General features: G+C 42.9%; 46 protein-coding genes, 3 tRNA genes and 1 CRISPR repeat array. Of the genes, 11 read left to right on the forward strand and 38 right to left on the reverse strand.

The window, feature by feature from the left end:
* Positions 1–451: 451 nt before the first annotated feature.
* The 7 genes from DWU89_RS14785 to panC form a co-directional block, all read right to left on the reverse strand.
* Positions 452–525, reverse strand: a tRNA-His gene (locus DWU89_RS14785).
* Positions 526–613: 88 nt separating this feature from the next.
* A complete protein-coding gene (locus DWU89_RS14790; protein WP_244205922.1) occupies positions 614–1711 on the reverse strand; it encodes a CapA family protein in 1098 nt (365 codons plus the stop codon).
* A 67-nt stretch (positions 1712–1778) separates the two neighbouring features.
* Complete coding sequence (gene folD / locus DWU89_RS14795; RefSeq protein ID WP_115500408.1) at positions 1779–2675, reverse strand: bifunctional methylenetetrahydrofolate dehydrogenase/methenyltetrahydrofolate cyclohydrolase FolD; 897 nt, start codon at positions 2673–2675, stop codon at positions 1779–1781.
* A 20-nt stretch (positions 2676–2695) separates the two neighbouring features.
* Positions 2696–4021, reverse strand: a complete 1326-nt coding sequence (gene ffh / locus DWU89_RS14800; protein WP_115500409.1) for a signal recognition particle protein — start codon at positions 4019–4021, stop codon at positions 2696–2698.
* Positions 4022–4121: 100 nt separating this feature from the next.
* Positions 4122–5444 (reverse strand): MATE family efflux transporter, encoded by a 1323-nt coding sequence (locus DWU89_RS14805; protein ID WP_115500410.1) that lies wholly within the window; start codon positions 5442–5444, stop codon positions 4122–4124.
* Positions 5445–5547: 103 nt separating this feature from the next.
* Positions 5548–5898, reverse strand: coding sequence for an aspartate 1-decarboxylase (gene panD, locus DWU89_RS14810; protein WP_115500411.1), 351 nt, complete (start codon positions 5896–5898; stop codon positions 5548–5550).
* A gap of 196 nt (positions 5899–6094) precedes the next feature.
* The gene (gene panC, locus DWU89_RS14815) at positions 6095–6934 is read right to left on the reverse strand and encodes a pantoate--beta-alanine ligase (protein WP_115500412.1); all 840 of its coding nucleotides are present in this window, start codon (positions 6932–6934) and stop codon (positions 6095–6097) included.
* A 99-nt stretch (positions 6935–7033) separates the two neighbouring features.
* Here panC and DWU89_RS14820 point away from each other — a divergent pair, with 99 nt between their 5' ends.
* Complete coding sequence (locus DWU89_RS14820; protein ID WP_115500413.1) at positions 7034–7852, forward strand: glycogen/starch synthase; 819 nt, start codon at positions 7034–7036, stop codon at positions 7850–7852.
* A 10-nt stretch (positions 7853–7862) separates the two neighbouring features.
* Positions 7863–9242, forward strand: coding sequence for a DUF4270 domain-containing protein (locus DWU89_RS14825; RefSeq protein WP_115500414.1), 1380 nt, complete (start codon positions 7863–7865; stop codon positions 9240–9242).
* 78 nt (positions 9243–9320) lie between these two features.
* On the opposite strand, the gene DWU89_RS14830 is transcribed toward DWU89_RS14825, so the two are convergent.
* Genes DWU89_RS14830 through DWU89_RS14840 form a run of 3 tightly spaced genes read right to left on the reverse strand, consistent with a single transcriptional unit; the run spans position 9321 to position 13864 of the window.
* Positions 9321–10625, reverse strand: a complete 1305-nt coding sequence (locus DWU89_RS14830) for a glycoside hydrolase family 57 protein (protein ID WP_115500415.1) — start codon at positions 10623–10625, stop codon at positions 9321–9323.
* Between the two features lie 30 nt (positions 10626–10655).
* Positions 10656–11918, reverse strand: coding sequence for a glycosyltransferase (locus DWU89_RS14835; RefSeq protein ID WP_115500416.1), 1263 nt, complete (start codon positions 11916–11918; stop codon positions 10656–10658).
* A gap of 11 nt (positions 11919–11929) precedes the next feature.
* Positions 11930–13864, reverse strand: coding sequence for a glycogen debranching enzyme N-terminal domain-containing protein (locus DWU89_RS14840; protein ID WP_115500417.1), 1935 nt, complete (start codon positions 13862–13864; stop codon positions 11930–11932).
* 322 nt (positions 13865–14186) lie between these two features.
* On the opposite strand from DWU89_RS14840, the gene DWU89_RS14845 reads away from it, so the two are divergent.
* Entirely contained in the window at positions 14187–16250 is a 2064-nt protein-coding gene (locus DWU89_RS14845; RefSeq protein WP_115500418.1) for a M3 family metallopeptidase, read from the forward strand.
* On the opposite strand, the gene DWU89_RS14850 is transcribed toward DWU89_RS14845, so the two are convergent.
* From DWU89_RS14850 to cas1, 13 genes are all read right to left on the reverse strand, one after another.
* Positions 16237–16908: a histidine phosphatase family protein gene (locus DWU89_RS14850; RefSeq protein ID WP_115500419.1), complete on the reverse strand. Its 672-nt coding sequence runs from the start codon at positions 16906–16908 to the stop codon at positions 16237–16239. The two genes, DWU89_RS14845 and DWU89_RS14850, sit on opposite strands and share 14 nt — an antisense overlap.
* A 7-nt stretch (positions 16909–16915) precedes the next feature.
* Positions 16916–17680 carry a type III-B CRISPR module RAMP protein Cmr6 gene (gene cmr6, locus DWU89_RS14855; RefSeq protein WP_115500420.1) on the reverse strand — a complete coding sequence of 255 codons (765 nt, stop codon included), beginning with the start codon at positions 17678–17680 and terminating at the stop codon, positions 16916–16918.
* Position 17681: 1 nt separating this feature from the next.
* The gene (locus tag DWU89_RS14860; protein ID WP_115500421.1) at positions 17682–18059 is read right to left on the reverse strand and encodes a type III-B CRISPR module-associated protein Cmr5; all 378 of its coding nucleotides are present in this window, start codon (positions 18057–18059) and stop codon (positions 17682–17684) included.
* A gap of 12 nt (positions 18060–18071) precedes the next feature.
* On the reverse strand, positions 18072–18773 hold the full coding sequence (locus DWU89_RS14865) for an RAMP superfamily CRISPR-associated protein (protein ID WP_115500422.1): 702 nt from the start codon (positions 18771–18773) through the stop codon (positions 18072–18074).
* A gap of 98 nt (positions 18774–18871) precedes the next feature.
* Positions 18872–19939 (reverse strand): type III-B CRISPR module-associated Cmr3 family protein, encoded by a 1068-nt coding sequence (locus DWU89_RS14870; protein WP_115500423.1) that lies wholly within the window; start codon positions 19937–19939, stop codon positions 18872–18874.
* Positions 19914–21437, reverse strand: a complete 1524-nt coding sequence (cas10, locus tag DWU89_RS14875; RefSeq protein ID WP_115500424.1) for a type III-B CRISPR-associated protein Cas10/Cmr2 — start codon at positions 21435–21437, stop codon at positions 19914–19916. The genes DWU89_RS14870 and cas10 overlap by 26 nt, the downstream gene beginning before the upstream one ends.
* A 21-nt stretch (positions 21438–21458) precedes the next feature.
* Positions 21459–22724, reverse strand: coding sequence for a hypothetical protein (locus DWU89_RS14880; protein ID WP_115500425.1), 1266 nt, complete (start codon positions 22722–22724; stop codon positions 21459–21461).
* An 11-nt stretch (positions 22725–22735) separates the two neighbouring features.
* The gene (locus DWU89_RS14885; protein WP_115500426.1) at positions 22736–23146 is read right to left on the reverse strand and encodes a hypothetical protein; all 411 of its coding nucleotides are present in this window, start codon (positions 23144–23146) and stop codon (positions 22736–22738) included.
* Complete coding sequence (locus DWU89_RS14890) at positions 23143–24663, reverse strand: CorA family divalent cation transporter (protein ID WP_115500427.1); 1521 nt, start codon at positions 24661–24663, stop codon at positions 23143–23145. Before DWU89_RS14890 ends, DWU89_RS14885 begins: the two co-directional genes overlap by 4 nt.
* A complete protein-coding gene (locus DWU89_RS14895) occupies positions 24650–25432 on the reverse strand; it encodes a hypothetical protein (protein WP_115500428.1) in 783 nt (260 codons plus the stop codon). Before DWU89_RS14895 ends, DWU89_RS14890 begins: the two co-directional genes overlap by 14 nt.
* An 11-nt stretch (positions 25433–25443) precedes the next feature.
* Positions 25444–26109 (reverse strand): CRISPR-associated endonuclease Cas6, encoded by a 666-nt coding sequence (locus DWU89_RS14900; RefSeq protein ID WP_147292125.1) that lies wholly within the window; start codon positions 26107–26109, stop codon positions 25444–25446.
* Between the two features lie 231 nt (positions 26110–26340).
* Complete coding sequence (gene cas2 / locus DWU89_RS14905; protein ID WP_244205923.1) at positions 26341–26628, reverse strand: CRISPR-associated endonuclease Cas2; 288 nt, start codon at positions 26626–26628, stop codon at positions 26341–26343.
* On the reverse strand, positions 26628–28898 hold the full coding sequence (cas1, locus tag DWU89_RS14910; protein WP_115500430.1) for a CRISPR-associated endonuclease Cas1: 2271 nt from the start codon (positions 28896–28898) through the stop codon (positions 26628–26630). The genes cas2 and cas1 overlap by 1 nt, the downstream gene beginning before the upstream one ends.
* A 25-nt stretch (positions 28899–28923) precedes the next feature.
* Positions 28924–30922: direct repeats of the CRISPR family, unit length 35 nt; unit sequence GTCTTAATCCTTATTCTAATGGAATACTCCCTGAC.
* 1131 nt (positions 30923–32053) lie between these two features.
* Between cas1 and DWU89_RS14920 the strand changes: the two genes are divergently transcribed.
* From DWU89_RS14920 to DWU89_RS14930, 3 genes are read left to right on the forward strand one after another with little or no spacing between them, the layout of a single operon-like run.
* A complete protein-coding gene (locus DWU89_RS14920; RefSeq protein WP_115500432.1) occupies positions 32054–32491 on the forward strand; it encodes a dCMP deaminase family protein in 438 nt (145 codons plus the stop codon).
* A 12-nt stretch (positions 32492–32503) separates the two neighbouring features.
* Positions 32504–34237 carry a S41 family peptidase gene (locus DWU89_RS14925; RefSeq protein WP_115500433.1) on the forward strand — a complete coding sequence of 578 codons (1734 nt, stop codon included), beginning with the start codon at positions 32504–32506 and terminating at the stop codon, positions 34235–34237.
* Complete coding sequence (locus DWU89_RS14930) at positions 34182–34697, forward strand: 5-formyltetrahydrofolate cyclo-ligase (protein ID WP_244205924.1); 516 nt, start codon at positions 34182–34184, stop codon at positions 34695–34697. Before DWU89_RS14925 ends, DWU89_RS14930 begins: the two co-directional genes overlap by 56 nt.
* On the opposite strand, the gene DWU89_RS14935 is transcribed toward DWU89_RS14930, so the two are convergent.
* Both DWU89_RS14935 and recF read right to left on the reverse strand, forming a co-directional pair.
* Entirely contained in the window at positions 34690–34983 is a 294-nt protein-coding gene (locus DWU89_RS14935; RefSeq protein WP_115500435.1) for a DUF721 domain-containing protein, read from the reverse strand. The genes DWU89_RS14930 and DWU89_RS14935 overlap by 8 nt on opposite strands.
* The gene (recF, locus tag DWU89_RS14940; RefSeq protein WP_115500436.1) at positions 34980–36083 is read right to left on the reverse strand and encodes a DNA replication/repair protein RecF; all 1104 of its coding nucleotides are present in this window, start codon (positions 36081–36083) and stop codon (positions 34980–34982) included. Before recF ends, DWU89_RS14935 begins: the two co-directional genes overlap by 4 nt.
* Positions 36084–36218: 135 nt before the next feature.
* On the opposite strand from recF, the gene DWU89_RS14945 reads away from it, so the two are divergent.
* The 5 genes from DWU89_RS14945 (at position 36219) to DWU89_RS14965 (ending at position 38147) form a co-directional block, all read left to right on the forward strand.
* The gene (locus DWU89_RS14945; protein ID WP_115500437.1) at positions 36219–36905 is read left to right on the forward strand and encodes a tetratricopeptide repeat protein; all 687 of its coding nucleotides are present in this window, start codon (positions 36219–36221) and stop codon (positions 36903–36905) included.
* An 84-nt stretch (positions 36906–36989) separates the two neighbouring features.
* On the forward strand, positions 36990–37472 hold the full coding sequence (gene ribH, locus DWU89_RS14950; RefSeq protein WP_115500452.1) for a 6,7-dimethyl-8-ribityllumazine synthase: 483 nt from the start codon (positions 36990–36992) through the stop codon (positions 37470–37472).
* A gap of 55 nt (positions 37473–37527) precedes the next feature.
* Positions 37528–37610, forward strand: a tRNA-Tyr gene (locus DWU89_RS14955).
* An 18-nt stretch (positions 37611–37628) separates the two neighbouring features.
* Positions 37629–37701: transfer RNA gene (locus tag DWU89_RS14960), tRNA-Gly, on the forward strand.
* 116 nt (positions 37702–37817) lie between these two features.
* On the forward strand, positions 37818–38147 hold the full coding sequence (locus DWU89_RS14965; RefSeq protein ID WP_115500438.1) for a hypothetical protein: 330 nt from the start codon (positions 37818–37820) through the stop codon (positions 38145–38147).
* Here DWU89_RS14965 and DWU89_RS14970 read toward each other — a convergent pair.
* The 13 genes from DWU89_RS14970 to DWU89_RS20655 form a co-directional block, all read right to left on the reverse strand.
* Positions 38144–38347: a hypothetical protein gene (locus DWU89_RS14970; protein WP_115500439.1), complete on the reverse strand. Its 204-nt coding sequence runs from the start codon at positions 38345–38347 to the stop codon at positions 38144–38146. The genes DWU89_RS14965 and DWU89_RS14970 overlap by 4 nt on opposite strands.
* A 57-nt stretch (positions 38348–38404) precedes the next feature.
* Positions 38405–38710 (reverse strand): DUF4491 family protein, encoded by a 306-nt coding sequence (locus DWU89_RS14975; protein WP_115500453.1) that lies wholly within the window; start codon positions 38708–38710, stop codon positions 38405–38407.
* Between the two features lie 188 nt (positions 38711–38898).
* On the reverse strand, positions 38899–39264 hold the full coding sequence (gene secG / locus DWU89_RS14980) for a preprotein translocase subunit SecG (RefSeq protein WP_115500440.1): 366 nt from the start codon (positions 39262–39264) through the stop codon (positions 38899–38901).
* Between the two features lie 7 nt (positions 39265–39271).
* Positions 39272–40030, reverse strand: a complete 759-nt coding sequence (locus tag DWU89_RS14985) for a hypothetical protein (protein ID WP_115500441.1) — start codon at positions 40028–40030, stop codon at positions 39272–39274.
* Positions 40031–40032: 2 nt separating this feature from the next.
* Positions 40033–40545, reverse strand: coding sequence for an LptE family protein (lptE, locus tag DWU89_RS14990; protein WP_115500442.1), 513 nt, complete (start codon positions 40543–40545; stop codon positions 40033–40035).
* A 3-nt stretch (positions 40546–40548) separates the two neighbouring features.
* On the reverse strand, positions 40549–41745 hold the full coding sequence (locus DWU89_RS14995; RefSeq protein ID WP_115500443.1) for a sigma-54 interaction domain-containing protein: 1197 nt from the start codon (positions 41743–41745) through the stop codon (positions 40549–40551).
* Positions 41746–41838: 93 nt separating this feature from the next.
* On the reverse strand, positions 41839–42666 hold the full coding sequence (locus tag DWU89_RS15000; RefSeq protein WP_115500444.1) for a lysophospholipid acyltransferase family protein: 828 nt from the start codon (positions 42664–42666) through the stop codon (positions 41839–41841).
* A 3-nt stretch (positions 42667–42669) separates the two neighbouring features.
* The gene (locus DWU89_RS15005; RefSeq protein ID WP_115500445.1) at positions 42670–43560 is read right to left on the reverse strand and encodes a CDP-alcohol phosphatidyltransferase family protein; all 891 of its coding nucleotides are present in this window, start codon (positions 43558–43560) and stop codon (positions 42670–42672) included.
* A 7-nt stretch (positions 43561–43567) separates the two neighbouring features.
* On the reverse strand, positions 43568–44296 hold the full coding sequence (locus DWU89_RS15010) for an SDR family NAD(P)-dependent oxidoreductase (protein WP_115500446.1): 729 nt from the start codon (positions 44294–44296) through the stop codon (positions 43568–43570).
* A gap of 9 nt (positions 44297–44305) precedes the next feature.
* Positions 44306–44776 (reverse strand): adenylyltransferase/cytidyltransferase family protein, encoded by a 471-nt coding sequence (locus DWU89_RS15015; protein ID WP_115500447.1) that lies wholly within the window; start codon positions 44774–44776, stop codon positions 44306–44308.
* Positions 44777–44948: 172 nt separating this feature from the next.
* The gene (locus DWU89_RS15020) at positions 44949–45524 is read right to left on the reverse strand and encodes a GNAT family N-acetyltransferase (protein ID WP_115500448.1); all 576 of its coding nucleotides are present in this window, start codon (positions 45522–45524) and stop codon (positions 44949–44951) included.
* Positions 45525–45530: 6 nt separating this feature from the next.
* The gene (locus DWU89_RS20810; protein WP_167451698.1) at positions 45531–45683 is read right to left on the reverse strand and encodes a hypothetical protein; all 153 of its coding nucleotides are present in this window, start codon (positions 45681–45683) and stop codon (positions 45531–45533) included.
* A 102-nt stretch (positions 45684–45785) separates the two neighbouring features.
* Positions 45786–46247: hypothetical protein (locus tag DWU89_RS20655; protein WP_115500449.1), on the reverse strand; the 462-nt coding region annotated here is incomplete at its 5' end.

A 46247-nucleotide genomic window follows, 5' to 3' on the forward strand; every position in this document is an offset into this window, starting at 1 on the left:
AGGTTTTAATCTTTGTTATGTAAATTGAGTTTAGTTATAATTGTTTAATCTGTAAACTGATTTCAGGAAAGGTCACGCCAATCGTCCTCTATTGTATGTTACGGCTGTATTCCTTTTATGTCACAACTGTATTCCTTCTATGTTACGGTTGGATTTCTTTTGTTTCACAGCTGTGACATGAATAGCGGGTAGGTATGGAAGGGGCACACATTCCGCATCGCTCATTCTATCTGCCGGGTTATTCATTCCTTTACGGCACTATAAACCCATGAAGTACTGCAGACGACGCAGACAAACGCAGATCATTTATTGTTTTAAAAGAAAATAAGTCTGCGTTCCTCTGCGTAATCTGCGCCCGTCTGCGTCCCCAAGAAATATCGGGTGAGCCCTAAATCAGCTACCGATGAATGGACATAATAAAAAAGGCCATCCTTTTCAGGATAGCCTTACGGGTGAAAGATGGGGCTCGAACCCACGACCCTCGGAACCACAATCCGATGCTCTAACCAACTGAGCTACTCTCACCATGTTTATCTTAACGAACCACGTTTCCTTTAAGACGGTGCAAAGATAGATATTTTATTTTAAGTGCCAAACATTCCGGACACTTTTTTTAATCAAAAACATACTCATCAACCGCTTTATTGTTTCCATTTAGAAGCAAACGGGTATTCTTTACATACTTAATTAATGCTGAATCGACTGAAAAAGAGCCATTTTGATTCTTCTCCGACCAAGATGCCGCCGGAACGACCCGGATATCTTCTTTTCCCCGTTTATTTACATACCGGGAGGAATAAACCAATGAATATTGTGCGGAGGCAATATACCGGCGCAGCCCTTTCCGGCACAAGACTACTTTTACCATTGCACCTCCGTCCGTATGTTCCCGGCTCATGTTTGAGATAAAATTGCCTAATGAGTAGACGACCAAACGATCGGGGACGCCGTCCTCCCCTTTCCGAAGTTCCATAGGTTGGACGACATGCGGATGGCAACCGATAACCAAATCCACACCTTGCCCCAGCAACCAGTCTGCCAACCGGCGTTGTTCACGGGAAGGCATCTGCTCGTATTCCAATCCCCAATGCATATTGGCAATAATAAAGTCAGGATTAAAAAGTTTGGCTTCGACAATATCCGCTTCCATCACCTGTTTGTCGATATAGTTGACAATACGGGGCGTATCGACCGTCAGACCGTTGGTATCATAAGTATAATTAAGCATAATGATACGGAAATCCTTCTTGCGGAGCAGCATCGGATACGTACAATGCCGATGGCCACGATCCAGGAAAGTCCCGGTATGACGTATCTCGAGGGAATCCAGCATCCGGATAGTACGCACAAGTCCTCGTGTCCGCCTGTCAAGACAATGATTATTTGCTAACAGGAAGAAATCGAAACCCGCCTTCTGTAAAGCCAAAGCAAAGTCTTCCGGCGCACTGAAAGCGGGATAACCGCTATAAGGTCTCCCTCCCAACGGAACCTCAAAGTTCACGACAGCAATATCCGCAGCCTTCACCTCTTTCTCTATATTCGAAAAGTAACCGCTCAGATCAAAAGAATCTCCTTTCCGGGTATTATCGAGCTGTGTCTGGTGCATCATGGCATCCCCCGCAAACAAGATTGTCAGCGAGTCCTGGGCGGAGAGCGGCAGGCAACTAAAAAGGAATAAATAAACGACAAAGGAACAAATCTTATTCATCATAAGGCTTGTTCCTTTGCGATCCCGCGTCAAGCGCGGGAACAAGGTATGTCGAGGCAACCCCACTATATTATTTATAAATAGCTTTCTTCCCTGCCAGAAGGGTATTACGCATCAAAGAGATGATTGTCATCGGACCGACACCTCCCGGAACCGGCGTGATATAAGACGCTTTGGGAGCAACTTCGTCAAACTTGACATCGCCCGTCAGCTTAAAGCCGCTTTTACGGCTTGCATCCGGTACACGGGTCGTTCCGACATCAACAATCACAACGCCATCTTTCACCATATCGCCTTTCAGGAATTCAGGCACACCCAAAGCTACGATAATAATATCGGCACTCTGGCACATCTCTTTCAGGTTTTCCGAACGGCTGTGGCAGACAGTAACCGTGCAGTCACCCGGATAAGCCTTCTGCATCATCAGGGTTGCCATCGGCTTGCCCACGATATTGCTACGCCCTAAGACTACGCAATGTTTGCCGCGTGTCGGGATTTCATAACGGCGCAACAGTTCCAGAATACCGGCCGGAGTAGCCGACACGAAACAAGGAAGACCAATGGACATGCGTCCCACATTGATCGGATGGAAACCGTCCACATCTTTACGATAGTCGATCGCTTCGATGATCTTCTGTTCAGAGATATGCTTCGGCAAAGGAAGCTGCACGATGAATCCGTCCACATCGGGGTCGTTATTCAATTCGTCCACTTTGCGCAGAAGTTCTTCCTCGGTCACATCGCTTTCGTAACGGATCAGTGTCGACTTGAAACCGATCTCATTGCAGGTTTTCACCTTGCTGGCGACATACGTCTCGCTACCGCCGTCATGACCGACCAAAATAGCCGCCAAATGCGGAATCTTACCGCCTGCAGCCTTGATCTGAGCTACTTCTTCAGCCATCTCCTGCTTCATCTGGGCAGAAACAGCCTTTCCATCCAATAGTTTGTACTGTTGCTCTTCCATATTCTATTATCTTTTCGGATTTATCTTTTAAATGAAGGGAATTTCTTGCTTCCCGGTTTGGCGGCAGTCAGCATACGCATCATCTTACGCGTTTCGTCGAACTGCTTGATCAGCTTGTTCACTTCCTGGATGGTCGTGCCGCTACCCTTGGCGATACGCTGGCGGCGTGAACCGTTCAGGATAGCCGGATTGACACGTTCGTCCGGAGTCATGGAATAGATGATCGCTTCGATGCTCTTGAAAGCATTATCGTCGATATCCACATCTTTCAGGGCTTTGCCCACACCCGGAATCATGGATGCCAGTTCCTTCAGGTTACCCATCTTCTTGATCTGCTGTATCTGAGCGATGAAGTCATTAAAGTCGAACTGGTTCTTGGCAATCTTCTTCTGCAGGCGTTTGGCTTCTTCTTCGTCATACTGTTCCTGGGCACGTTCCACCAACGAAACGATATCACCCATGCCGAGGATACGGTCTGCCATACGTTCGGGATGGAAAATATCCAGCGCATCCATCTTTTCACCGGTTCCGACAAACTTGATCGGTTTGTCGACCACCGTACGGATAGAAAGGGCGGCACCACCGCGTGTATCACCATCGAGCTTGGTCAGGACAACGCCGTCGAAATCCAGGCGTTCGTTAAATTCCTTCGCCGTGTTGACAGCATCCTGTCCGGTCATGGAGTCGACCACGAACAAGGTCTCATCCGGCTGGATAGCGCTCTTGATAGCTGCGATCTCTTTCATCATCTGCTCGTCGATAGCCAGACGGCCGGCGGTATCGACAATCACCACATCGTTTCCTTTTGCACGTGCTTCGCGAATTGCGTTCATGGCGATCTCCACCGGATTCTTATTCTCCAGTTCCATGTAAACAGGCACGCCGACCTGTTCGCCGACCACGCGCAACTGCTCGATAGCGGCCGGACGATACACGTCGCAGGCAGCCAACAGCGGCTTCTTATTTTTCTTAGTCTTCAGCAAATTTGCCAGCTTACCCGTAAAGGTCGTTTTACCGGACCCTTGCAGACCGGACATCAGGATGATTGACGGATTACCCGCCAGTTCCAGTTCGGTAGCCGTCCCTCCCATCAGTTCGGCCAGTTCGTCATGCACGATCTTAACCATCAACTGGCTGGGCTTAACGGATGTAAGCACATTCTGTCCTAACGCCTTCACCTTCACCGTGTCGGTGAAACTCTTGGCCACTTTATAGTTTACGTCGGCGTCAAGTAATGCTTTACGTACATCTTTCAATGTTTCCGCCACATTGATTTCCGTAATCTTACCTTCACCCTTCAACAGTTTAAACGATCTGTCTAACCTTTCGCTTAAGTTCTCAAACATAATTCGTATGTATATTTATTTTATCTTCTATTCTTTGAATGAGGGGCAAAGGTAAGAAAAACTGATGAATAAAGCAGGAGATTGCCCGGACAAAATAGCTTCAGATTTTCTTATTCTGCCAGGAAGCTTTCTTCAGATAGACAACGCTTGACACCAACAGACCGGTATAATAAACAACCTCGGTCAGGAAGCAAATGGCTACCGGCAGATGCAAACGCATTCCCGCTACATATATAAACAAGGTATAAAAAACAAGCGTAACCAACTCCATGGTAAAGGCGGAACGCGTATTTCCCGTACCTGTCACCCCGTTAAATACGATATTGGCAACCGCCCCGATCAACAGAGCGCCGGAAATGACATAAAGCGAAGGCACAGACGCCTCGATCAAAGACGCGTCATTCGTATAAACCGACAGGATCGTAGACGGAATCAAACAGGTGACAGAAACAAACACCGCCATGATCCCCAACGAAATCCAGGTAATATGACGGATAATCGGTATCACCTGATCTTTATGACCCGCACCGATGCTGTTACTTACGAATGTATTCGTCGCCGTCGACAAGGAATTGACAGGAATCAACAAGACAATATAGACACTGCGGACAATATTCGCAACCGCCAGCTCCCGCTGTCCCAGATGTTCCACCGCCACGAAAAGCATGAAATAGGTACTAAGCGATATGAAATACTGCAACATCGTGAAGATGGAAATACCCAACACATGCCTCAGCAGCTTGACATCGAACGAACGGAACTGGTTCAAGGCATACTTCTTGATATCCACCGTCACCCGAGTATAAATCATATAAAACACAATCGAAACAGCCTCCGCCATCACCGACGCAATAGCCGCTCCCTTAATCCCTAATTCCGGAAATCCCCAATGTCCGAATATCAACAGATAGTCGAGCAAGACATTGGTCAGCGCCATCACAATCGCATTCAACGTCAACACCTTTGTGCGCGTAATACCGATGAACAAAGCACGGAACATCACATTCACAAAAGAGAAAAAGAAACCGAACACGCGCCAGTCCAGAAACTCTTCCGTAGCAGACAGAATCGTATCGGAAGAAATCAGTCCCCGCATAATATCACCCGCAAACAGACGGGACAACGTAAACATGACTGCCGCTAACGCAAGCAGGAAGAAGACGCCCTGTATCATCACCGGCCCGACTTCCCTGTAATTCCGCTCTCCATTGCGCCGGGCCATGATAATCTGCGACCCGGTACTGAAACCGAAAGCAATCGTAAAGGCACAGATATAGAACAAACCGCCCATCGCCGATGCGCCCAGTTCAACCTCGCCTACCCGCCCTAAAAACGCAGTATCTGTTACGTTGATAACATTCTGCGCTAAAAGGCTTAAAAAGATAGGATAACTTACATTCCAGATTTGTTTATTCGTGTACATACAGTTTATTTTCGAATGGGATGTTTATACTCATAAAAAAAGCCCGTCACATCAGACGAGCTTTTTCTATATGCTTTTGCATTTATTATCAGCTACCGATGTTTCATATCAGCCTATTTGTCGCCGTATCGGGGAACACAACAGACGGCTTAAATGTTTTCGCTTCCTCAAAATCCATCAGGGCATAAGACATGATGATGATGATATCGCCGGGCTGTGCCTTTCGTGCTGCCGCCCCGTTCAGGCAAACCATACCAGAGCCTCGTTTTCCTTTAATAATATAGGTCTCAAGGCGTTCGCCGTTATTGTTGTTCACAATAGATACTTTCTCGTTGGCAATCAGATTAGCGGCGTCCAACAAATCCTCATCGACCGTAATACTGCCGATATAATTCAAGTTGGCCTCCGTGACCGTCACCCGGTGAATCTTTGATTTAACTACTTCTATTAACATACGATATGAGTTATGATTCCAATTTCTGAATTATTTAGTTTCACTTGTTCCCCTTGCTTGAAACTTTTGTTTCACCAGCATGAAACTTTTGTTCCATAGGCATGAAACTGGAGTTTCATGGGCAGGAAACTATTGTTTCACTTATATGAAACTTTTATTTCGCAAGGAAAGCAAAAACATAATTCACAAGTCTATTTTAGTACTTAATATTATCTATCAGACGAACCTCTCCGCAATATACGGTAATACATCCCACGGGATAAGTCGTATCGGACCAGTTCCGGATGGATTCCATCGTGTAGCCATCTACAATCTCATAGTATTCCACCCGCATGACAGGATCGGCATTTATCGTATCGATAACATAATCTATCACCTCCTGCACACTCTTTTCGGGCGCAAAGTTAGTACTTTCTTTTAACGTACGAGCTATTAACGGTGCTTTTTGACGTTGTTCCGGCGTCAAACGTACATTCCGACTGCTTAAAGCCAGGCCGTCCGCCTCGCGTAAAATCGGACAGGCATTGATTTTCACCGGGATATCCAACTGTTTCACCATCGCGCGAATCACAGCAATCTGCTGGAAATCTTTTTCGCCGAAATAGGCATTATCCGGTTCGACCACATAAAAGAGCTTGCTCACAATCTGGGCGACCCCGTTAAAATGGCCGGGCCGACGCGCCCCTTCCATAACTGCCGACACCGTCCCGAAATCGAACGTACGGGTATCCGGCTCCGGATACATTTCTTCTGCCGACGGGGCAAACACATAGTCACAACCGGCCGGCTCTAACAAAGCGCAGTCCTGATCCAGCGTACGCGGATAAGTTTCAAGGTCATGCTTGTCGTTAAACTGGGTCGGATTAACAAAGACGCTGACCACACATACGTCGTTTTCCTTCACACAACGTTCGACCAGGCTCAGGTGTCCGTTGTGCAATGCCCCCATAGTGGGAACAAAGCCGATTTGCTTGTTATTACGCTTTTCTTCAGCGAGATAACTCTTTAATTCTTTAATACTGTTTACTATTTTCATCCCTTAGATGCTTATTGACGGTGCAAAGCAAATAAATAATTGCGGTAAATGAAAGAAATTTTGTATCTTTGTAGCGTCTTTATAAAACTAGTTTACAGAATGGATGCAAAAAAAATCTTGTTTATAGCTCAAGAAATAACACCCTACCTTCCCGAATCCGAGATTGCAACGATATGCAGAAACCTGCCGCAAGGCATACAGGAGCGCGGTCGTGAAATCAGGACTTTCATGCCTAAATTCGGCAGCATCAACGAGCGCCGTAACCAATTGCACGAAGTGATTCGCCTTTCGGGTATGAATCTTATCATTGATGATACCGACCACCCGTTGATTATAAAGGTAGCGTCCATTCAGGCAGCCCGCATGCAGGTATACTTCATTGACAATGAAGATTTCTTCCAAAGAAAACATACTATAAGCGATGATGATGGAAACGAATACGAGGATAACGACGACCGCTCGATCTTCTATGTTCGTGGTGTATTGGAAACAGTGAAAAAGCTCCGTTGGATACCCGACGTGATTCACTGTCATGGATGGATGTCAGCGCTAACAGCCCTGTACATCAAACGTATGTATGCCGACGATCCTTGCCTCAAAAATGCAAAGATTGTCTATTCTATTTATAACGATGACTTCAAAACACCGTTCAGAAAGGAATTTGCAAGCAAATTAAAGATGGATGGAGCCAAAGACAGCGACCTGAAAGGTATCAAGGCCGATACCAGCTTCACCGGACTGACAAAACTTGCCATTGATTTCGCTGACGGCGTGATACAGGGAAGTGAGACAATCAACCAGGATGTGTTGGATTATATCGCGACCAAAAAGAACACGCCGTTCCTGCCTTACCAGTCTCCGGATGTTTATATGGATAAATTCAACGAATTCTACGATGTCGTATTAGGCACAAAATAAATTTAGAGAAATGAAAATCAAGCTTTTTATACTTGGCCTGAGTCTCGGGATCTCGATCTTGAGCGGGTGTAATGATGAGTTGACGCAGGTAGGAACCGGTATCCAACCGGAGAATGACAGACCGCTGGTGCATGCGGACACATTCTACATGAAAGCAAGCACAATGCTTACGGATTCTGTTTATGCACGAACGACTTATGGTTCGTTGGGAGAAATCTACGATCCTTTATACGGCAACCTGAAATCCGATTTCATGTGCCAGTTCTACAGTCCGGAGAACTTCCGGTTCAGAGAAACTCCATATAATGGTAAAATAGACTCTGTTGAATTCAAAATATATTACAGCAGAAGCTGGACGGGTGATTCTCTTACGCCCATGCGTGTCCAACTCTATGAAGTTACGACACCGTTGACAAGGGATTTCTACACAAATATCGATCCCGGAAAGTATTGCAATATGCAGAAATCATTGGGCATGCAGACTTATACGGCACGTGATCTGGCCGTTTCCGACTCTCTTTGGAATGATAAAAACACCACATCCGGTGAATATACTTACTCGCCAAATGTGACCATCCGTATGCCACAGGAGCTCGGACAACGTTTCTATGAAGCGACAATCAACACACCGGAAGTCTTTAAGAATCAGAACACATTCAATGAATTCTTCCCGGGTATTTATGTAACAAACACGTACGGGACAGGAAATATCCTGAACATTGACGGTACCCAAATGAACATATTTTATAAATATGTAGTGAAAGGTTCTGCCGGCCAGGATTCAATCATACAAACAGCAGAAGTATTTAGCGCCACATCTGAAGTAATCCAGTTGAACCGCTTTAAGAATACCGACATGAGCCATCTCTTGGAACCGAACGACAGCATCGCTTATTTGAAGAGTCCGGCAGGTGTTTACACTCAACTGACCATTCCTGCACAGGATATCGCGCCTATCATTAAAGGCCGTATCGTCAGCAACTTCGCGCTTTCATTGAAAGCGCTTCCGCAGGAAGACTGGAAATATGCATTTGAAGCTCCTGCCAACCTGTTGATTTTGCCAAAGGATTCGGTTGATAGTTTCTTTAAAAGCAATAGTGTCGAAAATAGTATAACCTCTTTTAGAGCTCCATATACGGCTTCTACCCGAACTTATACATTTGGGAATATAGCAAAATTGCTCAAAGCTCACATCGAGAACTCTCCGGACGAGGACCTTGTTCTCAGTGTTATTCCGGTAGAACGCAGAGTAGGAAAGACTACAAACTATTACGGACAAACAAGTGATTATACCGTCGCTATCGAAAACTACTTGAAACCGTCCGGTGTTAAGTTGCGTATCGACAAAGATGCAATGGAAGTACGTGTTGTAACAATTGAATACAGATAAATCGACCTTACATTACAGACATAAAAAAACCGGGGTTTCCAGAAGGAAGCCCCGGTTTTTACTTTTACCACTTTACCTCTATTCAGCAGAAGCAGCTTTCTTTGCTACTTTTTTCTTGCATTTATCAAGTTCTTTCTGCAATTCCTCTATCTCTTCTCCCTGATTCTTGATTGTTGTCAACAGAGAATTCAGTTCTTCGTTTTCTATTGTTTCCGGGAATTCGGCATTCACACGAACGATAAAGTCCGACAAGACGTTCATATAGTTATTGAAAGCGTCATACGGATTGTCGTACGGACTGAATCCGGCACCGATATGCTTTGTACTCATGTAATAGAAATGGTCGCTGCTCTGCAGATAATACCAATCCTGGCGGATACGGCGGGTCTGCGACAGGCGTACGCGTTCGCCTATTTCATTCAGCTTGCGGAATGCCTCTTGCTGCAAAACATTACCCAACCAGGAACTGCAGTCTCTTTCTTCATCCACCCATGACATCGGGTAAGGAACAGAAATACAATCAACCGGTTTCATCAAAGCCAACACTTCCGAAGGAGTAGAGAAACCTATTCCCTTTTCAGCGGCAAAGCGAGGCAGTGCCTTGAAGAAGTCGAAGATTCCGGTTTCTGCCGGGTGCAGAGAACCTAACACCTCATAATTCATAAACAGATTGATAATCTGTTCGGAATCCGGAGTTGCAGCAATCCAGGATATATATTTATCAGCCGTCAGCGGATATTCATTCCAACTATAATTACTGAAACGGTCGGACAGGTCTTCACTGAAACGGTCGTTCTTCAACAGCAATTTCAATTTCGGTTCCGTGCAGGAAGAATAGACATAGTTCGGACTCTTCCATCCTAAGATGTGTTTAGCCCCTTCAGTCAACATTCCTTTATAACCCATTGCATAAACCATCTCCGAAATCTCGTCGGAATAGATCAGTTCCGTATTGCGGAACACCTTCGGTTTAACACCGAACAAACTCTTGATCTTATCTTCCTGTTTCTGTACCTGGTGTTTGAATTCAGCCGGGTCACCCAGAGAAGACAAAGAGTGAGCGTATGTTTCTGACAGGAATTCCACATTGCCGGTTGCAGCCAGTTCTTTAAAGCTGTCGATTACCTCCGGTGTATAGATTTCCATCTGTTCCAATGCCATTCCCGAAATAGAGAAAGCCACTTTAAACTTGCCGCCACTCGTTTTAATCATCTCCAGAATAGCCTTATTAGCCGGCAAATAGCAGCGTTCGGCTATACGGCGGATAATTTCTTCATTCTGGAAATCATCATAATAATAATGATCGTTGCCGATGTCGAAGAAACGGTATCTTTTAAGACGGAACGGCTGATGTATCTGAAAATAAAAGCAGATCGTTTTCATAATATCTTATTTTTTTATTTTTTCTTGTCGTTACTTATTCAATACTTGATCATAGATGCGGCGAACCTTTTGTCCGGCATATTCCCATTTAATATTGTCCACCTCTTTCTTACCTTCCTCTTGCAGGAACTTATGCATGGCGGGATAGGTAATAATGGCGTACATGGCATCTGCCAACGCCTCGATATCCCAATAATCTACCTTCACTGCATAATCAAGAATCTCGGCACAACCGGATTGCTTGGAAATGATGGAAGGCACACCGCACTGCATCGCTTCGAGCGGAGAAATACCAAACGGTTCGGAAACAGAAGGCATCACATATACATCACTGGCTTTCAACACCTCGTACACCTGTTTACCTTTCATAAACCCGGTGAAGTGGAAACGGTCCGAAATATTACGCATCGCCGCCAGGTTGATCATCTGATCCATCATGTCGCCGCTACCGGCCATCACGAAACGGGCATGCGGGGCTTTCGCCAACACCTTGGCAGCTGCTTCCACAAAGTATTCAGGTCCTTTCTGCATTGTAATACGTCCCAAGAAGGTGATCACTTTATCTTTCACACCCTTTTTATCCTGGATGGACAAAATCTCCTGACTTAGCGGTTCAACGGCATTATGCACAGTCGTCACCTTTGACGGGTCCTGATGATATTTTTCGATCACCGTCTGCCGGGTCAGGTTACTTACCGTAATAATATGGTCCGCATTATCCATACCGTTCTTTTCGATGGCATACACATCCGGGTTCACATTCCCGCGGCTGCGGTCATAGTCGGTTGCATGCACATGGATCACGAGAGGCTTACCACTCACATTCTTGGCATGAATACCGGCCGGATAAGTCAGCCAGTCGTGCGCATGAATAATGTCATACTGTTCCGTACGGGCCACAACGCCGGCGACGATCGAATAGTTGTTGATCTCTTCCAGCAAGTTATCAGGATAGCGCCCGGAAAACTCCATGCATCCCAAGTCATTTACATGCCTGTAACTGAAGTCTGCATAAATATGGTCACGAAGATCATAATATTTCTGCGGATCCATGTATTTCGACAGTCGTTCTCTGACATAATCCATCTGGACATCACGCCATACGATCGGGACGTTGCACATCCCTATTATCTTCAGGAAACTCTGGTCTTCATCGCCCCAGGGCTTCGGTATACAAAAAGTTATATCCATATCCGGCTGCATAGCCATTCCACGTGTAAGACCAAAACTGGCCGTACCCAGACCTCCCAGGATATGAGGAGGGAATTCCCATCCAAACATTAATGCTTTCATATGGTACTGTTTTATTCGGCATTATACATCTTCAACAAATCCACTACCCGGAGGATAGCAGCCACATTCATTGCAAACGAGATAGCTCCTCTACCCGTAAACGGAGGGTTACCATCAAACAATTCAGGAATTGTCCCGATACAATGCAATGACATTTCCTCCTCCATGCTTATCAGCATACGTTCGGCGAAAGGCACCCCGCCTTTTCCAAACACACGGAGATAAGCCTCCAGATAAGCTCCCAGCAACCACGGCCACGCCGTACCTTGATGATAAGCTAAATCCCGCTCATATTGCGGCCCGACATAATATGGTTTATATCCTCCACTTTTCGGACTCAGAGAGCGTAACCCCTTAGGCGTCAACAACTCTTTCGTCACAATATCCAACACTGACCGTTTCTGCATTCTCGTCAATGGAGAATAAGTCAGCGCAACAGCAAAGATCATATTCGGACGGACACTCCAGTCAACCGTTGAACCGCTAACCGAATCAAACAAGTAATTATACCCGTTTATGAATGTTTCGGGGAACGATTTATCCAGCGCCTTGATAATTTTGTCATACTTCTCAACCGGTGCACCACCGACCAGTTCCGTATAGAAACAAAGGGCATTATACCAAAGAGAGTTGAATTCTACAATATAACCGGAACGGGACACCACTGGTTTTCCGTTAATAGTGGAGTTCATCCAGGTTATCGCTTTATCACGGCCATTTGCAAAAAGCAAACCGTTATCCATCAACTTCATATCCGGATGTTTCTGGCCGGAAATATATTCCAGTATTTCATGTACGAAATCGGCATACAACTCACGGGCCTTTTCCACGCCGACAGCTTTTGCATACTGTTGGATAGCCCAGATTGCCCATAAAGGCACATCCGGATGTTCCAACTCCCGGATCACAGGATCTAAACTATTCTGCGACATGAAGGCACGCAATGCAGGCACAGCCGTACTCATGATTTTCTCAAAGCGGACAGGGTCGTCGATAGACAAGGTACAACCCGGCAAAGCAACGAACAAATCTCTTGCACGGACTTTAAACCAAGGATAGCCGGCCAGCAAATAAGCATCGTCTTCTTTCGGACGGAAATAGAACTGCTGCGCCGAGTTTTTCAGGCAGTTGAAAAAGCTGGTACGCGGCGTACGGGCATCGACCTCCTGTTCATACAAACTTTTCAGGCGGGTCGTCGTGACAGCACTGTCGCCTGCACTGAAAATAATCGATTCCCCTTTCTTGATCGGGACTTCAAAGTAACCGGGCACATACAAGTCTTCCTGATACGGATATCCCCGCTCCTGTTCTTTCGGATATTCTATTCCAAAATACCAATTCGGCTCATACACAAATTTCACTTTCTTGTTGAATTGCATATAAAGCTCGGGATATCCGGGATACATACAAGTCTTGATACCATTCGTAACCTCTTCAAAACTCTGATTCACATTCCCATTCGCCTGTGTCAGGGATTTTACACTACGGAAAGCCAGAAACGGGCGGAAACGCAAGGTTGTCGCCGAATGGGCATCTTCCAAAGTGTACTTGATCATGATACGGTTTTCATACAGGGAAAAGACCTTTTCCTTCGAGAAGATAACGCCACCGACACGATAAACGGTCCGGGGCACTGTTTCCGAACTATATTCACGAATATATTTATGTCCCTTCGGGCTAAAGTTATTGCCCTGATACTTATGTAATCCAAGATTAAATTCCGCGCCATGCTGAATAACCGTTTCATCCATAGACGACAGCAACACGTGGTTGTCGTCATCTATTGCAGGAACAGGCATTACCAGCAGTCCGTGGTATTTTCTTGTATTACAATCAACGACAGTTGTACAATGATAGGCCCCCTTTCGGTTTGTTCGGAGGACTTCACGGGTCAAAGACTCCTCCAAATTTATCATGACTGTCTTGTCAAATTTAAGATAACTCATACTTTATATTTGGTTTTAAGTTTATGCTTTAACGTGATAATAAATAAATCGGTTTTATATTCTGACCAAAAGTATCACTTAAAAAATAAAAAAACAAATTTGCTTTCATATTTATTTAGAAATTACATTTTTTACTATTTCAGAACAGTTTGATAAATAATTTGTTACGCTTTAGGACTTATCACTATATGTGTTGTCAAACACATGCAAGGTTGTTAAAAACTGCCAAATGCACCAATTTCAGAAAGCCCGAAAATCAAGACATTTTTATTTACCGATTATTCCGTACCTTTGTTATATAAATATGATAACACCAAAGAATATGAAGCAAAATAGCGAAAATCCCTTTTTCGGGACTTACCAGACACCTTTCGGGACTCCCCCGTTCGATCAAATCAAAACAGCTCATTACGAACCGGCTTTCGATGAAGGCATCCGGCAATTGGATGAAGAAATCCGAGGCATAGCCGATAATCCGGAACCGCCGACTTTCGAGAATACGATTGTCGCGTTGGAACGAAGCGGCAGGCTACTGGATAAGGTCAGTTCCGCCTTTTTCAATGTGCTGAATGCTGAAGCGGACGACGAAATGATGGAAATTTCACAACGGGTATCCCCCAAGTTGTCGGATAGCTCCAATAATATTTACCTGAACGAAAAACTGTTTACACGGGTAAAAAGCATCTACGGGCAGAAAGAGATGTTGCATCTATCAACGGAAGATGCCCGCCTGCTGGAAGAAACATTCGAGGCTTTTTCCGTACGTGGTGCCGCCCTCAACCCGGAAGACAAGGAAAAATACCGCAAACTTAGCTCTGAACTGAGCCGGCTCTCCCTGACATTCGATCAGAATGCGCTAAAAGATAAAAACCGCTACGAGCTGCTCCTGACAAAAGAAGAAGAGCTGGAAGGCCTTCCCGAAAGCATACGGGAAGCGGCTGCGCTCCGGGCCAAAGAGAAAGGAAAGGCCGGATGGATGTTCAACCTTTCGGCTCCCAGCTATATGCCTTTCATGCGCTATTCGGCTTTGCGGGAATTACGTGAAAAGATGTACCGGGAATACATGAGCGTCGGTAACAAAGGGGACGGATACGACAACAAAGAGATTATCCGGAAAATCGTCAATATCCGGTTGGAAATCGCCCGCCTGATGGGTTACACGAATTATGCAGACTACAAATTAAAACACACGATGGCCAAGACACCCGCGCGCGTCTACAAGCTGCTCAACGAACTGCTGGAGGCTTACAAACCGGTTGCCGTCAACGAATATAGCGCCATACAAGGCTTTGCTTTAGGGACTGAAAAAGAAAACATGAGCGTTATGCCCTGGGACTGGAGTTATTATTCCGAGAAGCTGAAAGACATCCGTTTCAAGGTGAACGACGAAATGACGCGTCCTTATTTCGAACTGGGCAACGTGAAAAAGGGCGTATTCGGGTTAGCGACTCAATTATACGGCATCACATTCAAAGAAAATAAAGAGATACCGGTCTATCATCCGGAAGTGGATGCATACGAAGTGTACGATGCGGACGGCCAGTTCCTTTCCATATTATATACGGACTTCCATCCGCGCGACGGTAAACAATCGGGCGCCTGGATGAACAACGTAAAGGAACAATACCGCGAAGGGGACGGAAGCGACAGCCGCCCGCAGATCATTATCGTGATGAACTTCACCCGTCCGACCGAGACAAAGCCGTCCTTATTGACCTTCGACGAAGTCAACACATTGCTGCACGAGTTCGGACACGCCCTGCACGGTATGTTTGCGAAAGGGTCCTATGCAAGCCTTTCCGGAACGAATGTCTATCGCGACTTCGTGGAACTGCCTTCCCAACTGATGGAAAACTGGCTGACGGAAAAAGAATTCCTCGACCAGATCGCCGTCCACTACCAGACCGGAGAAAAGATTCCGCAGGAATTAGTACAAAAACTGGTCGATGCCGCCAACTTTAACGTAGGATACGCTTGTTGCCGCCAACTGAGCTTCGGTTTTCTGGATATGGCCTGGCATACACGTACGGAGCCGTTTGAAGGCGACGTGATCGCATTCGAGAAAGAAGCATGGAAACAAATCGTCATCGTCCCGGAAGTTCCCGGCACCCTGATGAGCAGCAGCTTCGGGCATATCTTTTCCGGAGGTTACTCCGCCGGATACTACGGTTATAAATGGGCGGAAGTCCTGGATGCCGATGCTTTCTCCCTGTTCAAAGAAAACGGTATCTTCAACCGGGAAACCGCCCGCTCCTTCCGCGAAAACATCCTGGAAAAAGGCGGCACGGAAGACCCGGACGTCCTCTACAAACGCTTCCGGGGAAAGGAGCCGGGAATCGAGGCGCTGCTGAGGAGGAATGGGATAAAGAGCATTACAGTCGAATAGGCCTGCTTCTTAATACCGCAGTCTTATCCAGTTCCAATGGAGTTACCAATTCATACTCATCTGTTTGTTTATTCAATTCCAAAATCACCAACTCTCCATTTTTAGGAGATAGCATTTGTTCGAATTCTTCTACTGTAAGATGGAACCAGCGCATGATAAACAAACGAATAGCAAGAGAATGAGTTACTAACACACAGTTCCTCGGGTAATCGTCACTTACAAAATCACGATGGAGAGAGCCTAACAGATCATTAATACGATCATATACATCTGTACCGGCCTCTCCTCCCGGGAAACGATAATAAAATATTCCATATTCTTTTCGCTCCCGTTTCAGTTGTTGCAACTCTCCATAAGTTCGTAAATATCCCCATTCCTGTTCACGCAACCGCGGTTCTTCATTATATCCGAATTGTTTCCGTGGAAAGCTACGTGCTATATTTTCAAAAGTCGAACGTGTTCTCCAAAAAGGAGAAACATAGAAATATATCGATTCGTCCTTTACCAACTCTTTCAATTTTTCCCCAGCCTTCAACGCTTGCCGGATTCCATTTTCAGTCAATTCAATAGTATAATCCGGCTCTGTAGCGAATTTACTCTCGTCTGTATTGGCGTGGCATTCACCGTGACGGATGAGGATGATGCGATCTGGTTTCATAATAATACTATTTTACTAATACGCTCAAAAACTGCCCATACCCTACATTCGTTTTAGCACCAATACCGACAGTTTCCAAAATATCTTTGAATAGATTCAATTTTTCACCTGAACTATACGTTTTTCCATTAACCTTACACTTTGATTCATGCAATCTAAACCTGAACTCAATCTTACATCCAGAAGCAATTTTCAACATTGTGATAGGAATAGGCTCTTTTAAAGGTCCCCCAGTATGAGGAGTAATGGCATCTTCTTCAAGAAAATGCTTTTTTTTATTTGGTTCTACTATTACAGCATCAAAAAAAATATCACGTTTATAAATAGATATATGAGTTCCATCTCTTCTTACTCCATCAAATATCTCTTTCTTCAACACTTTTCCTTCTTCTTCCGGTATTCCCTCTTTAGCACAAAAATCTTCAAAATAACTCTTCAACACACCTTTAACAGACGAACCATAAACAACAGGCATACCGGTAGTATAATCGAAATGCATACCCAAATTGAATGCCCCCTTCAAATTTTTGGAACTATGCTCCAACCCAATACCTGTCACCAAACCAGGATAAGCAATTTTCGTCAGCAGACAGTTCGAACAAATCTCTAACTTCTTTATTTCCTCCAATTCAGCTTCTTTAATTGCCTTATTCATATTTTGAATATATTTTTGGCTAATATCATCCGGCTTTCCTCTCCTTCTTAGCACATAATCAAAATTGACCTCTTTATAATAATCTTGATAAAAAAGTTTGCCTATATTCTGTTTCATATCATCCCAATTTATAAGTTCTTATCACCTGTTTCAAAGCAACAGAGCAATTGATTATTTCCGTTTTCATTTCCTCTGTCGTTGAAGCTAATATATTCCTAACCAACGATTCCAAATCATCATATCCTAACATTCTGGCAATCACCTCCAATAAACATCTCCGATGCGCTTCTCCTTGCTTCGGCTCATCTTGATAATATACAGCAATGGTTGGTTTCAAACCTATCATTAGGATAGATACTCCCAATGCGGATATTTGACCATTATAACTTTCATATATAGTTTTCGAAGAACGATCCTTAAATAATGGGCATTGTTCCCATTCTTGGAGAATCCGTTCGGCCAATTCCATCAATTCTTTATTTGTATCCTTATCCATAACAATATGCTTTTATAGTTTAACAAATTTACAATACCCATAACCGATGGTTGCATTTGCTCCAATCTGGACGATCTTTCCGTCTAACACATCCAAGTCATCCTGATTTGGAGTAGCAATAATAACAGCCAATACAGACTTAGACGGAAGCACTTGCTCATACCACAAATTTACGCTTTCGCCGTTATCCAGGCAGTTACGAGCAATAATCGGTAATGATTCATCACTGCAAAGGTTATTAAAATCATCTTTGGAGGTAGATTTTTTAGTTCCAGAAAACAGTTCATTTAGCTTTGACTCAATCTTCTCTTTCCCGCCATCAAAACCTAAAACTTTTGTCTTTTCTACAAAATCATTAATTACTCCATCACTGTAAACCAGCCGATACACTTCATTTGTATTGTCAGTATTTGGTTCTGGTATACAAAGTAAATTTGCATCAAAAAATATCGCACCTCCTTTTTGGGTATCTGATGTTTTACCATTCTTTATAGAACCAAACAAACTCACTATTTTTTTCTCATCAAAATGAAGTTCTTCTGTCAAAAATTCTTTTACAGCCCCTTTCAACGAACTGGAATTAATGCACGGCAATAAAGTGGTAACATCACGCTGAATTGCTTTATCAATTACATCAAAACTAACAACACTCTCATTTCCTACATGTAAATTAGTCTGGGGAATAATCAGCCAGACTGTAGCTTTTTTGTTCATATCATTTATTTTTGTTTGATTTTACGATACTTGTTATATCCTACCTGCACAAATTCTTTGCAACTATCCAATGCTTTACAAAACTCGTCCATCTTTGTCTAATTTTCAAAATAGAAAACAGAACCGGACTCATATAAATCATAACGCACAAGACTGCGTAGCGATTTATATTTCACATTATAATCCCGTGCTTCTATACTATTCGATGAACTCAAGAAACGAAAAGGCCGAACCCGAGTAATCGCATAACGGACATACTCCATCGGATTCTTCTCTTTCTCAACAAACAATGGCAGATAAGAGTCTGACAATAACACAACACGTAAACTATCCGCCTCGTGAGGAAGAAAACCACACTGGCCATCAGACAACTCTGCTTTAAACAAAAAGTTGGAATCATCAGCCCCGAGCTTGACAAACGTCCCAGAATAAACAGTCAAATCGGCCTTTGCTTCAACCTCGAATGCAAAACAAAAGTCACGCTCCAACCGATAAGAAATCTGCTTATAAAAAGCAGCATTCTTTACCTTTCCCTCATAATCTTTGTCAATGCCGATGCGAGAATCCTTTTCGAACAAGTCTTCTTCTTTTTTTCTATCAGTCCCATCAAGCGTGATATAATATGTGCCGAGTTGTTCTTTACCGGAATAATAGAGACTTTTATTTTTTTTCATCCTTATTTGAGGGATCTCCATTTTTACCTGATTGATGTTGGCACAAATACTTTTACCAAAATCCACATCCAAATCAGCATCATATCCTTCTTTAAAATAAGCTTTACACTCTTTTTGATTATAAAGAAAGCAAGGCCCCAAACGGTCAATCTTTCCAAACTCAGCTTCTATATGATCAGATTTTACTTCAAAACTCTTCTCTCCAATCCAGGCCATAACCTCATTCTCCACACCATTCTTTATATGATTTTCTTTGCAATCAAACAACCGGTCATTATTTGATAGCAAAAGGAAACGCAACATTCCCAATAAGGATGTCTGCTGAGGCATCTTAAATGAATGAATAATGTAGCTGGCATAGTTTGTCCCCCTTTTTCCTTTAAGACTGTCCGATTGGAATGTCATATCTCCACCAAAAAAGAACTTCCCCAACGGGATAAGTTTCACAAAATATTTGTTTTTCGTTTCACTCATCGCTATCTCCTTCCCCATTTATAAATTTTGCAATACGAAGCATTCCGTACATTTTAGATAATATATCCCCAGTCTCCACCTGCCCATCACCAGTACGATCATTCATCAACGTCCAGAGCAGCCTACGAGTTAATTCAATATAACCACTATTTCCTTCCTCCATTATTTTATCATAAAATGCAGCGATACGATTTTCATCATTTACATCACGAAGCATGTTCAATAAATCCTCATTAGCACGAAGTTTATGGGAAATAGCTGAAACTAAACCATCATCCACTGTAAACGTCATGAGTAATTTGAACAATTGATAAATACTGCCCGCTGAATCATCTTTTGTAAATACCCCTGTAAAGCCCGATCCGCTATGCTTACGAAGACACCAGGCTACTGCATTCTTACCAACCACATTTTTTGCTTTGCCAAAAAGCAAATCCAAAGCCGATCGTAAAGCTTCATACAGCGGATATTTATAATATGATATCGATAAACCATAAGAAAGAGTAGTATGAATAAGATTTCCTTTTTCATCTTTAGGACGACCGATCTTTTCTATCTCCTTATCCACTCCCACCTGGTAACATTCATCGATTTGTGATAAAAGTTGGAAGATGTTTTCAACATCATCTTTACCGGAAACCACCGGAGCAAAAAACAGCAAATCATCTCCACCGGCATAAATAGGTACTCCTCCATACTCTTCAATCATTTTACTGACCTTACAGCCATATTGCATCAAAGCTGTGGACAAATCTTTCACTCGCTTGTTGGATAAAGCAGATACAATCTTCCCCATATTATCGCCATCAGCCTGCACCACACAGATATATTTGTAGTAAGAACGATACTCCTCCTTAAAATCGACCTTTATCTTCTGATAAAACTCATCCTCTATTTTCTCCGGATTCTCACTGTTATTCTCCTTCTCGCGCTCCTCATCCCGATATTTCATCCAGAGAACTTTTTTATCTTCCTCCCCTGTTTTTGAAAGTTTATCAGTAGCAATCTCAGCCAAGAAAGGAAAATTCCAATTTGGATTACCAAAAGCACGTTTGAACAATGCCGAGTTATTTTTTTCCTGAATCAAATTCAGTACATTCATGCGACTTTTATCATCAACAGGGCGATTAACAAGCTCTGTACAATCGAGATAGCGGTTTAAATCCTTAATAACATCTACACCTGTTTTCGATTCTACAGAAACATACATGATGTTGACATAGTCACGACCAATTCCTGTCACCTGAGTAAACTCTTTCAATGCATTACTTAATATGTCCTCCAATTCGTCGTCCTCTGTGTCCTCTACAAAAACACGGTCTGGATACAACCCTACTTTCTGAACCTTATCCAGCGAAGCGGGTGAAAGAATCGTTTTCTCTTTAACTTTCAGTTCTTTGATTAAGCATTCCATCAAGAATGAAAACAAATAACTTGCTGACCATAATTCACGTGGCTTGCGAGCCATAGTGATAGTTCCAATTATCGGTCCTATATTTATTGCAGTATATCTCATTACAATTAATATGTTATATAATTAAAACTTTATATAGTTTAAACTTGCACCATTAGTTCTATCAGTTAATGCAAAATCAATAAATTTTTTGAGATCAAATTTATCAGGAGTATATAAGTCTTCAACTATTCGATCATCCTTATATCCAGAATCACCCTGAATATTTACTTCAAAATAGAACTTTTTAGATAAAATCTCTGAAGAAATCTGATTACCTAGTAAATATACAATACCATCAATGACTTTAAATATTATAGGTGATTTAAAACGTTCAACATCATCACTCTTTATCGACACAATCATTTTCTTATTATCACTAGGAGGATTAGACAACAAAAATTCATATTGATTAGCAAGTCCCAACAATGCTCTTAGATAATAAAAATCTTCATCTTCATCCAAACCATTTTTATCCTCATTATGAAAAGATTTCAATTTGTAATATGTTCCATCTTCTTTCTGATAAATTTCATCTATATATTCTTTAAAAAATTTCTTTTCCCAACGTTGATTTCTTTTTAATCCATACAACATCAATTTCGATTTTGCGTATGGTTTATTTTTGCCTGATTTCAACAATCTATAGTCATTAGATATTGTGCTAAACGCCGATGACAAACTATTATCTGTCAACACTTTTTTATATCGAATTAAAAAATTATCTTTAAAAAGTTGTTCTACTAACTTCAACGGAATTTGTTTCTCTTCATCCAGTCCTCTCACAAAAATACTCTCAACAGTAAAGCAACCAAACCCCTTATCTTGTCGCATTCCAAAATTTTCAAAAGCAAAAAAAGATTGAATATACTCAGATAATATTCCATTTACTAAATCTTCATGAACGCTATATATGTCAACAATAATATCCTGGCAAATAATCCCTTTTGCTTTTATATCATTCCAACTCTTACTCCCTCTAACGATTTCACTATTTTCTTTTTCCTGAGCAAAGAACGGTGATTGATCTATAACATTTATGCCTCGATTCTCTAATGTGTCTTTATTTCTTTGACTCAAATAAGACGCAATCAAATACTCCTGTTTCTTATCAGAACTTTTAATCCTCAACTTATAATCTAAAGCAGGGTGTTCCCCTTTGCCTATTAGCCACGTTTTATTTTTAGCAGTATTCACGCCTGCATCATAATACCCATTTCCTATCTTTGTCAATATAAATCTGTCCAACTTCGGTTTCACCTCCGAAGCCCTCAACGTTGCTCCATACTGGTCGTGCTGAAAATGTATCAGGGGAGTATGTTGTTTCAATCTTACTTTTAATGTCTTCATGGTACAATTTATTACTTTACATAATCCTTTATTATCTCATACGTGTTTTTCACTTTATCCACTTCTTTCTTTAAAGTTTCTGGTGTTACGCCCTCCTTGTTGCTACCAGATAGCAACAGATGTAGAAGTGCAACACGATTCAGATCCAGTTGAGGTGTTTTATCTTTGTCATCCCACAATTTATCCACTTTTTCCTCTCGCTCCTTAGACAGCTTTCTTGCTTCATTTTTTTCAGAAATAATCTTTTCCCATTCAACCTTTCTTTCCCATTCATCCTTTTTCATTTTCTCTTCATGAGAAAGCTTCAACTCTACTATTTTATATCCATACTTATACTTTAACACGAAGATATAATCTATTAGAAAAATAACTACCATTATAGCAAATATTCCCACAATTGATAATAACCATACATCCATCATTTTACCCTCCTATTCTTTATATTATTATATAATAAAGCTGATACACCCACAATTACCAATGTTTGCCACAACATATTCACTCCAAACGGATTCATACCAAATATTCCTGTAATCACTGTCGCCGGCAGAAATATAGCAGCCAACCAATTCAGCCATTCACCATTTTCATTTCTCTTCTGGTCTATCAACAATGTAATATATTGATGTAATTCACCTATTTCCTCATCCAACTCTTTTATCTTCTCACTGGATGCGAATTGCTGCATCAACATATTATACATTTCGATACCTTGATCTTGCACCGTCACATGCTGGAAATAGATCTGATTTATAAAACGTATATATTCCTGATAAAGAGAGCCTATACGTTCCGCTAAACGCCGATCCGTATGTCGAGAAAGACAACTCACTTCAGTCACTTCCCCCGAAAACCTCAACATAGAAGCACGTTGGATAATAATAAGTTCAAACATACGAGAATAAATAGTACGCATATGCATCGCTAAGATATTAGAAGCAAACCAACTTCTATTTGTCAGAGCTACCATTGAATAACGGGATATCCCATAAAGAGTACCTTGTTTCTGCCATCGATAATAAGTGCTATTCCCTAATAGCTTTTTTTTCATCTCATTATTCTGGCAAGTATCTTCATCTCCATCATCCACAAATACATACTTGTACCAGAAATCCCCCATTACAAACTCTCCCTCCTTCATGTTTTCTGTCATATCTTCCACCTGCTTGGCCAAGTCATCATTCCCATACCAACAATTTACCAGCATACGGTCGTCTATCACAGGAGTTACCTTCATTTCCGGAGACAAATCTTTGATCAAACTATCTATAAATACAGCAGGTTTCCAGACATCTGACAAACCGAATTCCAGAACTTGTCCAATCGTATGAACTTTATAATTAAATCCATCCATATATTTAGAAGGATCACCGTGAAGACCTTTTATCGTTATTGCTTTAGACAACATAGTGCGTCCATCTGCAGAAAACTCACCACTGTGAGGTGGCATTATACGTCGTCCGAACTGGTTAATATTCCGGATATCCGATTCATCCTTTTGGCTTTCCTCATTGTTTCTCAAAAAAAATGAAAGAATTCCAACACCTGTAGCATATAAGTTCAAATTAATAGCATCGACTTTCAGCCTGTATTCCTTATCACGTACCGCAATCCAATATTCGACATTCCCATTTTTAGGTTCTCGACGTTCGAAATGATAAATTATTGGATTTTCCGCACCCTTTATATCATACAATACTGGATGCACAAAGTCAAAATAATATTGTAACTCACCAAAAAACTCTTCTCTCTCTTTGGTATCTTCTCCAACAGCAGGTATATACTTTTCATTAGGATCATATTGTATTCTTTCCCACATTGCATATTCATTTACAGGAATATGCTTCAGATCTATTTGCTCAGAAAAAGTTTTTTTATCTTCATCCGGCAATTCCCATTTAAAAGGGAAATAAAAAATATGATAACTATAAGTTTCCATTTGTTATTATTTTTATATGTTCCACCATTTCTTGTATTTTGTCAGAAGAATAAGCTCCATACTGTATTCCCACATATCCATTCTCTCCTCCACCACAAAAAAGTTTACCGGACAAGAACTCTTCTTCAAAATAGTCTCGTATCTGGGTCGCTCCTTTACCATAATACATCCATTCACTATCTGTATAAACCAATAAACACCGATAGGGGAACAAACGGTCACAAATTGGAGAAAAGCGGGAACTGAAAGCATGAACTATCAGCAAATCTCCCACCTTTTCACTATTTTGAGCTATTGCCTTTTCTGCCGACAATTCATCTTCAGCTGTTACCCCTTGAGCTTTACGATCTGCACGACGGATAACTGCGATCTCTTCTTTTGTCGCATCCAACTCCAACATACCGGGAATATAGGCTTTGTCATTAGCAGCAACCAATTGCTGATACCGATCCATCGGCAAGTGAAGAAATGACATCACCTGTTCCAAAGCACTGGGTAAACAGGTCAGTTCGTTATGATGATCAATTCTCCTATAGCCAGAGGGAACAGGAATATCTTCCCGCAGTTCTATTCCAAAAACGCTATAGCCTTGGTTTAAAGCATCATCCAATTCTTTCTGGTAGTTACTCACTCGGGCATTATCCCAACGCAACTGATGATCAACATAAGCTATTGCTTGTTCATCAAGTACTTGTCGAATGGTTAGCATTTCCAAATCATAACCACCCAACAAAAAAAGATATTTATTTAGAGAACCATCTATCTGCATTCAATATCCAATTATTTATACGAGGTTACCACCCCATTATTCACACTTGCTGATTTTCCCAATCCGACATATTCAGGCAAAAAGACATTACATCGGAATACGGCCGAAAAGTTCATAAACTCTATATCTTTGTATACACTCAAACCTGGATTTGTCAAATTCAGAATCCGACATGTTACCGGAAAATCAAAATAAATACCTATTCCTTTGGCAAAAGAGAGTATATTTCCTACTAAAATTTTTTCAAGCATGGCAATACGCTCGATAAACCCTTCTGCTTGCTGATATTCTTGATAATTTCCACTATTCAACGGCAACCAATGTTGGATTCGATATGTACTGTCTGACTTGTCGCAACAAGCAAATAAATTCTCTGTACATATCGTAACCAGTTCCATTTCCACGGTTCGGCATCCTAATTGGCAAAGAAAACCTTTTTCCTCCCCCAACAGGCTTTCCACCGCTTCAGATCCCTGGTTTATGCCTATTAAAGCAGCACATCCCTTGATACGCTTATATTGTATCAAAGGATAGGCATAATTGAAGCCATCTCCATTATGATTATGAAACAAAGGTGCATCGCCAGATAAACGTATCATCGCTCCCCTAAAAAACGGAATTTCTTCATTGGATATCCTATTTTTAAACAGGGCTGTCGTTATTCGCGTTGCAGTCATAATAGATCATCATTAAGTGTTACAAGTTATTCATGCCCAATATTAGTAATTTATTTTGAATCCAATCCTTTTTTCATTCACTTTTTTCCTGATCTGCTCACAATCGTGTTCTAATTCAAAGAAATTCTATATAAAACCAACCAAACGCATCAAAATAAAGGGGTTCCCATATATGAAGCCTCCCCACACATACATACACACGCAGTCTTAATCTTTAACTTTCGCAAATAATCAAACCACCATAACTTTCTCATATTTCAATCTTCTATCCGGTTGATATACTATTTTCGTATAACAATTAACACAAATCGGATAATACACAATCCGATCTTCCCGATTATCTATCTCCGCACTTATACGTTCTTGCAATTTTACGAATTGCACATCCGTAAGCATACATTCAAAAACACTATAATTGATACGGACACCTATTTTTTCCAACATCTTGACCACATGGCTTCTTCTCCTGTCATCAGCCACATCATATGCTACCACTATAAAATTTTTCTTTGCTCTCATCACCATTTTGCTATATAAGGTTTGTACTTCTTCCCCTCATCAATCCAAGCTGCCATCTCACAAGCTTGCCTACGTATGATCTGCTCCATCGTAATCTCTTCTCCCCGATATTTCTCATACCGGTTCAGACGTTCCAATATACTTTTAATTAACAACTTCTTTGTTTCCTCTTCCAATAACCCTTTTTCAACTCTCAAAGACGGACCTTTTTGTATTAACGAAATAACCACTCTGTCTACCACCTGCGAACGGAACATTTCGACTACATCATACACAAACGTTGGTTTGCCTGATTGCCGCACATGTATAATACTGTCAAACGGATTGAGCTTTGCACCAAGCAATGCCTGCCAAACTCGCGTATACAATATTGCATACCCATAATTGAGCATGCAGTTTACCAGATCCGTAGCCCCTTTCCGTTCACGCTTGACAAAACCGACCTTATCATCAGACAACAGTTCACGAATATATCCCCAATACTTGATTGCCCCCTGCGACTCTTGCCCCACCAATTGTATCAAGAACTCTTCGTCCATCTTGTCCTGTCCTCGTACAAACGTTTTGAATTGAACATTAAAAACCGACAAATCCTCATACTTTTCACTAAGCGTATCATAGCAATGCTTATGGTATTTATGATAATATTTTACTAAATAGAATTGATTTTTCAGTTTTGCCTCTATAATACAGGTTGCCAAAGACAAACGTTTTTCCTTTCCACATTGTGCCTGCTTGTTCCATAAAGTATTTTCGATATATTTATTCGACAATATAGATCCGGTATGCCAACCTGAAGAGTTGAAAAAATCGATGGTAATCTTATTGGCAAGGCAATAATCAATCAGATTAGAAGACAATGTCACTCCTTTGCTACTAATCGTTATATGTGAAAGAGCGCCCAATGGCTTCTGGTGGATCACTTTTCCTTGCCGCTTCACTGTTACACCTTTACCTGAAAGACCGACAAAACAACCGAACGTATTAATCAGCAACTCACTGCCTTCTCCTTCGCGTTTCCGGTATTCGGCTTTCCGCTGTTCTATAATCTTCTTATTCTGCTCTTTCGCTCTTTTTTCTTTCTCCTTCCCTTTTTGGAGATCATACAGTTCCACATAATCCTGAAGCATTCTTTTCTTATACAATTGATATTCATTCGAAAGATAATCAACTTCAGACATAATCCTTATCAGAACAGCTCGATTCGCTATCTGCTGAAACGAAGCTATTACAATCTGTTTCATACGATCATAGAGCAAATCATCCAAAGCATGTAATACCGACTGAGGTAACAGCGCTCCGTAATAGTTCCGCACCCCATTCCATGCACGAAGACTTACAGATGTAAACCCTTTATTTGTTATAGACAAATTAGCTATCCGTTCTTTCAAGTCAGCCTCTTTTTTCTCCGATAAGCTCAATCCTCCTTTGGATATCGTTATGCCCAAAAACTCACAGCCTTTACGAAGATCTGCCACTATCGGAGTATTCAAAGTCAATCCCAAATGCGTTTGTAAATAGACAGATAATTGATTCAATAGGACTTTCGCCTGTTCATGCGTTTCGCACATCAAGCAAAAATCATCGGCATAACGAACATAAGAACGACATAAAGTTTGTACGAATTTATCGAAAGGATGCAGATAAAAATTAGCCAACAAAGGAGAAAGGATAGCGCCTTGCGGCACTCCCTCCAGACTATCGTTCCACTTTAAATGCTTGTTGACAACTCCCATCTGCACAGAAAGCATTATCAACCTCACAATCTCCTCGTCCGGAATCAGTGCATGAAGACGGGCCGCCAACAAATGATGATTGATCGTGTCAAAATAATTATCAATATCAAGTTTCAACACCCATTTATTCTTCTTTTTCTGGCATTCGTTCAATGCACGCCTAACAGCTTTCGTATGTCCTTTATTGGGACGATAGCCATAACTGGCATCAACAAAAATATTTTCAAAAAGAGGTTCTACCAAAGTTTTGATAGCATATTGCACAATTTTGTCTTTAACAGACAACAAACCCAGCTTCCTCACTTCATTTTTCTTCTTAGGAATTTCAATGCTAAGATACGGTTCAGGAGACCATATCCCAGCTCTCAACTCACCCGACAACTCTGAAATATATGTCTGGACATTATCTTCAAAACAAGCTAACGTAACCCCATCTATTCCCCCGGAAGCATTTTTGCTTTTAACAGCCTTCCACGCCTCAAACAAAAACGCTTCCGTACACAATGTTGAATAACATGACTTCTGTGTTTCCATATTCGTATTTTTCGTTAACAATCGTTTTATTATCCTTATTCTAATGGAATACTCACTGACTGGTTAAAACAGCCAACCAACATAAATTAAAAATTTTGTCTTAATCCTTATTCTAATGGAATACTCCCTGACTTTCAGAAAAGGGATGGTTCTTTACACAGCTTCGTCTGTCTTAATCCTTATTCTAATGGAATACTCCCTGACATTCCGGGGATGAAAAGGCCGAGATGGTGGATGTTGTCTTAATCCTTATTCTAATGGAATACTCCCTGACTGCTCTTCAGAATTTGACACACCTGAGTTTATCAGTGTCTTAATCCTTATTCTAATGGAATACTCCCTGACTAAAATGGAAGAAAAAGAACTTGTTAGCTTAATTGGTCTTAATCCTTATTCTAATGGAATACTCCCTGACCGTTGTTGTTAATGATTTTTGCGGTATATGCCGTGTCTTAATCCTTATTCTAATGGAATACTCCCTGACAAACAACTTTCAATGGCGCTACTTTCTCCGTCAATGGTCTTAATCCTTATTCTAATGGAATACTCCCTGACTTTGGCAGTTTATTTGACCGATAACGGAAAATTCGTCTTAATCCTTATTCTAATGGAATACTCCCTGACTTCCGTGAACTCACCTTTTGCAGGATTAGCTCTTGTCTTAATCCTTATTCTAATGGAATACTCCCTGACAAGAGGAGGTTCTTATTCAAGATTTGGGGGATGACGTCTTAATCCTTATTCTAATGGAATACTCCCTGACTTGGATTATAAGGCAGGTTCAACGTTCACACTTGCTTGTCTTAATCCTTATTCTAATGGAATACTCCCTGACAAGCAAGGTTAACATGCCTAAGCTTGAGAGAATTTGTCTTAATCCTTATTCTAATGGAATACTCCCTGACACCGCATATTATGACGGCAGGTTGTTACAATTTGTCTTAATCCTTATTCTAATGGAATACTCCCTGACATCGTCAACGGCGATAATTGTGCCTACCGCAAAGAGAAGTCTTAATCCTTATTCTAATGGAATACTCCCTGACCCACGGAACTTATGGTATTAAACTTAATGAGTATGTGTCTTAATCCTTATTCTAATGGAATACTCCCTGACTAAAAATATACAGTAATGAGAAATTTAACATCAGGTCTTAATCCTTATTCTAATGGAATACTCCCTGACCTGACATTGTGTGCTCGGTCGGTCCCGATAAAACCGTCTTAATCCTTATTCTAATGGAATACTCCCTGACATTTTTGCTATGAGTAAGTTAGGAAAAAAGCAAGTCTTAATCCTTATTCTAATGGAATACTCCCTGACTCTGCTCGGTTAAGAACATTAATTATTTATTATGTCTTAATCCTTATTCTAATGGAATACTCCCTGACGGAATTATGTGCTATATAAGCAAATATGTTCTGGTCTTAATCCTTATTCTAATGGAATACTCCCTGACAAAATAGCGTGTATGTACGATAAACAACAATTATGTCTTAATCCTTATTCTAATGGAATACTCCCTGACAATAGGAGAACATAGTCGTATAAGAAGACTTGGAATGTCTTAATCCTTATTCTAATGGAATACTCCCTGACTCAATATCTGACCATTCAGGGAAAAAACAAAGAAAGTCTTAATCCTTATTCTAATGGAATACTCCCTGACTTTGTGAAAACAATGGATATGTGCATCAAGTACGCGTCTTAATCCTTATTCTAATGGAATACTCCCTGACTCTTTCCAGGGCGCTCCAACATCTGGAATTGTATCAGTCTTAATCCTTATTCTAATGGAATACTCCCTGACTTCTCTTTCTCCTTTCCTTTTATTGGGGATTGAAAGCCGTCTTAATCCTTATTCTAATGGAATACTCCCTGACGATTGATTATAAAGTATTGGAAGCGTACATATTGTCTTAATCCTTATTCTAATGGAATACTCCCTGACTTGAATAGTGAATTATAGATATTAGAAGATGGTAGCCGTCTTAATCCTTATTCTAATGGAATACTCCCTGACATTCTATCAGAGAGCACTTTAGACTTCTTTATCTTGAACTTCTTCTTGCTACTTCGAACTTTAAATCAGGGAGTTAATCCATTTATAACTATTTTTTCGCAAATGTACCCAATTGAATCCGAGATTTCAAACAAAACAAGGTTCAATTCATGCTCATTTATCTATTTATCAAACATTTACAATTTCGCAAATCTAAAAACATACTTGTTTAATTTGGAGATTTGCGAAAAACGCCTAAAAATACATTTCATAAGCATCTGATTATTAAAGCAAAACGTCAAAGAACATAAATGCCTTCACACTGCATTTTCGCAAATGTAACAACTAAAATGCTGAAAACAAAGATTTGCGAAACTTTTCACACAAGTTCCAAAGTCCATTTTACAATATTCACCTATTAATCAACCATATATTAAAAATAGAATTTTCGCAAATCAAAAATCTTTATTCAATTATTACAATAACCCCCATTTTCGTAATTTTTCTATTTCATCCGAAATATTGATCCATTTTGGATTGACTTTTTTCACGGATTTACCCCTTCCAGCTGACAACAGCCGGAAAGGGGTGCCGAGCCCATTCCAAAAAGCGTGCAATTTGATTCTCGAAAACCGGAAACACCGCCAAAGTGATAAACCTTAACTCCCGGAGAATCGAATATTTGAAAATAAAACGGACGGCGTCCCAAATATCGCAAGGAAATTTAGGGGCTTTTTTGCCCTGAAGACGGTCCTCTTTCCAATTACGACCGTCCAAATCGCCATTACGACCGTGCTAATCTTCGCGAGGTGCCGAGTGCACTACACATTAGCACGGTCGCAATGGCAAAGAGGACGGTCGTAATTGATGGAAACGCTCAAAAAAGGCGAAAAAGCCCCTTTTTGAGGTCAAAAAAGTGGATTAACATTTGTTTAGTTTCAGTTCTCTTTTTAGCCGGAAAAATACGTTTTATACAATAACCTCCTGGTAATACCCCCTCCAAAAGCGTGCCGGGAAAATCCGGAAGGGACGTCGGGATCTTTTTCAAAATCCACCGGAGGTAAACAAAAACCGTTAAAGCTGTTCCATATATCCCAAATATATGTACCTTTGTCTGCTATTATATAATAAGGTATATAAAATCAGAAAACGATGTGCGATAAGAAGGAAAAGCAACTCGAATTGGATAGACGTTATCTCAGGATGGCGGCCGTATGGGCGGAAAATTCGTATTGCAAGAGACGACAGGTTGGGGCACTGATAGTTAAAGACCAAATGATTATCTCTGACGGATATAACGGTACGCCATCTGGTTTCGAGAATGTTTGTGAAGACGAGAATAATGTCACCAAACCCTACGTCCTGCATGCCGAAGCTAACGCAATCACAAAAGTGGCGGCTTCGTCAAACAGCAGCAAAGGAGCGACTATTTACGTCACATCCGCACCCTGCATCGAATGTGCCAAGCTTATCATCCAATCGGGAATCAAACGGGTGGTCTACTCTGAAAAATACAGGGTGGAGGACGGTTGCAACCTATTGCGTCGCGCAGGTGTTATTATTGATTACATAGAAGATATAAACGAATAAAGATACGTTTTTATGGAGAAGAATAGAAGGCTGTCCGTATGGCTGCCTGTGATTATAGCTTTAAGTGTTGCTCTCGGGATCTTTGTAGGAAATCATTACCTTAGACTGACACAGGGTAAGAGACATATTTATTCCAGCGGGAACAAGATCAATGCCATACTCGACATCATTGACGAACAATACGTCGACACGGTCAATATGAAACAATTGGTAGAAGATGCCATCCCTAAGGTTTTCAGCGAGTTGGACCCGCATTCCGTATATATACCGGCCAAAGACGCCCAACGGGTGAACGAAGACCTGGAAGGATCGTTCAGCGGGATCGGCGTTTCCTTTAATATGCAGACGGATACCGTTTTGGTCATTAACGTAATCCCCGGCGGACCATCCGAAAAAGCGGGATTGAAGCCGTTCGACCGTATCATTACAATCAACGACTCCTTATATGCCGGCAACAAGAGCGACCAGGAAGTAATCATGAAGACACTTCGCGGAGCCAAGAACAGTACCGTCAAGTTAGGAGTAAAACGGAAAAACGAACCGGACCTGTTGTATTTCGATGTAACCCGTGGCGATGTTCCCGTGAACTCCGTCGATGTAGCTTACGAAGTGAGTAAAGGAATCGGTTACATCAAAGTTAGCAAATTCGGACGTACAACCTATAACGAATTTATCACGGCAATCGCCAAACTGAAACAGGCCGGCTGCACTTCCTTCGTGATCGACCTCCGCAGCAACACGGGCGGTTACATGGATGCCGCCATCAATATGGTTAACGAATTTATGCCGGAAGGCCGCCTGATCGTTTACACCGAAGGAAAGGCATTCCCGCGCAATGATGTTTATACGAACGGAACCGGCACTTGCCAGGATGCACCGCTCGTAGTCCTGACAGACGAGTTCTCGGCTTCCGCCAGCGAAATCTTCTCCGGGGCGATCCAGGACAACGACCGGGGTCTGATCATCGGCCGCCGTACGTTCGGCAAGGGATTGGTGCAGTCGCCGATCCAACTTAGCGACGGCTCGGAAATCCGCCTGACAATCGCCCGCTACTACACGCCGTCCGGACGCTGCATCCAGAAAAAATATGAATTGGGCAAAGACAACGAATATGAACAGGATATCTACAACCGTTTCATGCACGGAGAGTTTGACTCTGCCGACAGCATCAAACAGGACAATGGCGAAAAATACGAGACCGTCATGGGACGTACGGTTTACGGCGGCGGCGGTATCATGCCGGATATCTTTATCCCGCGCGACACCAGCGGCGTGACGACTTATTTCTCCAATGTGGTCAATAGCGGAACGCTGAACCTGTATGCACTCGAATACTCGGACCGCAATTACGACAAGCTGTCTTCTTTCAAGACCTACCAGGAGTTGTACAAATACCTGCAACAGCAACCGTTGCTGTCCGACTTCATCAACTACGCGACAGCGAAAGGCATCAAGAAACGCCCGCATCTGATCAACATATCGAGCAAGCTGATGGAGAAACAGATACATGCCTACATCGTCCGCAACTTCTTTGACGAAGCAGGCTTCTATCCTATTTTCCAGAATGACGACGTCACACTGAAACGTGCGATCAAAGTGCTGAACGAAGGTAAATCGGTCCCGACACCGGAAAATAAAAATATAACAGAAGATGGAATTGCACAAAGCCAAACAAGCACTTCGAGAAGATATGGCCTCCTTAAAGAGATCATATACGAAGACTGCATTGCTGGAACTCTCTGCTAAGATAACGGAACGGCTGGAAGAGACCGGTCTCTTCCGGCAAGCTTCCTGTATTGCGCTCTACCACGCCCTTCCGGGAGAAGTACAAACGGCCGCCTTTATCGAAAAATGGCACCTAAAAAAGAGACTTCTTCTCCCTGTTGTGAAAGGGAACGACCTCCAATTGTTGCTTTATGCCGGAAAAGAATCCTTGAAAGCCGGAGCTTTCGGTATCCTGGAGCCGACGGAAACATGCCAGCCGGTTGCGGAAAACGAGATAGACCTTGTGATAGTTCCCGGTGTCGCCTTCGACCGCGGGCGTAACCGCCTCGGACGGGGAAAAGGTTTTTACGACCGCCTCCTTTCCACACTGGACGTACCGAAAATCGGGATTTGCTATGATTTCCAATTGAAAGACACTATCCCGGTCGAACCGTTCGACCGAAAAATGGACTTGATCGTAACCGAAAAAGAGATTATCTGATCACGATATCCTGCAAAACTTCCGCCCCGGCATACTCGTTCAAGCTCTTTATCAAACGTTCCCGGCACAACACCAATTCGCTGCGCAAGACGGAGGACGTGAGGGAAACATGCAGCACACGGTCCTTTACATATATATTACGTGTGTATTGTGCGACCATCGGCCCCATTATCTCACCCCAGGCCCGTTGGACACGTATCTCTAAAATCTTCCCGCGCAGTTCGGCGTTGTCTTCGAAGAACTCCCGGATCGCCTCGCCCAATGTCTGTGCATTCCGGCGTATCATTCCGCTTCCTCCATCGGTTGGACTTCGCCCTGTTCGACCCTAAACAGAGCATACCCGTGATTGATCGACTGCAGGATTGCATCCAGATATTTACGGTTCGTATCCGTTATGAATATCTGCCCGAACTGATCGCCACTCACCAACTTGATGATTTGCTCCACCCGGTCGGCATCCAACTTGTCGAAGATATCGTCCAACAACAAGATCGGACATGCCTGCCCCCGGCGTGAAAGGAAAACGAACTGCGCCAGCTTGAGCGCGATCAGATACGTTTTATTCTGCCCCTGTGAACCGACACGGCGGATCAGGTAGTCGTTCAGCGTCATCTCTAACTCATCTTTATGAATGCCGGTCGAGGTATAGCCGAGGATACGGTCGCGCTCCCGGTTGGCAGCCAGCATATCCGCCAGGCTGCCGCGTTCGAGTTGGGAGATATAGCGCAAGCCGACTTGTTCGGTCGAACGGCAGATCGTCTGGTAGTATTCATTGAATATCGGGGTGAAATCATTTACCAGCATTTGCCGCTTCTCATACACCATCCGCCCGTACATATCGAGTTGCATCTCCAGCACTTCGTACAGGGAAGCGTCCGTGCACTGGTCCTTCAGCAATGAATTTCGCTGGAGCAACGCCTTATTATATTGTATAAGCGCATGCAAATATGGCTTGTCCTGCTGCGAAATGATCACGTCGACGAAACGGCGGCGCTCCTCGCTCCCGCCCTGTATCAGTTCGGAATCGGCGGGCGACACCATCACTAACGGCAATAGCCCGATGTGTTCCGACAGCTTGTCGTATTCTTTTTTATTCCGTTTGAACTGTTTCCGCTGCCGGCGGCGGATGGCACAGAATATCTCTTCCTCCCGTCCTTCATAATCGTAATTACCTTGTAACACACACATATCCTGACCATTATTAATAAGTTGGGAGTCGGGCGTATTGACATGGCTCTTGCAAAAAGAGAGATAATGAATGGCGTCCAGCAAATTCGTCTTTCCCATTCCGTTATTCCCGAAAAAGCAATTAATCTCGGGAGAGAAAGAAACTTCTGCCTGGAGAATATTTTTGTAATTGAGTATAGAAAGCTTTTTAAGTATCATCCGCACTATATTAGTCGCACAAAATTAAAAAATATACTTCTAAGTATAGATTTTCTCAGTAAAAAAAACTACTTTTGCGACTTGAATTGCCACAGGCATAAAACAGTGATAAAATAATAACAACTATAAAACATTATGGCTACTAAGGAAAAAGACACCAACAAAGAGTTAGAGGTCGAAGAAATTGTTTCGAAATCGGAACAGTTCATTGAAAACAATTCAAAGAAAATCATTTATGGTATCATCGCTATCGCACTCGTTGTTGGAGCGGTTTTAGGTATCAAACACGGATATTTGATCCCGCAGGAGAAGAAGGCCGCAGCAGCTATGTTCAAAGGTGAACAATACTTTGCAAGAGATTCTTTCAACCTGGCACTTAACGGTAATGGTGCAGACTATGAAGGATTCGAAGCCATCATCGACCAGTATGGCAGCACATCTGCCGCAAATCTGGCAAAAGCTTACGCAGGTATTTGCTACTTCAAGATGGGCAACAACGAAAAAGCGCTGGATATGCTGAAATCTTTCAGCGGTGGCGACAAGATGATCTCTCCGGCTGTAACCGGCCTGATCGGCGACTGCTACGTCAATATGGGCAACATCAAGGAAGGTATCAGCTATTTCGAAAAAGCAGCTAAACAGGCCGACAATGAAGTAGTCAGCCCGGCATACTTGAAGAAAGCCGGTATCGCTTACGAGAACCTGAAACAGTATGGAGATGCTGTCAAGGCTTATACAGCAATCAAAGAGAAGTATTACAATTCAATGGAAGCAAGCGACATCGATAAATATATCACACGCGCATCTGCTTTGAATAAATAAAATCATCTGCTTACACAGTATTTATAATCATAAAAGAGGATGCCTTGTTCTGACGAGACATCCTTTTCTTTTAATAATAAGAATATGGCAACAGCTTATCAAAATTTATCGGAGTACGACTTCAATAGTGTTCCCGACGGTTCAGACATGACCATCGGTATTGTCGTAGCGGAATGGAACAAGCACATCACCGAAAAACTACTGGAAGGTGCCTGCAACACACTGGAAAAGCATGGCGTAAAAGCAGAAAACATATACGTGAAACGAGTACCGGGCAGTTTCGAACTGACTTTCGGTGCAAAAAGACTGGCTGAAACAAAAGAATTGGATGCCGTTATCGTTTTAGGATGCGTTGTAAAAGGTGATACTCCCCATTTTGACTATGTATGCTCCGGCGTTACACAAGGCATTACGGAACTCAACCTGATGTATGATATCCCGTTCATATTCGGTTTATTAACAACAGACAACATGCAGCAGTCCGAAGACCGCGCAGGCGGCAAGTACGGAAACAAGGGCGATGAAGCCGCAGTTACCGCACTTAAAATGGTAAATTTTTCAGCCTAAACACTTGCAGGTTTCAAAAATAATCGTACCTTTGCACTGCAATTGAAAATAACGGGGGCAGTTACCAGAGTGGCCAAATGGGGCTGACTGTAACTCAGCTGTCTTTCGACTTCGGTGGTTCGAATCCATCACTGCCCACCCTTTTTAATTGAACATGCGGAAGTAGCTCAGTCGATAGAGCATTAGCCTTCCAAGCTGAGGGTCGCGGGTTTGAGCCCCGTCTTCCGCTCTCAAGAAGAGGAAAATCTTTTAGGTTTTCCTCTTTTTTTATATGCTTTCCTCCTGTTTATGTACAAAATAATACTATCTTAGCTCTGTGTTTACAAACCATAAAAATAAAGGCATATGAATAGGATGAAATGGGCGTATATGTTATTAGTCGCATTGCTGTTGACAGGCTGCGGAACACTTATGCAGCCTTACCAGATGGACGGCAAGATGAAAGATATCGAGTTAGGAATGACCAAGAAGAAAGTAATCTCTGTGTTAGGAAAAGATTTTGAGTCTGCCGGTGCCCGCATGACACCTGAAGGGGCGATTGAAAGTATCAGCTATAAGACAGCCTCCATGATGGAGGATACGGAAGGATATTATATCCTGAGTTTTAAGGACGGAAGGTTAGTTGAATGGTTTAAGGAAAAATACCCGGCCCGCAACTACAACCACTCCCATTAATTAAGACAAACAGTCAAAAACAAATAAGGCAGACGCCTCTGGGCATCTGCCTTATCTCTTTTACGGTTATAAACCTTTCTCGATACATGCACCCGGTTAAAGCTGACCGGATGGCCGTGATTCTCAATCTCCGCTTCCCTACTTCCTTTTCGGTTCGCCTTGATGTAATCCATAAACGAATCTTTCTTCTTTGTCTTCATACTGAATATATTTAACGGGACAAAGATACTAATAATATTTGAAATACTGACCGGACTTTACTTTTCCGGATAGGTCCGCTTTGGATTCTTGGGGAACCAGCCTTTGAGGACGCGTTCTTCCTGTTCGAACACCTCCTTTATTGTCCAGAAGGAAGAGAATGCGAAAACGCCGCAAATGGCCGAAAAGAAAACGCTTTCGATCAGCAAAGAGGCGATTGTTCCGACAATACCCAATAGGAGAAAAATCCACCAGCATTTCGTACCCCAGTAATATTCCGCTTTCACTACGACCGGATGAAAAAGCCCGATAATCAAGAAGGTTGCGATACCTATCAATAATCCATTAAAGTTAATTAAGTCCATCATATTCGTTTACTGTTTAGAGGAGGGTGCCTGTTTGCACATCCTTTTTAGACAAAGATACAAGAAAATAATATCTCCCACGATCAATTATATCTATCCATTTATCGATAATTATATAAAAGATAACAAAAAAAGAGGCATCCCGGTTGCGGAATACCTCTTCTCTATATCAGAAAATTCGTTTCTAATTAATTAGCCGGAGTATCTTCAGAAGGAACAGGGGCTGTAGCAGGCTGCTGAGCCGTACCGAAGTCAGGAGCTACCGTATTCGGATCGATCGTTACAGCGTTGTTTATCTGTTCTTTGATTTCAGACTGGGTAGTGTGCTGAGCTCTTGGAATGAAAGCAGTAATCACAATACTTAAAACAACAACGGTACCGGCAAGGCTCCATGTTGCTTTTTCAAGAAAGTCCGTGGTTTTGCGTACCCCCATAATTTGGTTAGAAGAAGAGAATCCTGAAGCCAGACCTCCGCCTTTTGAGTTCTGTATCAATACAATCAAGATCAATAGTATAGATGCGATCAGGATTAAGATAGAAATAAATACGTACATCTTTGTTTTATTTTTTAGTGTTAATAATCAACTTTTCAAGAAATCTGATTTGGTCTGCAAAGTAAACATTTTTTTCTGGATATTTCAAGTTTAAGTTTTTAATTATTTGCAATGCCTTCTCATATCGCTTCTGTTTTATGTAAATATGGGCCAAAGTCTCGGTAAAATAGGAGTCGTCCAGCGATTTATGCTGTCCTTCTTCCAGCTCGGCCAGATTTTCGGGAGTGCTTGCTTCCGGAGCTTCCGCATCCAGATTCAGACCACTTCCGGGCGGGCGCTGTTCCTCGTTGCGGATAAAAGAGTCGATCAGGTCGTGATGCTGCAAACGGACCTCTTCTTTTTCCTCGGGCTGTTCGTTTTCTTTTGTCAGCGACCAATAGATATAATCGGACGAAACGGACGGCTGGAACAAGAGTGAAGCATCCGCCTTCGGTTCCTCCTCTTCTCGGTTGGACAGGAAAGCGTCGATCAGGGAAAAAGCATCTTCCTGTGACGGTGTTTTCTCTTCTACCGGCTTGGATTGCAGACCGTAGCGCTCTCCTTCTATCAAGGTGAAGAGTTTCCTGCGGTCAGGAATAAATATCGCCATTTTTTTGAGTTCAGTGCTGAAACGTATATCGCTCAGAACAGCCAGATTCTTCAGGTAAAGCATCCGGGCTATCTGAAAATAGGGAAACTCGTCCACGATCTGCTTCAACTGGGGAAGCGTTTCCTCAGTCAGCAGCGTGGGATTTCCCATCAATTGATATAAATCAGCCGCTTTCATCCTTACCAGTTAGCAACGGTTGCATTATAAATCTGGTCGACCAACTCATCCGTAATCTCTTCCGACAGCTGGTCCTGTACCTGCTGTAACATCTGAGTCGCATCGAACTCACGATAAGCCGAGAAACTCTGCTCGAAATCTTCTTCCGGGTTCACCCGGTTGGAATAGCGAACACGCACCGTAATCGTCAACTTGGTCTGTGACGCATAGGCATCTTCCTTGACTGCCATAGGAGTCAGGTCGTAGCCGGTGATCTCACCTTCCAGATCGAGGTCGCCATTGCTGTTGACCAGTTGCAGGCGGGTCTGGCGGATATAAATATCCTTCAGGGCTTCCGTGAACTTCTGCGAAAGGGGCGGATAGACCAGCGGGGCCTGGTTGGGGAAATCCTTGATGGTGATCGTCTTGACCTTCGTATAGTCGATAGAGGCACCATTAAACTTATAGGAGATCGAACAAGCCGTCACAATCAGCCCGATCAGGCAGAAAAGCCATATCTTATTATTCTTCAACATCTTTTATTCCAGATTATATTCTTTAATTTTTCTGTACAGGGTACGCTCCGATATCTTCAGGTCCGCAGCGGCATTCTTACGGCGCCCGTTATGTTTCTCGAGCGCTTTGCGGATCATCTCTCTCTCGACCTCTTCCAACGACAACGTCTCTTCCTCTTCCACCGCTTCGGCTTCCTGGATGGTGGGAACGGGATGAACCGGATGTGCGGAATGAATCGGATGCGGATACGTCACCGGTTCTTCGGGAACATCGATCGGCATCTTGCCTCCCATAATATCGTGCACTAACTTTTTCAGGTCGTTGACATCTTTCTTCATATCGAACAATACCTGATACAGGATTTCCCGTTCACTGTTAAATATCTTCTGATCCGGATCTTGCTTGACCAGGACCGGATATTTCTCCATATTCAGATCCGGCAGATATAGGCGGAGCGTGGGAGCTGTGATATCCCGGTTCTCCTCGATCACGGAAATACGTTCGGTGATATTCTTCAATTCCCTGACGTTGCCCGGCCAGCGGTACGACAGCATCAACTGGCGCGCTTCCTCATCCAGGCGGATCGGCGGCATGCGGTATTTCTCCGCACAATCACCGGCAAACTTACGGAACAGCAAGATTATATCTTCCCCCCGCTCGCGCAAAGGAGGAACCTGGATAGGTACCGTACTCAAACGATAGAACAAGTCCTCGCGGAACTTGCCTTCCGCAACGGCCTGCGTCAGGTTCACATTGGTAGCCGCTACGATACGGACATTTGTTTTCTGTACTTTGGAAGAACCGACACGAATGAACTCGCCCGTTTCCAACACACGCAGCAGTCGTGCCTGCGTCGGAGTCGGCAACTCCCCTACCTCATCCAGGAAAATAGTTCCGCCGTCCGCCACCTCGAAATAGCCTTTACGGTCGGACAAAGCCCCTGTAAAAGAACCCTTTTCATGCCCGAACAATTCGGAATCGATCGTTCCTTCAGGGATGGCGCCACAGTTCACGGCTATATATTGCCCATGCTTACGCGGGCTGTTCTGATGTATTATCTGAGGAAAAGTTTCTTTACCGACACCGCTCTCTCCGGTAATCAGCACAGACAAATCCGTCGGAGCGACTTGTAAGGCAACATCGATAGCACGGTTCAACGCGGCATTATTGCCGATAATCCCAAAACGCTGCTTTATCTGTTGCACGTCAACCTTAATCATATCTTCTATCTGTAATTATTTCAGTTTAACCTGCCAAAATTACAAATCTTAATCCAATTTACCGAATCTGCAGGTGGTTTCTGTGCCGCTTTGTTATTTTTTAGCACCGTATGTCCGCTGATACAGGAATTCGGCCAGGTCTTTATCATCGGCGATCGCCCCGATTTCTTCCGGAGTGACAGGCTCGCCGATATAGACGTCGACCGTACGTCCGCGTTTGTTAAACGCTTCGGTCGGTATCCGCAACGTACGGATACGCCAGTCGATACGCCCCAGCCAATAGAAAAAGCGGGAATTCAGAAAATCGAAATAGACAGGATAGACAGGCACTTTGGATTTCCGGATCAGGCGGATCACACTGTGCGTCCAGGGCAAATCCTGTATCCTCTTTGTTTTCTTATTATACATCGAGATACCGCCCGCCGGGAAAAAGCCCATCGGATGGCCCTCTTTCAGTTGTTGCAGGGAGAGGCGGACTCCGTTTATATTTTTGGGATTGGCCCCTTGCTTGTTGGAATCGGGAGTGACAGAGACGAAATTGTCTTCCATCGCGCCGATCTTTGTCAACACTCCGTTGACCATCACTTTAAAATCCGGACGCCGCGAAGCAAATATATCGATCAGCATAATGCCGTCTATCGACCCGATCGGATGGTTGGAGACAGTTGCAAACGCACCTTCCGGCAAGTGGTCCAACACTTCGGCATTGTGCAACCTGTATTGAATATCAATCAACGGATCATTCAGCAAAGCCGTTGTAAAAGCAGCCCCCCGCAGGTGGCAGTTGTTAGCATGTACCCGGTTTACCTTTTCGATGTTAAACCATTTGATCAGCGCATTTCCGAGAAATGCACCGAAACGACTTTTAAAGAACGGGGCGACCTGCTGTAAATCATGGATGTCTACTACGCTCTCTTTCATAAGTTATTGTTTATAGAATGTTGCACACATCTTTTCGTGCTTCCGCATGGCAAGCAGCAAAACGATGTTCAACACGATTATCTCATAGAGGAAATAAAACCAGACCTCCCCGACCAGCACGACGATAAACATTACGATCGTACGTCCGTTGAAGGTCAGCAGGTCGATCATACGCATCAGTTCCTTGCTCTGCTTGCGAAACCTGACGCGGATATCCTCCGGTATATTATCCCCATAACGGGCATGCAGGCTGCGGAGCATTCCTTGCAAAGAAGGGGTAGCCTTCACCTGTAAAAGCGTATAGCCACGATACAGGAAATAAAAGAATTTGTTTATACCGTATTTCATCTCCTTATGGCGGGCACGTACCTGTTCCAATGTCTGGAACTCAGCACCTTTATCCTTACTGATGAAATACAAATGAAGTGTCTTGTAATAGTCCGTGATATTAGCCTGCACCAGATGCGACAGACCTGAAAGGACCGCTAAGGCAAAGAACCAGTCCGTCCCGTAATCGTGAGACAGGCGGAGCGCAAAAGCTACGTATATACAAGCGAACCAGATATCTCCGGCAAAGCCATCCAGGATACGGCCAATAGCCGATTTGATGCCGGTCAACCGGGCCAACTGCCCATCCACGCAATCCAGGATATTCGCAAGCACCAGCAACAGGATGCCGCATATGTTATAAATCAAATCGTCATGATAGAAAAAGAAACCGACTGCCGCCCCCACAAAGATGGACACCACAGTCACCATATTAGGAGTAATACCTGTACCTTTCAGCATACGGGCAATGCGGAAACCGATAGGACGATAAAAAATCCGGTCAATCTTATTTTCTGTTTCTATCGACTTCAACGAAGCCTCGTATTCCTTATCCAAATCGCTCATTTATCTTTTATTTATACGAATAACCGCCGTCTACAACGACCACTTCGCCATTAAAATAACTATTTTCTATTAACATCTTATATACCTCCGCCAACTCTTCCGGATCGCAGAAACGCCCCAACGAAACCTTGTTTTCGATATTACGGCGTATCTCGGCAGGCTTTGTCTTCTGCCATTCGGTATCGACGAAACCGGGTGCCACAGCGTTCACACGCAGTTCATACGGCACGAGGAATTTCACCATATTTTTCACCAGCGAATGCACGGCGCTCTTCGTCACGCCATAGGCCAATGAAACCGAATGGGGCTGAATCCCCATCAGCGAACCGGTGAAGACAATGCTTCCCCCTTTGCCGATGCGACGGACAATCCGCTGCAACAGGAAAACCGGGAAATGCACATTGGCAAAAAATACCCGCTCCCACTCTGCCATATCCAGCTCCTCAAACGGATCCCGGCAAGTCAGACCGGCATTAAAAACAACCGCTTCCAACCGTATGTCGCGGTCATCCAGGTATTGTTCTATCTTGTCAATCGTATTTTTATCGGAAATATCAGCTTGAAGCGAATCGACCTCCACGCCGAACTGCTGCTGCAATCCGTTTACGGCACGGATAGCCTCGCCTTCATCCGAAGCATAGGTAAGGAGCAGATTATGCCCGGCTTTTGCCAGGCAAGAGGCAACCGCTTTACCGATTCCTTTTGTCCCCCCTGTTATCAATATAAACTGTCCCATCTGCAACCCTCACTCTTTTTCACCGAAACCTTTGACGGATTCAGGCTTGGACTGACGCTGAGACTTCAAATTCGCTTCATAAGAATCGTGAATCGTTTTCTTCAGGTTCGAAGAAGAAACGCCTGTGCCGTAAGGGAAGTAAAACACCTGTACACCCAGGTCTTTCAAATAGTCGTATTTACCGTACCAGTCATCTCCCACGACAAAAGCATCGATATTCAGCTTTTTCACTATTTCAGAATGGTCCAGTGTATGTTGCGGAATCACAATATCCGGAGTTTTCAATGCTTCGATAATCTGCAGGCGTTCGGTAAAAGGGATAATCGGTTTCGCTTTATAAGAAGACACTAATTCATCCGTGCTTACACCTACGATCAATATATCCGCAATACTGCGGGCATAATTTATCATCCGGAGATGGTTGTAATGGAACATGTCGAATGTTCCAGATGTATATACAATTGTTTTATCCTTAAACATACTACTTATATTCTTTTGAAACCGCAAACTTACGCAAACTTTTCCTATCAAAAAAAAAATGACAGGAAAAAGGGACAGATATTATCACTGCTGTAGCCTTTTAGAAAGAAAGACAGCGCGATAACAAAATAGTTCGGAATTTCTTTTCCGCATAAAACAATCTGTCAAGAGTTTAATCATCTAATTCATCGTCGGCTATGGTTGCTAAATCAAAATACAACAAACGGGTATCGGCATCAGCATCTTCGTCATTCAGGGGGATGAAACCGTTCTTCAAATAAAAGGGAATGGCTTCAGCATAAGCATCTACGGTCAAGAAACGACAACCGGTCTTGTTGTTGATGACAAAATAACTCTTGATAAAATCCAACAAAAAAGAACCGAGGTGCAAACCTTTTGCAGAAGTGTCCACCCCCAAACGACATATCTTAGTAGCCGGATAACTTTTCAGACGCTTCTCATTAACGAAACGATGCTTGCGAAAACGATTGAAATCCGTCTTACATCCGAAATCATTCAGGGAAACTTTGTCGTTTGCCAAACTAAAATAGGCAGAAACACTGTAATTATCCAGTTTGTTTTCTGCCACATAACTCACGGCTAACAATACTTTTCTGTAAAGATGAGATTCGTTCAAAATAAAATCGTTCAAATCGGCGTCACCGCAATCGAACGATTTTACTGTCTCTTTTTTCTTCAAGCGTCGTACCTCATACGTTGCCAGAAACCTCTCTTCCGTCAAAATCATAGTGCACTAATCTTTAAAGACACTCATCACTGCTCTATAATGCGCCAAACGGCGTTCACGTTCTTCCTTCGTTTCCTTTGGCGGATTCTTCATCCGTTCCAGAAATCTCCGGGCATCTTCCCCATAAAGTATCGGGGTTTCCTTAATAGGTCTTGCCATACAGCTCTCCTCCTTTCTTTTGGTTTACGATGCAAAGATACGCTTTCCTTTCCTTTTCACCAACACAATCTTTCAAAGAACGCTTTTGTTTTCAGTGCGTGGCTACAAGCGTCCCGGCTCATTATCCAAGCGGACCAGGTCCATCAAGTCGCAGAGGTCGTCGGTTGTGGCGGAGTCTTTGCGCAGTTTGTCGCTCAGGTAATCTACTGTTTCGGGGAAGTCGAAAGCAAGGAGCAGGCAGAAAGATAGATGCCTGTACGACGGGACGCCGCCGTTGCCCTTTCCTTCCGATAGCGAGAGCAGGCGCCGAAGCAAGACGGGTTCGCGGAGGATGTAGACCAGCGAGCCGAACACTGTGTGCCGGCGCAGGTAGTCGACTGTATGTTGCTTATCGTGCAACAACAGGTTTGTGAGAAATGTACGGTAACTTTTTGCAAGCGTGTCCCACTCCGTAAAAGCGGCGTCGTAGGCCGCCTTGTAATAGAAGGGATGCTTTTCGGCGGGTAATGTACTCAATTTAAGGTTAAACTTCTTGACCGAAGGGATTTCCTTCCCAAATAACTC

This window comes from Parabacteroides acidifaciens (assembly GCF_003363715.1).
Taxonomy (GTDB): domain Bacteria; phylum Bacteroidota; class Bacteroidia; order Bacteroidales; family Tannerellaceae; genus Parabacteroides; species Parabacteroides acidifaciens.

What these genes read in the sequence shown, in the direction of transcription:
- panC (WP_115500412.1), bottom strand. Translation starts at nt 6,934, where the DNA reads ATGAAAATAGTAAACAGTATTAAAGAATTAAAGAGTTATCTCGCTGAA.
- DWU89_RS14985 (WP_115500441.1), bottom strand. Translation starts at nt 40,030, where the DNA reads ATGAAAGCGGCTGATTTATATCAATTGATGGGAAATCCCACGCTGCTG.
- DWU89_RS15000 (WP_115500444.1), bottom strand. Translation starts at nt 42,666, where the DNA reads ATGAAAGAGAGCGTAGTAGACATCCATGATTTACAGCAGGTCGCCCCG.
- DWU89_RS14925 (WP_115500433.1), top strand. Translation starts at nt 32,504, where the DNA reads ATGGAGAAGAATAGAAGGCTGTCCGTATGGCTGCCTGTGATTATAGCT.
- cas10 (WP_115500424.1), bottom strand. Translation starts at nt 21,437, where the DNA reads ATGAGATATACTGCAATAAATATAGGACCGATAATTGGAACTATCACT.
- panD (WP_115500411.1), bottom strand. Translation starts at nt 5,898, where the DNA reads ATGTTAATAGAAGTAGTTAAATCAAAGATTCACCGGGTGACGGTCACG.
- DWU89_RS14900 (WP_147292125.1), bottom strand. Translation starts at nt 26,109, where the DNA reads ATGACTGCAACGCGAATAACGACAGCCCTGTTTAAAAATAGGATATCC.
- DWU89_RS14965 (WP_115500438.1), top strand. Translation starts at nt 37,818, where the DNA reads ATGAATAGGATGAAATGGGCGTATATGTTATTAGTCGCATTGCTGTTG.
- DWU89_RS14835 (WP_115500416.1), bottom strand. Translation starts at nt 11,918, where the DNA reads ATGAAAGCATTAATGTTTGGATGGGAATTCCCTCCTCATATCCTGGGA.
- DWU89_RS14870 (WP_115500423.1), bottom strand. Translation starts at nt 19,939, where the DNA reads ATGGGGAAGGAGATAGCGATGAGTGAAACGAAAAACAAATATTTTGTG.
- secG (WP_115500440.1), bottom strand. Translation starts at nt 39,264, where the DNA reads ATGTACGTATTTATTTCTATCTTAATCCTGATCGCATCTATACTATTG.
- DWU89_RS14935 (WP_115500435.1), bottom strand. Translation starts at nt 34,983, where the DNA reads ATGATACGCCGGAATGCACAGACATTGGGCGAGGCGATCCGGGAGTTC.
- DWU89_RS14840 (WP_115500417.1), bottom strand. Translation starts at nt 13,864, where the DNA reads ATGAGTTATCTTAAATTTGACAAGACAGTCATGATAAATTTGGAGGAG.
- DWU89_RS14850 (WP_115500419.1), bottom strand. Translation starts at nt 16,908, where the DNA reads ATGAAACCAGATCGCATCATCCTCATCCGTCACGGTGAATGCCACGCC.
- cas2 (WP_244205923.1), bottom strand. Translation starts at nt 26,628, where the DNA reads ATGAGAGCAAAGAAAAATTTTATAGTGGTAGCATATGATGTGGCTGAT.
- ffh (WP_115500409.1), bottom strand. Translation starts at nt 4,021, where the DNA reads ATGTTTGAGAACTTAAGCGAAAGGTTAGACAGATCGTTTAAACTGTTG.
- DWU89_RS14825 (WP_115500414.1), top strand. Translation starts at nt 7,863, where the DNA reads ATGAAAATCAAGCTTTTTATACTTGGCCTGAGTCTCGGGATCTCGATC.
- cmr6 (WP_115500420.1), bottom strand. Translation starts at nt 17,680, where the DNA reads ATGAAACAGAATATAGGCAAACTTTTTTATCAAGATTATTATAAAGAG.
- DWU89_RS14995 (WP_115500443.1), bottom strand. Translation starts at nt 41,745, where the DNA reads ATGATTAAGGTTGACGTGCAACAGATAAAGCAGCGTTTTGGGATTATC.
- DWU89_RS14830 (WP_115500415.1), bottom strand. Translation starts at nt 10,625, where the DNA reads ATGAAAACGATCTGCTTTTATTTTCAGATACATCAGCCGTTCCGTCTT.
- DWU89_RS14820 (WP_115500413.1), top strand. Translation starts at nt 7,034, where the DNA reads ATGGATGCAAAAAAAATCTTGTTTATAGCTCAAGAAATAACACCCTAC.
- DWU89_RS14885 (WP_115500426.1), bottom strand. Translation starts at nt 23,146, where the DNA reads ATGATGGATGTATGGTTATTATCAATTGTGGGAATATTTGCTATAATG.
- DWU89_RS14880 (WP_115500425.1), bottom strand. Translation starts at nt 22,724, where the DNA reads ATGAAGACATTAAAAGTAAGATTGAAACAACATACTCCCCTGATACAT.
- DWU89_RS14930 (WP_244205924.1), top strand. Translation starts at nt 34,182, where the DNA reads ATGGCCTCCTTAAAGAGATCATATACGAAGACTGCATTGCTGGAACTC.
- lptE (WP_115500442.1), bottom strand. Translation starts at nt 40,545, where the DNA reads ATGTTGAAGAATAATAAGATATGGCTTTTCTGCCTGATCGGGCTGATT.
- DWU89_RS14975 (WP_115500453.1), bottom strand. Translation starts at nt 38,710, where the DNA reads ATGGACTTAATTAACTTTAATGGATTATTGATAGGTATCGCAACCTTC.
- DWU89_RS14865 (WP_115500422.1), bottom strand. Translation starts at nt 18,773, where the DNA reads ATGAACAAAAAAGCTACAGTCTGGCTGATTATTCCCCAGACTAATTTA.
- DWU89_RS14920 (WP_115500432.1), top strand. Translation starts at nt 32,054, where the DNA reads ATGTGCGATAAGAAGGAAAAGCAACTCGAATTGGATAGACGTTATCTC.
- DWU89_RS14945 (WP_115500437.1), top strand. Translation starts at nt 36,219, where the DNA reads ATGGCTACTAAGGAAAAAGACACCAACAAAGAGTTAGAGGTCGAAGAA.
- DWU89_RS15010 (WP_115500446.1), bottom strand. Translation starts at nt 44,296, where the DNA reads ATGGGACAGTTTATATTGATAACAGGGGGGACAAAAGGAATCGGTAAA.
- DWU89_RS14970 (WP_115500439.1), bottom strand. Translation starts at nt 38,347, where the DNA reads ATGAAGACAAAGAAGAAAGATTCGTTTATGGATTACATCAAGGCGAAC.
- DWU89_RS14790 (WP_244205922.1), bottom strand. Translation starts at nt 1,711, where the DNA reads ATGATGAATAAGATTTGTTCCTTTGTCGTTTATTTATTCCTTTTTAGT.
- DWU89_RS14805 (WP_115500410.1), bottom strand. Translation starts at nt 5,444, where the DNA reads ATGTACACGAATAAACAAATCTGGAATGTAAGTTATCCTATCTTTTTA.
- recF (WP_115500436.1), bottom strand. Translation starts at nt 36,083, where the DNA reads ATGATACTTAAAAAGCTTTCTATACTCAATTACAAAAATATTCTCCAG.
- DWU89_RS15005 (WP_115500445.1), bottom strand. Translation starts at nt 43,560, where the DNA reads ATGAGCGATTTGGATAAGGAATACGAGGCTTCGTTGAAGTCGATAGAA.
- DWU89_RS14890 (WP_115500427.1), bottom strand. Translation starts at nt 24,663, where the DNA reads ATGGAAACTTATAGTTATCATATTTTTTATTTCCCTTTTAAATGGGAA.
- DWU89_RS14845 (WP_115500418.1), top strand. Translation starts at nt 14,187, where the DNA reads ATGAAGCAAAATAGCGAAAATCCCTTTTTCGGGACTTACCAGACACCT.
- cas1 (WP_115500430.1), bottom strand. Translation starts at nt 28,898, where the DNA reads ATGGAAACACAGAAGTCATGTTATTCAACATTGTGTACGGAAGCGTTT.
- DWU89_RS20810 (WP_167451698.1), bottom strand. Translation starts at nt 45,683, where the DNA reads ATGGCAAGACCTATTAAGGAAACCCCGATACTTTATGGGGAAGATGCC.
- folD (WP_115500408.1), bottom strand. Translation starts at nt 2,675, where the DNA reads ATGGAAGAGCAACAGTACAAACTATTGGATGGAAAGGCTGTTTCTGCC.
- DWU89_RS15020 (WP_115500448.1), bottom strand. Translation starts at nt 45,524, where the DNA reads ATGATTTTGACGGAAGAGAGGTTTCTGGCAACGTATGAGGTACGACGC.
- ribH (WP_115500452.1), top strand. Translation starts at nt 36,990, where the DNA reads ATGGCAACAGCTTATCAAAATTTATCGGAGTACGACTTCAATAGTGTT.
- DWU89_RS14860 (WP_115500421.1), bottom strand. Translation starts at nt 18,059, where the DNA reads ATGGATAAGGATACAAATAAAGAATTGATGGAATTGGCCGAACGGATT.
- DWU89_RS14895 (WP_115500428.1), bottom strand. Translation starts at nt 25,432, where the DNA reads ATGCAGATAGATGGTTCTCTAAATAAATATCTTTTTTTGTTGGGTGGT.
- DWU89_RS15015 (WP_115500447.1), bottom strand. Translation starts at nt 44,776, where the DNA reads ATGTTTAAGGATAAAACAATTGTATATACATCTGGAACATTCGACATG.